54 protein-coding genes, 4 tRNA genes and 1 pseudogene (2 of these 59 cut by a window edge) are annotated in these 56,758 nt (G+C 62.6%); 21 read left to right on the forward strand and 38 right to left on the reverse strand.

Annotated features, from left to right (window positions below):
• Positions 1-667, reverse strand: partial view of a LysR family transcriptional regulator gene (locus tag L0U80_RS10625; RefSeq protein WP_233863961.1) — the 5' portion only. The gene continues 242 nt to the left of window position 1, outside the view; the window shows 667 of its 909 coding nt (coding positions 1-667); the start codon lies at positions 665-667; the stop codon falls past the left edge of the window.
• Positions 668-782: 115 nt separating this feature from the next.
• Between L0U80_RS10625 and L0U80_RS10630 the strand changes: the two genes are divergently transcribed.
• The 3 genes from L0U80_RS10630 to L0U80_RS10640 all read left to right on the forward strand — a co-directional run bounded on the left by L0U80_RS10630 (position 783) and on the right by L0U80_RS10640 (position 3,417).
• Complete coding sequence (locus L0U80_RS10630; protein WP_233863963.1) at positions 783-1,910, forward strand: aldo/keto reductase; 1,128 nt, start codon at positions 783-785, stop codon at positions 1,908-1,910.
• Positions 1,911-2,441: 531 nt separating this feature from the next.
• A complete protein-coding gene (locus L0U80_RS10635; RefSeq protein ID WP_233863964.1) occupies positions 2,442-2,591 on the forward strand; it encodes a hypothetical protein in 150 nt (49 codons plus the stop codon).
• Positions 2,592-2,826: 235 nt separating this feature from the next.
• Positions 2,827-3,417 carry a chorismate mutase gene (locus L0U80_RS10640; RefSeq protein WP_233863965.1) on the forward strand — a complete coding sequence of 197 codons (591 nt, stop codon included), beginning with the start codon at positions 2,827-2,829 and terminating at the stop codon, positions 3,415-3,417.
• 67 nt (positions 3,418-3,484) lie between these two features.
• Here L0U80_RS10640 and L0U80_RS10645 read toward each other — a convergent pair whose 3' ends face one another.
• A complete protein-coding gene (locus L0U80_RS10645; protein ID WP_233863968.1) occupies positions 3,485-4,615 on the reverse strand; it encodes an exonuclease domain-containing protein in 1,131 nt (376 codons plus the stop codon).
• 252 nt (positions 4,616-4,867) lie between these two features.
• The gene (locus L0U80_RS10650) at positions 4,868-5,071 is read right to left on the reverse strand and encodes a cold-shock protein (protein ID WP_233863970.1); all 204 of its coding nucleotides are present in this window, start codon (positions 5,069-5,071) and stop codon (positions 4,868-4,870) included.
• A 407-nt stretch (positions 5,072-5,478) separates the two neighbouring features.
• On the opposite strand from L0U80_RS10650, the gene L0U80_RS10655 reads away from it, so the two are divergent.
• Positions 5,479-5,685: a hypothetical protein gene (locus L0U80_RS10655; protein ID WP_233866005.1), complete on the forward strand. Its 207-nt coding sequence runs from the start codon at positions 5,479-5,481 to the stop codon at positions 5,683-5,685.
• A gap of 563 nt (positions 5,686-6,248) precedes the next feature.
• Positions 6,249-7,427 carry a porin gene (locus L0U80_RS10660; protein ID WP_233863972.1) on the forward strand — a complete coding sequence of 393 codons (1,179 nt, stop codon included), beginning with the start codon at positions 6,249-6,251 and terminating at the stop codon, positions 7,425-7,427.
• 96 nt (positions 7,428-7,523) lie between these two features.
• Here the strand turns inward: L0U80_RS10660 and greB are convergent, their stop codons facing one another.
• Entirely contained in the window at positions 7,524-8,087 is a 564-nt protein-coding gene (gene greB / locus L0U80_RS10665; protein WP_233863974.1) for a transcription elongation factor GreB, read from the reverse strand.
• A 130-nt stretch (positions 8,088-8,217) separates the two neighbouring features.
• Between greB and L0U80_RS10670 the strand changes: the two genes are divergently transcribed.
• A tRNA-Arg gene (locus L0U80_RS10670) sits at positions 8,218-8,294 on the forward strand.
• Between the two features lie 79 nt (positions 8,295-8,373).
• Positions 8,374-8,450, forward strand: a tRNA-Arg gene (locus L0U80_RS10675).
• 127 nt (positions 8,451-8,577) lie between these two features.
• On the opposite strand, the gene L0U80_RS10680 is transcribed toward L0U80_RS10675, so the two are convergent.
• From L0U80_RS10680 to L0U80_RS10700, 5 genes are all read right to left on the reverse strand, one after another.
• Positions 8,578-9,066, reverse strand: a complete 489-nt coding sequence (locus L0U80_RS10680) for a phage protein NinX family protein (RefSeq protein WP_233863975.1) — start codon at positions 9,064-9,066, stop codon at positions 8,578-8,580.
• A gap of 136 nt (positions 9,067-9,202) precedes the next feature.
• Positions 9,203-11,581 carry a RelA/SpoT family protein gene (locus L0U80_RS10685; protein WP_233863976.1) on the reverse strand — a complete coding sequence of 793 codons (2,379 nt, stop codon included), beginning with the start codon at positions 11,579-11,581 and terminating at the stop codon, positions 9,203-9,205.
• A gap of 87 nt (positions 11,582-11,668) precedes the next feature.
• A complete protein-coding gene (gene rpoZ / locus L0U80_RS10690) occupies positions 11,669-11,872 on the reverse strand; it encodes a DNA-directed RNA polymerase subunit omega (RefSeq protein ID WP_027817423.1) in 204 nt (67 codons plus the stop codon).
• 40 nt (positions 11,873-11,912) lie between these two features.
• Positions 11,913-12,611, reverse strand: coding sequence for a guanylate kinase (gene gmk, locus L0U80_RS10695; protein ID WP_233863977.1), 699 nt, complete (start codon positions 12,609-12,611; stop codon positions 11,913-11,915).
• A gap of 14 nt (positions 12,612-12,625) precedes the next feature.
• A complete protein-coding gene (locus tag L0U80_RS10700) occupies positions 12,626-13,561 on the reverse strand; it encodes a YicC/YloC family endoribonuclease (protein WP_233863978.1) in 936 nt (311 codons plus the stop codon).
• A gap of 282 nt (positions 13,562-13,843) precedes the next feature.
• Between L0U80_RS10700 and rph the strand changes: the two genes are divergently transcribed.
• The 4 genes from rph (at position 13,844) to L0U80_RS10720 (ending at position 16,567) form a co-directional block, all read left to right on the forward strand.
• Positions 13,844-14,584 (forward strand): ribonuclease PH, encoded by a 741-nt coding sequence (gene rph / locus L0U80_RS10705; RefSeq protein WP_233863979.1) that lies wholly within the window; start codon positions 13,844-13,846, stop codon positions 14,582-14,584.
• On the forward strand, positions 14,577-15,209 hold the full coding sequence (gene rdgB, locus L0U80_RS10710) for an RdgB/HAM1 family non-canonical purine NTP pyrophosphatase (protein WP_233863980.1): 633 nt from the start codon (positions 14,577-14,579) through the stop codon (positions 15,207-15,209). The genes rph and rdgB overlap by 8 nt, the downstream gene beginning before the upstream one ends.
• Positions 15,206-16,423, forward strand: a complete 1,218-nt coding sequence (gene hemW / locus L0U80_RS10715; RefSeq protein ID WP_233863981.1) for a radical SAM family heme chaperone HemW — start codon at positions 15,206-15,208, stop codon at positions 16,421-16,423. Before rdgB ends, hemW begins: the two co-directional genes overlap by 4 nt.
• A gap of 54 nt (positions 16,424-16,477) precedes the next feature.
• Positions 16,478-16,567, forward strand: a tRNA-Ser gene (locus tag L0U80_RS10720).
• Positions 16,568-17,157: 590 nt separating this feature from the next.
• Here the strand turns inward: L0U80_RS10720 and L0U80_RS10725 are convergent.
• Entirely contained in the window at positions 17,158-17,562 is a 405-nt protein-coding gene (locus L0U80_RS10725) for a hypothetical protein (RefSeq protein WP_233863982.1), read from the reverse strand.
• Positions 17,559-17,954, reverse strand: a complete 396-nt coding sequence (locus L0U80_RS10730) for a hypothetical protein (RefSeq protein WP_233863983.1) — start codon at positions 17,952-17,954, stop codon at positions 17,559-17,561. Before L0U80_RS10730 ends, L0U80_RS10725 begins: the two co-directional genes overlap by 4 nt.
• Before the next feature lie 944 nt (positions 17,955-18,898).
• On the opposite strand from L0U80_RS10730, the gene L0U80_RS10735 reads away from it, so the two are divergent.
• The 5 genes from L0U80_RS10735 to L0U80_RS10755 all read left to right on the forward strand — a co-directional run bounded on the left by L0U80_RS10735 (position 18,899) and on the right by L0U80_RS10755 (position 22,941).
• On the forward strand, positions 18,899-19,846 hold the full coding sequence (locus L0U80_RS10735) for a DnaJ C-terminal domain-containing protein (protein WP_233863984.1): 948 nt from the start codon (positions 18,899-18,901) through the stop codon (positions 19,844-19,846).
• Positions 19,847-20,026: 180 nt separating this feature from the next.
• The gene (locus tag L0U80_RS10740; RefSeq protein WP_233863985.1) at positions 20,027-20,242 is read left to right on the forward strand and encodes a hypothetical protein; all 216 of its coding nucleotides are present in this window, start codon (positions 20,027-20,029) and stop codon (positions 20,240-20,242) included.
• Positions 20,243-20,367: 125 nt separating this feature from the next.
• On the forward strand, positions 20,368-20,880 hold the full coding sequence (locus tag L0U80_RS10745; protein WP_233863986.1) for a TonB family protein: 513 nt from the start codon (positions 20,368-20,370) through the stop codon (positions 20,878-20,880).
• A 388-nt stretch (positions 20,881-21,268) separates the two neighbouring features.
• On the forward strand, positions 21,269-22,585 hold the full coding sequence (locus L0U80_RS10750; RefSeq protein WP_233863987.1) for an MFS transporter: 1,317 nt from the start codon (positions 21,269-21,271) through the stop codon (positions 22,583-22,585).
• Between the two features lie 176 nt (positions 22,586-22,761).
• Positions 22,762-22,941, forward strand: a complete 180-nt coding sequence (locus tag L0U80_RS10755; RefSeq protein ID WP_233865862.1) for a hypothetical protein — start codon at positions 22,762-22,764, stop codon at positions 22,939-22,941.
• Positions 22,942-22,993: 52 nt separating this feature from the next.
• Here L0U80_RS10755 and L0U80_RS31495 read toward each other — a convergent pair whose 3' ends face one another.
• Together L0U80_RS31495 and waaC are read right to left on the reverse strand one after the other, a co-directional pair.
• Positions 22,994-23,119 carry a hypothetical protein gene (locus L0U80_RS31495; RefSeq protein WP_267954833.1) on the reverse strand — a complete coding sequence of 42 codons (126 nt, stop codon included), beginning with the start codon at positions 23,117-23,119 and terminating at the stop codon, positions 22,994-22,996.
• Positions 23,120-23,423: 304 nt separating this feature from the next.
• Entirely contained in the window at positions 23,424-24,428 is a 1,005-nt protein-coding gene (gene waaC / locus L0U80_RS10760) for a lipopolysaccharide heptosyltransferase I (RefSeq protein ID WP_233863988.1), read from the reverse strand.
• 205 nt (positions 24,429-24,633) lie between these two features.
• On the opposite strand from waaC, the gene L0U80_RS10765 reads away from it, so the two are divergent.
• Positions 24,634-26,052 (forward strand): chloride channel protein, encoded by a 1,419-nt coding sequence (locus L0U80_RS10765; RefSeq protein WP_233863989.1) that lies wholly within the window; start codon positions 24,634-24,636, stop codon positions 26,050-26,052.
• Here the strand turns inward: L0U80_RS10765 and L0U80_RS10770 are convergent.
• The 6 genes from L0U80_RS10770 to map all read right to left on the reverse strand — a co-directional run bounded on the left by L0U80_RS10770 (position 25,956) and on the right by map (position 30,361).
• A complete protein-coding gene (locus L0U80_RS10770; protein ID WP_233863990.1) occupies positions 25,956-26,336 on the reverse strand; it encodes a hypothetical protein in 381 nt (126 codons plus the stop codon). The two genes, L0U80_RS10765 and L0U80_RS10770, sit on opposite strands and share 97 nt — an antisense overlap.
• A 304-nt stretch (positions 26,337-26,640) precedes the next feature.
• Positions 26,641-26,895 carry a cell division topological specificity factor MinE gene (minE, locus tag L0U80_RS10775; RefSeq protein WP_233863991.1) on the reverse strand — a complete coding sequence of 85 codons (255 nt, stop codon included), beginning with the start codon at positions 26,893-26,895 and terminating at the stop codon, positions 26,641-26,643.
• Between the two features lie 14 nt (positions 26,896-26,909).
• Positions 26,910-27,725, reverse strand: a complete 816-nt coding sequence (minD, locus tag L0U80_RS10780; RefSeq protein WP_233863992.1) for a septum site-determining protein MinD — start codon at positions 27,723-27,725, stop codon at positions 26,910-26,912.
• A 98-nt stretch (positions 27,726-27,823) separates the two neighbouring features.
• Positions 27,824-28,660, reverse strand: a complete 837-nt coding sequence (gene minC, locus L0U80_RS10785) for a septum site-determining protein MinC (RefSeq protein WP_233863993.1) — start codon at positions 28,658-28,660, stop codon at positions 27,824-27,826.
• Between the two features lie 230 nt (positions 28,661-28,890).
• Positions 28,891-29,421 (reverse strand): GNAT family N-acetyltransferase, encoded by a 531-nt coding sequence (locus tag L0U80_RS10790; RefSeq protein WP_233863994.1) that lies wholly within the window; start codon positions 29,419-29,421, stop codon positions 28,891-28,893.
• A gap of 154 nt (positions 29,422-29,575) precedes the next feature.
• Positions 29,576-30,361, reverse strand: coding sequence for a type I methionyl aminopeptidase (map, locus tag L0U80_RS10795; RefSeq protein WP_233863995.1), 786 nt, complete (start codon positions 30,359-30,361; stop codon positions 29,576-29,578).
• Positions 30,362-30,561: 200 nt separating this feature from the next.
• On the opposite strand from map, the gene L0U80_RS10800 reads away from it, so the two are divergent.
• Positions 30,562-31,329, forward strand: coding sequence for a glycosyltransferase family 2 protein (locus L0U80_RS10800; protein WP_233863996.1), 768 nt, complete (start codon positions 30,562-30,564; stop codon positions 31,327-31,329).
• A 184-nt stretch (positions 31,330-31,513) separates the two neighbouring features.
• Positions 31,514-32,649, forward strand: a protein-coding gene (locus tag L0U80_RS10805) for an IS3 family transposase (RefSeq protein ID WP_373322092.1) whose coding sequence is annotated in 2 segments (ribosomal slippage) — positions 31,514-31,769 and positions 31,769-32,649 — 1,137 coding nt in all. Because the reading frame shifts where the segments join, the coding sequence is not laid out codon by codon here.
• Between the two features lie 63 nt (positions 32,650-32,712).
• Here L0U80_RS10805 and L0U80_RS10810 read toward each other — a convergent pair.
• Positions 32,713-32,943 (reverse strand): annotated as a pseudogene (locus L0U80_RS10810) (recombinase family protein); the annotation flags it as partial.
• Between the two features lie 376 nt (positions 32,944-33,319).
• Positions 33,320-33,850, reverse strand: coding sequence for a hypothetical protein (locus L0U80_RS10815; RefSeq protein ID WP_233863998.1), 531 nt, complete (start codon positions 33,848-33,850; stop codon positions 33,320-33,322).
• A 1,297-nt stretch (positions 33,851-35,147) separates the two neighbouring features.
• Here L0U80_RS10815 and L0U80_RS10820 point away from each other — a divergent pair.
• On the forward strand, positions 35,148-36,344 hold the full coding sequence (locus L0U80_RS10820; protein ID WP_233863999.1) for a tyrosine-type recombinase/integrase: 1,197 nt from the start codon (positions 35,148-35,150) through the stop codon (positions 36,342-36,344).
• Positions 36,345-36,351: 7 nt separating this feature from the next.
• Here L0U80_RS10820 and L0U80_RS10825 read toward each other — a convergent pair whose 3' ends face one another.
• The 11 genes from L0U80_RS10825 to L0U80_RS10875 all read right to left on the reverse strand — a co-directional run bounded on the left by L0U80_RS10825 (position 36,352) and on the right by L0U80_RS10875 (position 47,905).
• On the reverse strand, positions 36,352-36,993 hold the full coding sequence (locus L0U80_RS10825) for a hypothetical protein (protein WP_233864000.1): 642 nt from the start codon (positions 36,991-36,993) through the stop codon (positions 36,352-36,354).
• Positions 36,994-37,016: 23 nt separating this feature from the next.
• Positions 37,017-39,185, reverse strand: a complete 2,169-nt coding sequence (locus L0U80_RS10830) for a T6SS phospholipase effector Tle1-like catalytic domain-containing protein (RefSeq protein WP_233864001.1) — start codon at positions 39,183-39,185, stop codon at positions 37,017-37,019.
• Entirely contained in the window at positions 39,182-39,805 is a 624-nt protein-coding gene (locus tag L0U80_RS10835) for a DUF3304 domain-containing protein (protein WP_233864002.1), read from the reverse strand. The genes L0U80_RS10830 and L0U80_RS10835 overlap by 4 nt, the downstream gene beginning before the upstream one ends.
• A gap of 944 nt (positions 39,806-40,749) precedes the next feature.
• A complete protein-coding gene (locus L0U80_RS10840) occupies positions 40,750-41,430 on the reverse strand; it encodes a hypothetical protein (protein WP_373322142.1) in 681 nt (226 codons plus the stop codon).
• Position 41,431: 1 nt separating this feature from the next.
• Positions 41,432-42,046 (reverse strand): hypothetical protein, encoded by a 615-nt coding sequence (locus L0U80_RS10845; protein WP_233864003.1) that lies wholly within the window; start codon positions 42,044-42,046, stop codon positions 41,432-41,434.
• Entirely contained in the window at positions 42,043-43,704 is a 1,662-nt protein-coding gene (locus L0U80_RS10850) for a YfjI family protein (protein WP_233864004.1), read from the reverse strand. The genes L0U80_RS10845 and L0U80_RS10850 overlap by 4 nt, the downstream gene beginning before the upstream one ends.
• A complete protein-coding gene (locus L0U80_RS10855; RefSeq protein ID WP_233864005.1) occupies positions 43,701-43,991 on the reverse strand; it encodes a hypothetical protein in 291 nt (96 codons plus the stop codon). Before L0U80_RS10855 ends, L0U80_RS10850 begins: the two co-directional genes overlap by 4 nt.
• On the reverse strand, positions 43,988-44,188 hold the full coding sequence (locus L0U80_RS10860) for a helix-turn-helix transcriptional regulator (RefSeq protein WP_233864007.1): 201 nt from the start codon (positions 44,186-44,188) through the stop codon (positions 43,988-43,990). The genes L0U80_RS10855 and L0U80_RS10860 overlap by 4 nt, the downstream gene beginning before the upstream one ends.
• 713 nt (positions 44,189-44,901) lie before the next feature.
• Positions 44,902-44,991: transfer RNA gene (locus tag L0U80_RS10865), tRNA-Ser, on the reverse strand.
• 169 nt (positions 44,992-45,160) lie between these two features.
• The gene (serS, locus tag L0U80_RS10870; protein WP_233864008.1) at positions 45,161-46,453 is read right to left on the reverse strand and encodes a serine--tRNA ligase; all 1,293 of its coding nucleotides are present in this window, start codon (positions 46,451-46,453) and stop codon (positions 45,161-45,163) included.
• A gap of 111 nt (positions 46,454-46,564) precedes the next feature.
• Positions 46,565-47,905 carry a replication-associated recombination protein A gene (locus tag L0U80_RS10875; RefSeq protein ID WP_233864010.1) on the reverse strand — a complete coding sequence of 447 codons (1,341 nt, stop codon included), beginning with the start codon at positions 47,903-47,905 and terminating at the stop codon, positions 46,565-46,567.
• Positions 47,906-48,307: 402 nt separating this feature from the next.
• On the opposite strand from L0U80_RS10875, the gene cytX reads away from it, so the two are divergent.
• The gene (cytX, locus tag L0U80_RS10880; protein WP_233864012.1) at positions 48,308-49,624 is read left to right on the forward strand and encodes a putative hydroxymethylpyrimidine transporter CytX; all 1,317 of its coding nucleotides are present in this window, start codon (positions 48,308-48,310) and stop codon (positions 49,622-49,624) included.
• Positions 49,625-49,778: 154 nt separating this feature from the next.
• Here the strand turns inward: cytX and bioB are convergent, their stop codons facing one another.
• The 6 genes from bioB to L0U80_RS10910 all read right to left on the reverse strand — a co-directional run.
• Positions 49,779-50,819 carry a biotin synthase BioB gene (gene bioB / locus L0U80_RS10885; protein ID WP_233864014.1) on the reverse strand — a complete coding sequence of 347 codons (1,041 nt, stop codon included), beginning with the start codon at positions 50,817-50,819 and terminating at the stop codon, positions 49,779-49,781.
• 28 nt (positions 50,820-50,847) lie between these two features.
• On the reverse strand, positions 50,848-51,582 hold the full coding sequence (gene bioD / locus L0U80_RS10890; protein ID WP_233864016.1) for a dethiobiotin synthase: 735 nt from the start codon (positions 51,580-51,582) through the stop codon (positions 50,848-50,850).
• Positions 51,579-52,775 (reverse strand): 8-amino-7-oxononanoate synthase, encoded by a 1,197-nt coding sequence (bioF, locus tag L0U80_RS10895; protein WP_233864017.1) that lies wholly within the window; start codon positions 52,773-52,775, stop codon positions 51,579-51,581. Before bioF ends, bioD begins: the two co-directional genes overlap by 4 nt.
• The gene (gene bioA / locus L0U80_RS10900; protein WP_233864018.1) at positions 52,775-54,130 is read right to left on the reverse strand and encodes an adenosylmethionine--8-amino-7-oxononanoate transaminase; all 1,356 of its coding nucleotides are present in this window, start codon (positions 54,128-54,130) and stop codon (positions 52,775-52,777) included. The genes bioF and bioA overlap by 1 nt, the downstream gene beginning before the upstream one ends.
• A 381-nt stretch (positions 54,131-54,511) precedes the next feature.
• Complete coding sequence (locus tag L0U80_RS10905; RefSeq protein WP_233864019.1) at positions 54,512-55,900, reverse strand: dienelactone hydrolase family protein; 1,389 nt, start codon at positions 55,898-55,900, stop codon at positions 54,512-54,514.
• Between the two features lie 557 nt (positions 55,901-56,457).
• Positions 56,458-56,758 carry the 3' portion of a YchJ family protein gene (locus tag L0U80_RS10910; RefSeq protein WP_233864020.1) on the reverse strand. The gene runs 152 nt beyond the window's last position, so only the last 301 of its 453 coding nucleotides appear in the window; the start codon falls outside the window, past its right edge; its stop codon occupies positions 56,458-56,460.

Raw genomic sequence — 56,758 nt, forward strand, 5'->3', positions numbered from 1 at the left:
CTTGTGTGATGACGTCGAACACACGTCGCGGCTCTTCGGGCCGCGCAAACTCCCACCGATACACCCCACCCGTCGCAAACCGGTAATGCAGGCAGTCATGCGCGCCGAGTTCGTCGGGCGTCGCAGGCGGTGGACGGCGCATGAAGTAGTCCGGCGAGCCGACGACTGCGATCCGTATCGGACCACCCAGCGCGACCGCGACCATCCCGGGCGCAAGACTTTCGCCGAGCCGGATGCCCGCATCGAAGCCTTCACCCACGAGGTCAGCGAAGCCATCGTCGAGCGCGAGCTCCAGCCGGATCTGCGGATACCGCTGCATAAACTCGCTGAGGTGCGGTATCACCAGCAACTCGCTCGCGATTCGCGAAAGGTTGATGCGCAAGGTACCCGCCGGGCGGCCGCGCGCTTCATCTAGCGCCTCGAAGGCGGCGTCGATTTCAGCAAGTGCCGGCTGCACGCGAGCAAGGAACTGCGCACCGGCTTCGGTCAGCGCGACGCGGCGCGTCGTCCGATTGAAGAGACGCACACCCAGTTGCGCCTCGAGCGCACGCACATTCTGCGAAAGCGCCGACGTCGACATGCCCATCGCCTGCGCGGCGCGCGTAAAGCTGCCGAGCCGCGCGACGGCAGCGACAGCCGACAACGCAGGCAGGTGCGACGCATCCATGGCCCCTCCATTGTGAAGCGTCGCTTCACAGTCCTTTCAGGTGAAGCCGATTTTTTCACAAAAAGAATGGGCGCACGATAGGGCCATCGCTGACCCACCACCCGAGGAGACAGCCATGACGCTCGACCACTACACCCTGCTCGGCCGTTCCGGCCTGCGCGTGAGCCCGATAGCGCTCGGCACGATGACATTCGGCACCGAATGGGGCTGGGGCGTTGACGAAGCCACCGCCCGGCAGCTTTTCGATCTCTACGTCGACGCAGGCGGCAACTTCATCGACACGGCCGATCTCTACACGGAAGGCACGAGCGAGCGATGGATCGGCCGCTTCACGGCGGCGCGCGGACTGCGCGAGCGGCTAGTGATTGCGACGAAGTACTCATACAACGCGCAGCCGGGCAACCCCAACGCTGGCGGCAACCACCGCAAGAACCTGCTGCGCTCGCTCGAAGGCTCGCTCAAGCGGCTCGGCACCGACTACATCGACCTCTATTACCTGCACACCTGGGACCGCATGACGCCCGCCGACGAAGTGATGCGCGCAATGGACGACGCGGTGCGTGCGGGCAAGATCCGCTACGTCGGGCTCTCCGACGTACCCGCGTGGTACGCGGGCCGAGCGCAGACGCTCGCTGACTGGCGCGGCTTCGAACCGGTCGCGGCAATGCAGGTGGAGTATTCGATGATCGAACGCAACGCGGAACACGAGTTCACCGACCTCGCGACGAACCTCGGGATGGGGCTCGTGCCGTGGAGCCCGCTCGGAATGGGCGTGTTGTCGGGAAAGTACCGTCCATCACAGGGCGCTCAACGTCCAACCGACGTCACGGGCAGCGGCCGCCTGCAGACCATCGGCGCCAAGCCGCCACCCGGATTCGACAAGCTTTCGGCGCGCAACTTCGCGATCGTCGCGGAACTGGAGGCCGTCGCGAACATCGCGAACCGGCCGATGGCCCAAGTGGCACTGAACTGGCTTTATCAGAAACGGGGCGTCGCGAGCATCATCGTCGGCGCGACGAAGGTCTCTCAACTCGCGGAGTCGCTTCAAGCCCTGGATTTCGTTCTGGCGTCCGAACTTGTCGCCCGGCTGGACGCGGCCTCTGAGCCATCCCATCCGTTCCCGTACTACATGTTCGCGGACGGTCATCAAGCGCGCATCCACGGGCAGGTCAACGTGGCCGCGCAACCGCCAAACTATAGTCGCTCGCAACGCGTGCCTGCGCCGCAACCGACGTCGACGTAAGCGGCAAGGAGTGCAACAGCGCGAGCCAGTAAATCAATGGCGGCGGCGTTATCCGCAATACCTGGCACCCTCATTTATGTGAGTAGCACGATAAATCGAATAGCCTGACTTTCTCGCGGTTAAATAAATTAAATGATCGAACTGCCCCGACGTCCCGGCGAGATTTAAAGAAGAATTAACAGTTTCAGCGTCAACCTCAACCGATAATTATCCGTTGAGTTAGCACGGCGGAATGAACGGGGCAATGCGAAGCGCGTAGCGGCGCGCTCACGCGAAGAAGTGGCAACCCGTCACTTGTGACAGCCAGCGCACGGATGTTAGCGTAATGGGCTCCGGCGCGGGGTCTGGAAAGATCCAGCGCGCATGCGTGGGAATGGGAGGGAACCGCTCGATTATATTCCCCGTCGATTAATACGATATGACGTTGTGCGGTTAAAGCAACACGCGCGCCGGAAAAGCACTGTTTCCGTGATCGGCACTAGCGCAGCTGAAGGGCCGAGTCGGATAATCGACTCATATAGGAGAAAGATCATGGACGCCAAAGCGCCAAGCATTCCGACCCCGGACCAGGTATTCAGTCCGGATCCGGAACCAGTGGCCGTCGAGTTTCTCGGCGATGAATTGCCCGCACACGTGCGGGCGTTTCTTGACGAGCAACGCAAGGCCCACGAACAGAAATAACGGGGAACGCGCACACGCGGGGAAGCGGCGAGACGACTGGATCGCCTATCAAGTGTGCGCCTGACTTCATACGCTGCATCAGGTAGCGACATTTCTTTGTGCGCGTTCGCGCACGCCATCGTCGTGTTGCCGTTGTGACTCGCCGCGCTGATCCGTTATTCGATTTGCCGCATTGGCAGCGATTCCGGCTATTCTTCGCTCTTTGCATTCCGGGCCTGCCGCCTTTCCTCCTGACATGAAAGCCTTCGTTCGCGTGAGCGCATGCTGCGCCGCCGCATTGCTGTTCGCCCTGCCCGCCGCCCCTGTTCGCGCAGATGGCGACGACACTGCGCTGACCAGCCTCATTGCGCTCGTCGCGCAGCGCCTTTCGCTCGCCGAGCCGGTCGCACTCTGGAAGTGGGCAAATCACAAACCGATCACCGATGAGCCTCGCGAAGCGGCACTGCTCGACGATGTGCAGAAGCGCGCATCCGCAGCAGGTATCGACCCCGCATTCGCGCGCGCGTTTTTCCGCGATCAGATCGACGCAAGCACGCAGGTGCAGAAAGCCTTGTTCGAAACGTGGCGGGAGTCACAGCCCCCCGCAGGTCCGGCGCCCGATCTGGCTACCGTGACGCGGCCGCAACTCGACCGCCTCACGGGGCAACTGGTCAGCGCGCTCGCTCGCGTTGAGCCGCTGCGCGCGTCCGCCGACTGCCCCGTGCGCGTGGCTCGATCGATTGCAACCTGGAAGCAGTTGACTCGCTATGACGCCGTGAGCGCCGATGCGATGACTCGCGCGCTCGGACATGTCTGTGAAGCGGGCGGCGTGGGCGGAACGGCTTAAGCGTCAGACGCTGGGCTCGCTTGCGCTCATCGCGAAACGCTCAGGCAACGTTCGCAATTCCAGTCGCTCAGAACTCGTTCAGCGTTTGCACGCGCAAACCGCGTTCGAGATGGCTCTGCAGGATGCGCCACGTCGAAAGTTCGAATGGAGGCTCACTTGCCGCTTGCGCGAGCGTCGTCGCCTCGGCAAGACTTGCCGCCGCGCCGAGGTAGCACCAACGGTCGAGCAGATGCAAGACGCTGGGGCCGCCCGACACCTCGCACTCTTCGACCAGCACGACGCCCTCGAACGGCCAGGGCGCCGATTGTGGATCGTGCTTCGTCACGCGCGGCACGCGGTTGAATGCGGGCCGTAGCGTGGCAATCCATTGCGCTTCGACGAGCAGCGCGCCGAATTCACCGCCCGTCGCGCGCCACTCCACTCGCCGGATCTGCTGGGCCATACGCTGCTCGCGCGACGAGCGTCGCTCGCCGGATAGATGCGCACGAACTCGCTGACGCACCCGTACGCTGCGCCCTACATAGAGCGGCACACCGTTTTCACCGTAAAAAGCGTAGACGCCGTGGCCAGCCGGCGCCGTGTCGATCAGGTCGTCGGTAATATCGCCGGCCAGGCGATGGCGACGCGTCAGTCGGTCGATCTGTGCTTCGAGGGCCTCTTGCGGCACGAGAGTTGGCAGTTGCTGCCAGAATTGCCAGATCAGATCAGCATCCGCGAGCGCCCGGTGGCGATCCGATGGCACAAGCGCGTGTCGCTCGACGAGCGCATCGAGACCATGACGCTTCTCGGCCGGAAAGAGCGCCCGCGACAAACGCACCGTGCACAGCACATCGGGGTTGAACGAGAAGCCTGCACGCTCGAATTCCGCACGCAAGAAACCACGATCGAATGCAGCATTGTGGGCGACGAACAACTTGCCCTCCAGCCGCTTGAATAGCGCGGGAGCGATCTCATCGAACGTTGGGGCACCCTGCACCATCTGATTGGTGATGCCGGTGAGCTGCTGAATAAAGGGCGGAATGGCCTGCAGCGGATCGACCAGCGTGCTCCACCGGGTAACCTGCCCCGCCACCACCTCGACAACGCCCACTTCGGTAATCCGGTGTTCGCCCACCGAACCGCCTGTCGTTTCCAGGTCTACAAAAACAACGGGGATATCGACCGGCAACGTGCCGGGACTCAGATGACTGTCGGACATGGTGAAGCGGCAAGCCTGAATTGAGAGGAAACAGGCGAAGTATGCCCTGTTCGCGCGCGGATTGCCTGGGTAGCCCGCGCGGCGATCATTTTCTTTCTATTACGACCCCGTGATTTAGTATCCGGTTATTTCCCGATTGCGAAAACATAAATTGCAGGGCCGATTATTCATTCTGGATTTGGTACATCGAAAAACAAAAAGCCCTGGCATAACCAGGGCTCTCGTCGCATAGCAACTGCGGGGCGCAACCACTTACAGCGGCTGAATGTTCGCAGCCTGCTTGCCCTTCGGCCCAACCTTGACATCGAACGACACGCGCTGGTTCTCCTTGAGCGACTTGAAGCCGTCTGAGCGGATTTCAGAAAAGTGCGCGAACAGATCGTCGCCGCCGGCGTCAGATGTGATAAAGCCAAAGCCCTTCGCATCGTTGAACCATTTGACAATACCGGTTTCCATGTTTCAGTTTTCCTCGAAATTTTGTTGACGCGGGCATGAGCCCTTACGCCGAAAGCCAACCGATACCCACTTCTTCGCAATCTCGGCATAGCAGTTCGATATTGCGCACAGCGGGAAAATCAGCTTTGCCGTTATAAATGGAACGCCAATCGCCAGTCAAGCGAATTTTTTATAACAGCTTTCCCACACTCACGATAAACGAGCGCACATCAAATTAATGAAAAAATGCGTCGTTGAGGAATGAGCCTGTACTGCGTCATTTTTACCCGCTCTCTCGTCTAATAATTTAAAGCGGCAAAAATTCCCGAGATGTAACAATTAGTGTCAAACGTAAGTGTTTTTCCCGGTTGTTAAAGTAAAACATTCAATCCAGGATTAATAAAGTTTGCGCGCATCAGGAGGTCACCATGCTGACGAGTCTGCGACGCTGGTTGAAGTGGCTTGTGCAAATGGACGACGTCACGTCCCAGGCACCTGGCGAATTCGACGCCTACGGTTCATGGCACGGCGATCACTGGCACAACCTGCTGTGTTCCCCTATGGACGCTCGACACTACGTAATGGAAGACTGGAGCCTGCAGCCCGAGCCGCCGCACGCCACGCAAGCCAGATAAATATCTGGCGAATCGCCGACAAGCTGCGGCGACAGGCAAAGGAAAAGAAAGCGGCGGGCAAAAAAAAGCGCAGCTTGCGGCCGCGCTAACAAAGGTTTGGAGATCTTTTTCGTCAACGAAAAAGGCTGCTTCGAAAAGCAGTGATCAGAGTATAGCTGCGTCAGGCATGTTGAATTAACCATACGAAAGGCAATCATCTGTTACCTGAGGCGCAATAATCGAGTCAGAACCGATTTACCTTGCTCGATTCGCGTTCATTTGGTGTAGCGATTGCACAACGTCATTCGGTTGACACCCTCTTCCCGCCCCCCGTTAATATCGCCCAAAGCCTTTACCAGTAAGGCTTAACACGATCCGAAATACAATTTCAGATGCCGCAATACTTTATTGCGCCAATTGGAACGCCTCCTTTCCAAGGGCCATCTCTACACTCTGCCTGTCTGGAAACCGACTTCGTCCGAATAATCCGTACCACGCGATTTCGCCTCTCGCTGCCTTTCGCGTGAGCGGTTTCCACAAGCCTGGGTTTTACAGAACCCATACTGTTCTCGGAGTTTACAAAGATGAAAAAGACTCTCTTGGTCGCTGCCCTGTCGGGCGTTTTTGCAACGGCCGCGCACGCCCAAAGCAGCGTTACGCTGTATGGCCTGATCGACGCAGGTATCACGTACACGAACAACCAGGGTGGCCACAGCGCATGGCAAATGCGCAGCGGCGTGGTCAACGGCAGCCGTTGGGGTCTGCGCGGCGCTGAAGATCTCGGCGGCGGTCTGAAGGCAATCTTCACGTTGGAAAACGGCTTCAACGTCGCTAACGGCACGCTCGGCCAGTCGAGCCGCATGTTCGGCCGTCAAGCTTTTGTGGGCCTCGCGAGCGACCAGTACGGCGCCGTGACCCTCGGCCGTCAGTACGACAGCGTCGTCGACTACCTGGCACCGCTCTCGAACACCGGCACGCAATACGGCGGCACGATCGCTGCACACCCGTTCGATAACGACAACCTGAACAACTCGGTCCGCTTCAACAACGCGGTCAAGTATTCGAGCGTCGACTACGCGGGCTTCAAGTTCGGCGCGATGTACGCGTTCTCGAACAGCACGGAGTTTGCAAACAACCGTGCATATAGCTTCGGCGCATCGTATAACTACGGTCCCCTGAAGTTCGCAGCCGGTTACCTGCAGCTGAACAACGACACGGGCGCCGCCTTCCAGGGCGCCTCGGCATCGAACCCCGGTACGCAAACGGGCGAATACACCTTCAATGCAGGCCGTCAGCGCACGTTCGGCGGCGGCGTGAACTACACGTTCGGCCCGGCAACCGCTGGCCTCGTGTACACGCAGACCAACCTGAGCGGCACGAACGGTGGCAACATCTCGGCTGCCCAATCGGGCGTCACGGGTGGTGTCGGCTTCGGCGCAAACAGCGCACGCTTCCAGAACATCGAAGGCAACATCCGTTACGCTCTGACCCCGGCCCTGAGCCTGGCTGGCGCGTACACGTACACCCGCGCAAACCTCGGCAGCGGCGTGAACCCGAACTTCAACTCGGTTTCGCTGCAGTCGGACTACCTGCTCTCGAAGCGCACCGACGTCTACCTGCAAGGCAACTGGCAGCACGTGTCGTCGAACACGAACGCGGCCGGCCAAAGCATCGGACCAATCCTGAACGGTCTGGGTTCGGGCAATGCTTCGAAGACGCAAGACCAGGTCGCTGTGACGGTCGGTATGCGTCACCGCTTCTAAGAAGCACCCTGCTGGCAGTATCGCAGCTGAAAAAGGCGCCGCTTGCGGCGCCTTTTTTTATTTCAGCGGGGGAAATTCTGGCTCGCCGATAGCAGCTCAACCGCCGGGCGCGGGATAGTGCACGTCGAGCACATCAATGGGTGCCGGACCCACAGGCGTATGCAGCGTCACCTGATCCCCGACTTTCGCCTTGAGCAGCGCCCGCGCAATGGGCGAGATCCAGCTCACGTGTCCGTGATCGAGATCGACCTCGTCGATTCCAACGATCGTCACCGTATGCGACTCGCCATCCTCGGTGCCATATTCAACAGTCGCACCGAAAAACACCTGATCGGTGTGTTCCTGACGGCTGCTGTCCACCACCTCGGCCAGATCAAGCCGCCTCGTCAGAAAGCGGATACGCCGGTCGATCTCCCGCAGGCGCCGCTTGCCGTAGATGTAATCGCCATTCTCGGAGCGGTCGCCGTTCGACGCGGCCCACGACACGAGTTTGACCACCTCCGGGCGATCATCGTCGATCAGATGCAGCAATTCGCTGCGCATGCGGTGGTAACCCGCAGGCGTGATGTAATTCTTTGCGCCCGGCGGAATCTCGGGCAGACCGCCTTCGAGATCGTCATCGTCGTCGCCGGTCGATTCTTTAACAAATGCCTTGTTCATGATGGATCACTGCGATGCGTACAACATGTGCTCAGGTTACATAGTCAGGTTACACGAACCGGACAGCAAGACAAATCGCGATAGAAGCCTTTCCTTTTCTTGAAGCTCTGCTATAATCTTTTTTCTGCGTGCGGCTGTAGCTCAGTTGGATAGAGTACTTGGCTACGAACCAAGGGGTCGTGGGTTCGAATCCTGCCAGCCGCGCCACTTATTCCGAGGGCCTTCCTCACATCAAACGATGGAAGGTCCTTTTGTTTTACTGCATTCGGTAGTACCGTTTTAGCGTGCGGCTGTAGCTCAGTTGGATAGAGTACTTGGCTACGAACCAAGGGGTCGTGGGTTCGAATCCTGCCAGCCGCGCCACCTCTCGAAGGGCCTTCCTGATGATTCAGGAAGGCCCTTTGTCTTTTTGTGGTCCGCTTGCAATCCGTTTGTGGCCGATTCGAGCCCCTTCTGCGTCCCGATCGCCGCACGGCGTCTCGCCGGCCATCTAGCGCGGCGCCGTCCCGATATCGCCGATCTGCGCATCCGGGTGCGGCAGGTCCTCCACGTCGCCGACAGCGCTCGGCTCCCCCACCCGCTCCGCGTGTGGGCCGTTCAGCGCCTGCGGCTGTCGCAGCATCTCAGTCACCGTATCGCCGAAGCAGTTCGTCACGAACGCGCGCAGCAGCGCGATGCGCACCGTGTCGCCGTGTGCCTGTACCGATTGATGGCTGCCCTGAAACTCGGCGACGCAGAACGCTGCCTCCCCGTCGTGGCGCTCGCGCAACTCGAAACGCTGCGCCCGGTCGAGCACGACGCCGGCAGCCACCCACGATGTCGATGGCGTGAAGCGACCGTCCCACGGCCGCCCGTGGTCGTTGCCGCGCACCGCGACCTTCGTGCCGCTATCGGTGAAATAGATCTCGCGGACAAAATCATGGAGGCTACGCGCGACCCAATAATCGAGCGTGATGCCGGTCAGATCCGCTACGTTCATCGCAACTCCCTCGCTTTGAATCGGGAATCGAACGGCTGGCGGCGAGTCCACTGGAGCGGCGGCCCGGTGGTGAGCGGCTGAGGCTCAAAGGCCGCAACACGTCCGCCCCCTGCCTCGACAGACTGCGTGGGCGCGTTTAGTAGTCGGCGCGCTCGCGTTCGATCCGCATGCCGCCGTCATGACGATGATGCCCTTCGTCACTCGAACGTTCACGGGCAATGCGCATCACGTCCGGATTCGTGCGCACACGCCTCATCACGTTCGCGAGGTGCACGCGGTCGCTCACCTGGATCACGAAGCGCAAGCAGTTCGATTCCTGCGCCAGGTCGTCGTCCATGGCGATGTGCACGATGTTGGCATCCGCGGAGGTGATATCGGCTGCCACGCGGGCGAACACGCCCTTCGTGTTCTTCACGAGCACCTTCACCGCGACGTCGAAGAGCCGCCCGGGTTGCGGCGCCCAGGCCACATCGATCCAGCGACCCGGATCGCGGCGGTGAATGCGTTGTGCAACGCGGCAGTCGGTCGTATGGATCGCCATACCGAGCCCGATGCCGATGTAACCCATGATGCTGTCACCCGGAATCGGCCGGCAGCACGCCGACAACTGCACCGACATGCCCTCGGTACCCGTGATGACGACGGGCGGCGCGTGCGGCGCGTTCGGGTCGCGCGACGCATGGTGATGCTCGTCGTCGTCGGCATCCTGGCCGCTGATCAGCACCTCGATGCGCTTGGCCATGACCGCCGCAACGCGCCGGCCGAGGCCGATATCCGCGAAGATTTCCTGACGGTTCTTGTTGCCGGTCCACTGGACGAGCTTGTCCCACACCTCCGGCGTGACTTCCGAAAGCTGGTAGCCGTAGCTCTTGAGCGCCTGATCGACGAGCCGCTCGCCGAGCTGCACCGACTCCGTGAGACGCATCGTCTTGAGGTAGTGACGGATTGCCGAGCGCGCCTTGCCGGTGCGCACGAAGCCGAGCCACGCCGGATTCGGCTTCGAATACGGCGCCGTAATCACCTCGACGATGTCGCCGCTCTTCAGCTCGGTGCGCAGCGGCAGCAGTTCGTTGTTGATCTTCACGGCGACGCACTGGTTGCCGAGATCGCTGTGGATCGAATACGCGAAGTCGAGCGCCGTGGCGCCGCGCGGCAGCGCCATGATCTTCGACTTCGGCGTGAACACGTAGACCGCATCCGGGAACAGGTCGATCTTGACGTGTTCGAGGAATTCGCTTGAATCGCCCGCTTCGCTCTGGATGTCGAGCAGCGACTTGAGCCACTGGTGCGCGCGCTTCTGGACATCGTTCAGATCGGCGCCGCCATTCTTGTACAGCCAGTGCGCGGCCACGCCCGCTTCGGCGATCTCATGCATCTTGCGCGTGCGCACCTGGAACTCGATCGGCGCGCCGAACGGGCCAACCAGCGTGGTATGCAGGGACTGGTAGCCGTTCACCTTCGGAATGGCGATATAGTCCTTGAACTTGCCCGGCACCGGTTTGTAGAGCGCGTGTAGCGCACCGATGCAGGTGTAGCACTCAAGCGCCGACTCGACCACGACGCGAAAACCATAGACGTCGAGCACCTGCGAAAACGACAACTGCTTGTCGCGCATCTTCTTGTAGATGCTGAAGATGGTCTTCTCGCGCCCGGTGACTTCGGCGTTGATCTTCGCTTCGGCGATGGCGCGCTGCACCGCTTCCAGGATCTTCCCGACCACCTCGCGGCGATTGCCGCGCGCTGCCTTCACCGCTTTCTCAAGCGTGGCGTAGCGGTTCGGATTGAAGTTCGCGAAGCTCAGGTCCTGCAGCTCGCGATAGGTATTGTTCAGGCCGAGCCGGTGCGCGATCGGCGCATAGATATCGAGCGTTTCGCGCGCGACGCGGCGGCGCTTCTCCGGCGGCACCGCGCCGAGTGTGCGCATGTTGTGCAGCCGGTCCGCGAGCTTCACGAGGATGACGCGCACGTCGCGCGCCATTGCGAGCAGCATCTTGCGGAAGTTCTCCGCCTGCGCCTCTTCGCGGTTGCGGAACTCCATCTTGTCGAGTTTCGACAACCCGTCGACCAGTTCTGCGACCTTCGCACCGTAGCGCTCGGCGATCTCGGCCTTGGTCACGCCCTGGTCCTCGATCACGTCGTGCAGCAGCGCGGCCATGATCGACTGGGCGTCGAGTTTCCAGCCGGCGCAGATTTCCGCGACGGCGACAGGATGGGTAATGTAGGGTTCGCCGCTCTGACGATACTGCCCGAGGTGGGCCTCATCGCTGAAGTGGAACGCGGACTTGACCTCCTTGATCTCCTCGGGTGTGAGGTAACCGGAGAGTGCCGCGGTCAGATTGGCGATGGAGACAACCCCGTGCTTACGGGGCTGCTCTGGCGTCGCGGTCGGTCCGAACAGATGGCGAAACGACTGTTCGAGAACCGCGTCGATGTAATTGCGCGCAGCGCCTGCATTCCCACCCGCAGTCTCGGCTTCCTGGTCCACTTCCGTGGCCGGCGAGGGCGTGGTGCTCATGTTCCCCTCCGTATCAGGTTGGCGTTGACGTTAGAGCGGCTGCGCGCGGTACTACTTAGTCTGACCAGGAATGCGGTCGAGGTGCCGTTAAACGGGCACCTTTTTCAGCATTTCCAGGCCGACCTGGCCAGACGCGATCTCGCGCAGCGCGACAACGGTCGGCTTGTCGCGGCTCTCGATCTTCGGCGTGTGACCTTGTGCGAGCTGGCGCGCGCGATACGTCGCGGCGAGCGCCAGTTCGAAGCGGTTCGGAATCTGTTTCAAACAGTCTTCGACGGTGATGCGGGCCATGTCGGTTTCCTTCTCTTTCTCAGCAGATTCTCATTCTACCTTATGTGCCCGATGACCCGGGCTGAGGGTGGTGTATGCCGAGCTCCACGAAGAGCTCAGTATGACGCGCGTATTGCGACGCGAAACGCAGACGAGTAGCTGTCACTACGTTGCGCAATTCCTGTAGCGCCGTGTCGAAGTTTTCGTTGATCACGACGTACTCCGCATCGCTCGCATGCGCCATCTCGCTACCGGCTGCAAGAAGCCGCCGCGTGATGACGTTCGGTTCATCTTCGCCGCGCTTTCTCAGGCGATCGGCGAGCGCATCGAGCGACGGCGGCAGGATGAAAATCTCCACCGCATTGTGGAAGCGCTGCTTCACCTGCTGCGCGCCCTGCCAGTCGATTTCGAGCAGCACGTCATGGCCGATTTTCATCTGATCTTCGATCCACACACGCGACGTCGCGTAGTAGTTGCCGTGCACTTCGGCGCTTTCGAGGAACTCGCCTTCGGCGTGACGCTTGAGGAAGTCGTCGACGCTCGTGAAGTGATAGTGCTCACCGTCGCGCTCCTTCGAGCGCGGCGCGCGCGTCGTGTACGAAATCGACAGGCGGATCGCGCTGTCCGCGGCAAGCAGCGCGTTCACGAGCGTCGACTTGCCTGCGCCCGACGGGGCCACCACCATGAAGAGGTTGCCCGGATAGACGCCCGCGTACGGATTGCGCGGTTTCGCTTCGCCGGGATGTCCGGTTGCGGTCATGTTCATTCCTTCCTTCACTCGAGATTCTGGACTTGCTCGCGCATCTGTTCGATGAGGAGCTTGAGCGTCATCGACGCATCGGCGAGTTCCTTAGCCGCCGCCTTCGAGCCGAGCGTGTTCGCCTCGCGGTTGAGCTCCTGCATCATGAAGTCGAGCCGTTTGCCGACCCTGCCGCCCTTCTCGATCACGTGACGCGTTTCGTTCAGATGCGCCGTGAGACGCGAAAGTTCTTCGGCGATGTCGATGCGGATGCCGTACATCGTCACTTCCTGGCGGATGCGCTCGTTGATTTCCTCGCGCGAGACGCCACCGATCGTGGGACTGCCGTTCGCTTCAGGCGCGACGATGCCGAGCGCCTCCTGCAGACGTTCGACGATCTTCTGCTGATGCTTCACGATCAGCTCGGGCACGAGCGGCGTGATCTTCGCGACGATCGCTTCCATTTCGGCCACGTTCGCGAGCAGCATGCCTGCCAGTTGCGCGCCTTCGCGCGCGCGTACGTCGATGAGATCGGCAATGGCCTGCTTGCCGCAACCGAGCACCGCGTCGCGCAACACTTCGGGCGCGATTTCGCTTTCAGCCAGCACACCAGGCCAGCGCAGGATCTCGCCCGTACGCAGATGGCCCGATTGCGGGAATGCTTCGAGCACTGCGCGTTCGAGCGTGGCGAGTTGATCGAGCACATCGCGGTTCAGTGCACCCGCATTCGCGCCCTGCTCGCTGCGCTGCACGTTGATGCGAATGTCGACCTTGCCGCGTGAGAGCTTCGTCATCAGCATCTCGCGCAACGTGGGCTCGCAGACGCGCACGTCTTCGGGCATGCGGAAATTCAGATCGAGAAACCGCGAATTGACGGTACGCAATTCGACGGACACGCTCACACCGCCCGTGCCTGATGCCGCTACAAGCTCGCGCGTGGCGCTTGCGTAGCCAGTCATGCTGTAAATCATGGTTCGTCTCGCGATAAGGCCGTGGCTTCGCGCGGAGAAGTGCGCGGAACACGGCGGAAGGATCGAGGCGCCCGGCGTATAAGAGATGACGCGGGGCGGAGAGATCACATTATCCCATTTTTGGGGGCGCAGACGCCCCGGACACCGCCTCGGTGCCGCCCTCTTTTCCTTTCTTGCGCGGCTGCCCGCGCCGTCGCGCATGCGCCGCCCCACGCACACCTCGCTGCAGGCGGTAAAATTAGCGTTTCCCCTGCCAACCGTGCCCGCGCGCACGCCTCTACGATGACCCAAACCCTCCAGCGCCCGAGCGGCCGCCCGGCCGACCTGCTTCGCGACGTCCGCATCACCCGCCACTATACGAAGTACGCCGAAGGTTCGGTGCTCGTCGAGTTCGGCGATACGAAGGTGCTGTGCACCGCGAGCGTCTCCGAAAGCGTGCCGCCGTTCCTGCGCGACAAGGGCCAGGGCTGGCTCACGGCCGAGTACGGCATGTTGCCGCGCGCGACGCACACGCGCAGCGACCGCGAAGCCGCGCGTGGCAAGCAGACCGGGCGCACCCAGGAAATCCAGCGCCTGATCGGCCGCGCACTGCGCGCAGTGTTCGACCTCGAAACGCTCGGCGCGCGCACGATCAACATCGACTGCGACGTCATCCAGGCCGACGGCGGCACGCGCACCGCCAGCATCACGGGCGCGTTCGTTGCGGCGCACGACGCGGTGTCGAAACTGCTCGCGATGGGCCGCATCGAGCGCTCGCCGATCACTGACTACGTCGCGGCGATCTCCGTCGGCGTGTACGAAGGCGTGCCCGTGCTCGATCTCGACTACGCCGAAGACTCGCAGTGCGACACCGACATGAACGTCGTGATGACGGGCTCGGGCGGCATGGTCGAAGTCCAGGGCACCGCGGAAGGCACGCCGTTCTCGCGCGCCGAAATGGACGCGCTGCTCGACCTCGCGCAGAGCGGCATTCGCTCGCTCGTCGAAAAGCAGAAGGCTGCGCTGGAGATCACGCATGTCTGACACCGGCGACATGGCTCGCGACGCGCTCGCGCGCGTCGTGCTCGCTTCGAACAATGCGGGCAAGCTGCGCGAGTTCGCGGCGCTGTTCGCAACGGCCGGCATTGAACTCCTGCCGCAGGGCCAGTTCAACGTGCCCGAGGCGGACGAGCCGCATCCGACCTTCGTCGAAAACGCGCTCGCGAAGGCGCGCCATGCGTCGAAGCTGACCGGCCTGCCGGCGCTCGCCGACGACTCCGGCCTGTGCGTGCGTGCGCTGCGCGGCGCGCCGGGCGTCTATTCGGCGCGCTACGCGCAGCTTGCGGGCGGCGAAAAGAGCGACGCGGCGAACAACGCGCGGCTCGTCGAGATGCTTAAAGAACATACGGACCGCCGCGCGTACTACTACTGCGTCCTCGCGCTCGTGCGTCACCCCGACGATCCCGAGCCGCTTATCGCCGAGGGACGCTGGCGCGGCGTCGTGCTCGACGCGCCACGCGGCGCGAACGGTTTCGGCTATGACCCCTACTTCTACCTTCCGGACCTGAAGGCGAGCGCCGCCGAACTCGATCCGGCCGTGAAGAACGCATCGAGCCATCGCGCGATCGCGCTTGCGCACCTGCTCGCGCGGCTCAAGGAGGACGCGTGAGCAACGCGCATCAAACCGGCAATCGTGTGATCCAGGCGTTCTCGATGCCCGGCGGCATCCGCCTGACCTCGCTGCCGCCGCTCGCCCTCTACGTGCATTTCCCGTGGTGCGTGCGCAAGTGCCCGTACTGCGACTTCAACTCGCATGAGTGGAAAGGCGAGCGCTTTCCCGAAGACGATTACCTCGATGCACTGCGTGCCGACCTCGAGCAGGCGCTGCCGCTCGTCTGGGGCCGCCAGGTGCATACGGTGTTCATCGGTGGAGGGACGCCGAGCCTGCTGTCCGCGGCCGGACTCGACCGGCTGCTCTCGGACGTGCGTGCACTGCTGCCGCTCGACGCCGACGCCGAAATCACGCTCGAGGCAAACCCAGGCACATTCGAAGCAGCGAAGTTCGCGCAGTTTCGCGCGAGCGGCGTGAACCGGCTGTCGGTGGGCATCCAGAGCTTCAACGAGGGACACCTCAAGGCGCTCGGACGGATTCACGATGCGGCGCAAGCGCGCGACGCCGTCGAAGTGGCGGCGATGCACTTCGACAACTTCAATCTCGACCTCATGTTCGCGCTGCCGCAGCAGACGCTCGCGGAATGCCGCGCCGACATCGAGACCGCGTTGTCGTTCGCGCCACCGCATCTGTCGCTCTATCACTTGACGCTCGAGCCGAACACGCTGTTTGCGAAGTTTCCGCCACCGCTGCCCGACGACGACCAGTCCGCCGACATGCAGGACTGGATCCACGCGCGCACGGCCGAAGCGGGTTATCAGCACTACGAGGTGTCCGCCTACGCCAAGCCGGGCCGGCAGAGCCGCCACAACCTCAACTACTGGCGTTTTGGCGACTACCTCGGCATTGGCGCGGGCGCCCACACGAAGCTGTCGTTCCCGAACCGCATCGTGCGCCAGGCGCGCTACAAGCATCCTGCGACGTTCATCGAACAGGCGCGCGCGGGCTCGCCGGTGCAGGAAGAGCGCGAGGTCGGTCCGCGAGATCTGCCGTTCGAGTTCATGCTGAACACGCTGCGGCTCGTCGAAGGTTTTCCGGTGCATAGCTTCATCGAACGCACGGGGATGTCCATGACTTCGATAGAACCTGCGCTTCAGGAGGCCGAGCGACGCGGGCTTATCACGCGCGACTTCGAGAACATCGCGCCGACCGAACTCGGCCAGCGCTTCTTGAACGATCTGCAGGGGCTGTTTCTCAAAGACGCGGAGTGAGTCGGCAGGCGTAGTGCCGACGATTGGCCCTTTTGGGTTACAATGCGCCGCTCCGGAGGTGTGGCAGAGTGGTTGAATGCACCGGTCTTGAAAACCGGCGAAGGGGTAACCCTTCCGTGAGTTCGAATCTCACCGCCTCCGCCAGAAAAGACCGATAGAACCCCGCAAGCTCAATGGCTTGCGGGGTTTTTGTTTTTTCCGGCCCATTATGATTAGCCCATCATCGAGCGAATAGTCGATACCGCCCGAGGCCGTTGCTATTATCAAGAATCCGTTTATGTTGGCCGCGCAAGGCGAGGGTCACCACTGGACAGACAGAAACCACTTTCGCGTACACCTACTGCCGCGGCGAGGGTCGCCAAGTTCTTTGCATATCGCGAAGCCTTGACGAAGCTGACAGAGGCGACAGACGAAACCGCGGCAAGGCTGAAGGCTGACGGCTTCCACATGAGGAACGTGGTATTCGTGTCTGGTAGCGAGCTTTCGCTTCCCGGTTACGAGGATGAGGGAAGTTTGCCGGGGCATTAGAGGCGGCCCTAGTCGCCGAGGCGTGCCCCGCACCTGGTGACGACTCCAGGTCGGAATTCAGGATGCGGGGCTCTGCACGCTGGAGACTGCTTCCTCGATGTCCGACGCTAGGGCGGCTATGGCGTGTCGGTGAACGGGGCTGCCTTTGAGCGAAAAGAGGAAGCTCGCCAGATTCGCCCCTTGCGATTGACGGCTCCATTTGCGCATTAGCGTCGCCGCACAAGCCAAATGCCAGAGAGCCCCGTAACTGCTATCGCCACGAAACCCGGCGCTGCGTGAAACATTGACATCGATAGGTCTATGCCCTGAGTCGAGAACATATCAACCATCGTCGGCGAAAGCAGGATCGATACCCAAGTGAGCACCGTGAATACAGCAATTGCAGTCACCGTGATCAATACAATGCCCACGCTTCGGGCTCGAGGACGAAACGTACCGGCAAACGCACCCACGACAAGCAGTACGGCTGAAAACACGAACGCCGCGCAGCTCACTGCGTACAACGCTGCCGGATGGCCGACATCAATGAAAGCCGCCATCTGCGCAACGGTCAGGCATAAGCCCGCAAGCACGAACAGCATGATCGCGACTACGTTGCGTACCGTGCTCATATACTCGGCCCGTGAAAATAGTCAGTCGCGGGCCGACGATACAGCAGGTAGGCGATCAACGCGGCAAGCAGGATGCCAGGCACAATCATGGCGTACATCCCCGGCTTCGAGATAATCAGCGACAGGATGAGTCCGAGCACTAAAATCACCACATAGGCGGTGCGTGCCCACGCGCGCCGCTTGAGGATCGCAATTCCCAGCACGAAGTAAATGGCGTTGGTAACGATCCCGATAGCGATTGTCGCCCGCGCAGGTAACCGGGTGATGCCGCTGGATAGAAGATCCATGGATGCTGAATTGTTTAGCGTGTGCAACGCGTTGAGCACTGACAGCAGACTCATGACGATAGACAACCACGCGAAGATGGTCAGTGAAATTGGTCTTTTATTCATTTGGGGATATCCAGGTAGGCAAGATATTGTGAAACGTCTCTAACGGGCGTTTCAGACGGATTTCAGCGAGAGGCGAGGAACCACCATGGCGAGCCATCCTGCCAACGATGTCGAGCAAGATTGGTGGCACGCCGCATAGCCTCATCTTCATCCGCATTTCCGATCATGCCTGACCTGGCGGGCAACCCGTCCTGAAAATCTTGGGATCAGAAGCAGATCTTTCTCGACAGTATTGCTGTACGAAGTGAAGAAATCGAGTGATCTATCGGTAAATTTTAATTACTCAGGATATCAAACCAATTATCTGATTTTAACCTCCTCTATTTTTGCATCGACGACGCTTGTCCGACCGGTGACTTCTGATTCATTTCACAAGCACTCGTTTGCCAATCCAGCGCCACCGAACAGAAACGAAACCGCGATAACCACGACAGCCTTCTGCACACGCCGCCTGATATCAAACCAACAAAATCCCAAACAAAAAAATGTATATGACCCGGCTTATCGTCACTATCGGCATATCGCGCGCAGACTTTAGGGGTTGTGCAGCCTTATTCGGACGATGTTGACTTCATCGACCCGGCGGCGGTCTGAATGCATCCATTGCGGTTAGCGCGAACACGCCGCCAAACCGCTATCGGCACGGAATTCGTTGCCAGATCAAACAGATGTTGCAACGCCAAAACCACACGAGTTGTTGCGAAACCAAAAGCAATACGCATGCTTCCCGGCAGTTAATTCGGGAAATTGATGTGCCAGAACAAGGCTTTTCCGTCGAAGGGAATGGGCAGGCAAATGCCATACTGCGTATCGTGAGAAAATCGCGGCGCTTCGAAGTCGGCCTCGACATCACGCGGAATACCGCAACCTCAACATCACGCAGACAAGGCCGGAACGCGGGAAGCGCCACTGTCCGACCCGAAAGATAAAAACCAGGAAACCGCTTGAGCTTCGACGAATACTACAGGCGACTGAAACTGCCGTGCACTGCAACATCGGCGGAGGTCAAACGCGCGTACCGGCGACTGAGAGCGAAGTACCACCCCGATCGCAACAAGGGGCGCGAAGCGGCAGTCGAGCCGGTATTCAAGCTCATTCAGGAAGCGTTCGAGATTCTCACCGGCAAGCGCGACGCCTCATCGGCAACCCCGACGCCCGAACCGAACGGGCATCGCAGCGAATCTCCCTCCCCGCGCGAAACTCGCAGGTCGCCACCGATGCGTGGCTCGAACTGTCTGGTCGAACTCTTCGTGCCGCTCGAAGTCGCCATCGACGGTGGCGGCGTCGAAGCGAGCTACCCGGTGAAGGGACCGTGTCATCCATGCGAGAGAGAGAAAGGTGGCTTGCAGTGCGCCCGATGTCTCGGCACGGGCATCAGAACCTGGCGCAAGTCTGAAATCGTACCGATTCCGCGGGGCGCGTGGGACGGCCAGCGTCTTGTGGTCGAAGGCGGCGGTCACCCCGGGGTAAATGGCGGCCCATCGGGCGACGCGATTTTCTCGGTCGCCATTGTCTGCGGCTCGGGCTTCAGTCGAAGCGGACTCGATCTCACCTGCGAGATCGAGGTCGACTTCGTGACTGCCACGCTTGGTGGCAGCGTCGAAGTGAAAATCCTGGGACGCATGCAGGAACTAACGATCCCGCCGAACGCGCACTCGGGCACCGCAATCCGTTTGCCCGGGCTTGGGCTTGCGGACCGTCACGGCTCGCGCGGCGACCTTACGCTGCAACTGGTGCTCACGATACCGGCAGCCGCCGCGCATCTGACCGACACCGAGCGGCAACGACTGCGCGAGATGTTCGCAGATGCACAGCGTCGAGCGATGGAGGCCACGCCTGCGCACCTGCAAGACAATTTCCGGCCACAGACCTTTCGCGTCGGCCGGCAATGACCGGGTGAACGCCGGGCAGGCACCCGGCAGCCGGCGTCATACCCACGCATGCGCTAACGATGAGCCAGTCAGGAGCGCAAACGCAACAATCCGGGCAAGACGGCTAGTCGCCAAGCTCAGAGAGTAGGTACAAACCCTGATATTGCGATAGAATCTCCCCCGTTCAGGGGAATCGTCACCATGCCGCACCGCTACCAACTTCTTGAAAAATTTGCGTTTTCGCTCGTAGTTCTGTCTGCCGTCATGTGTAGCAGCTACATCGCCTGGGAAAGCTCGCCCGATCTTCGCCTGGATGTTCAGCAAGGCAAGGAACTGGTCCTGAAGAGCGGCGAGTTCACGTACGACGCCTGCGCAACCAACTCGGGCGATTCCTGCTCGCAATTCGCGCTCGAGTAAGCCTGCCGGTTTCCTCGCGTGTTCCGCGCCGCCGGTTTGTCGCCCGGCGCAGGGGCACTGCGGATTGCATCCCGCAGCGTATCGACTAAGCTCGAATCTGGACTCGCCTCCGAGCTTGCTCGACGATGATCCGTAGCATCCGTCCGCCCCGCGGCCCCGCCGCATTGTGCGCCCTCGCACTGCGGCGCGTCGGGCCCGTTTTGCTCCTGCTAATCGCAAACGCCTGCACGATCACGCCGCCGCCTCGTCCGGTTGCCACTGTTCCCCCCGCAGCCATCAACAGCTATACGCTCGACCAGTATCGCGAAGCGGTCGCTCGGCGCATCCTCGAACGCAATCCGTCCTATGTCCTGCACGGCACGCCGCAGCCAATGCTGCGCTCGCTCGTGGTCGTGTCGTTTGTAGTCGACCGCGACGGTCAGATCGTGAAATCGTCCGTCTATCGCTCCAACGGCGACAACGATTCCGAAGCCACCGCGCTCTCAACACTGCGCCGCGCAGCGCCGCTGCCTGCGCCGCCCGCGCGGCTCGTCGATGGGCGCGGACAGCTTGAACTGTTCGAGGACTGGCTCTTCAACGACGACGGCAAATTCCAGTTGCGCACGCTAGCATCGCCACAGGCCCAGAATTACGACTGAGCCACGGCTGACGCACCGGACAATCCGTATCACCCCGCCCGTGCGACGCCTTGCTGCATTCGCAGCACGGTCGTTATAATTTTTTGATATCCCCTGGCCGGCCCCGCCCGGCTTCGTTCGTCGACGCGCGCCACCCGCCTCGCCTCGACGGACATCGGCTGCACATGCGCCCACCCTGGCGCCGGTGCGCCGTTCTGATCGCGAGCGCATAACCCGGCTCGCGCGCTGCATGCTGACGAATCGTTGCAGATCACCGATAACGATCGGCCAATGACCGGCAACGTGCGCCGGGACGTCCCGTCCCAGGCTGCCGGCCTGATGCCACTTAGAAAGAACCGTACGCCGCCCCATGGCGACGTCGCGCGTCACAACGACTGGAGACCCTACGATGTCCACCTCACCGATTTCGCCCGTGCGCGCCGACCAATCGGACGCATCGCGACAGCAAAGTACCTCGCGAGTGATCTTCGCGAGCTTTATCGGCACGGCGATCGAGTTCTATGACTTTTATGTGTACGCAACGGCCGCCGCACTCGTGATCGGGCCGGTGTTTTTCCCGCGCGGTTCGGCGACCGCGCAGGCGCTGGCAGCGTTCGTCACATTCGGCATCGCATTCATTGCGCGGCCGATCGGCTCGTTCGTGTTTGGCCATTTCGGCGACCGCATTGGCCGCAAGTCGACGCTCGTCGCCTCGCTGCTCGTCATGGGCCTCTCCACGACGTTGATCGGCTTCGTGCCCGGCTACGACGCGATCGGCAGCGTTGCACCTGTCCTGCTGTGCATTTTGCGTTTCGGACAAGGCATCGGTCTCGGCGGCGAATGGGGCGGCGCAGCACTGCTCGCCACCGAATACGCGCCGCAAGGCAAGCGCGGCTGGTTCGGCATGTTCCCGCAACTTGGGCCATCGGTGGGTTTTCTCGCCTCGAACGGGCTCTTCTTCGGACTTGCCTCGACGCTCTCGGATCAGCAATTCCGCGACTGGGGCTGGCGCGTTCCGTTCATCGTCTCGGCGGTGCTGGTCGCGATCGGCCTCTATGTGCGTCTGAAGATCGCCGAAACCCCGGCGTTCAAGGCCGCGGTCGAACGCGAAGAACGCGTGCGCGTCCCGGTCGCCACGCTGCTCTCGCAGCACTGGTGGCCGACGCTGCAAGGCGCACTGGCGATGGTCGTCTGCTACACGCTCTTCTACAACGCGACGGTGTTCTCGCTCTCGCACGGCGTAACGGCGCTGCACATCCCGCGTCCGAGCTTCCTCGGCATGCTCTGCATCGCGGTCGTGTTCATGGGCCTCGCGACGCCGCTTTCCGCGTGGGCGAGCGACCGCTTCGGCCGCAAGCCGGTGCTGATCGTCGGCTGTATCGCTGCGATCCTCTCGGGCTTCACGATGGAACCGCTGCTCGGTAGCGGCTCACTGCCGCTCGTGCTGCTGTTCCTCGTGATCCAGCTGTTCCTGATGGGCGCCACGTTCGCGCCGATGGGAGCGCTGTTGCCGGAACTCTTCCCGACCAGTGTTCGCTACACCGGCGCGGGCGTCGCGTATAACCTGGGCGGCATTCTCGGCGCTTCGGTGGCGCCGTATATTGCCCAGGTGCTCGCCGCGCGCGGCGGGCTCTCGTGGGTTGGCGCTTACGTTTCCATTGCGGCCGCCGTGAGCCTGTTCGGCGTCCTGACCATGCGCGAAACGCGTCACCGCTCGCTGATGTAATACAAAACGCCCTCATAAGCGCAAAAAAGCGGAGCCCGTCTGACGGGCTCCGCTTTTTTTTGTCTGCGCTTTTTTGTCCGTTTTGACCTTGCCCAGTGCGTGGCTATACTCGGAACAACAGGTCAGTCATTCCAGCTAGCCAACCCTGCTCTACCCGCTCCTGGGAGCCGATGATGATGAACATTCATCTGAGCAACGCAGACATTGTCCTGATGATGGCGCTCGCCTTGGGCATTTCGCTCGTGCTGGCTTTCCGGTTGCGCACCACGAGCTGGCGCGCCGTGATAGTCGAGGCGATTGCGGCGAATGCCGCGGCAATCGCCGCCGTCGTCGCGATAGAAATGCTGCTCGCCTGAGCGGCATCCCCATCGCAGCGTTCACACCGCATTCTCCCTCCCGAACCGCCGATCAATAGTAGCCACGATCGTGATGGTAGCCGCCACCGTAGTAGCCTCCCGGCGGCAATACAATGCACCCGCTCAGCGACGCCGCGAGCAATGCACCTGCAATGAGGGTAAGCGTCAGTCGTTTCACTTCATTCTCCCGTCGAGTCAATGTCTGTAGTCCGGCCGTTTAGTGAGTGGCCTTTGGACGGTTTCGATTGGACACGACAGTGCGCTCGCCAGGCGTTGCAATTTGTAAGCGGCCGTGTGGAACCTGTTACAGCCGAAGCGGCGCGGCCCGCTGCGGTGCCCCGCGCGGAAGATTCGCCAATTCGCGGCGACACTTTTAACAAATCGGTAAACGGAAATTTGCGCGCGAGGCGGCACGGCGAGACGTGCCGCTGCACAGCGTGGCCTCGTGCACTTGCCCGAGGCCACGTCAGACCAAGAGGCGCTCAGGCAGCCGAGGCAACCGAGCCGTCGGCTGAAGCGTTGCTACGCGGCGGGTAGACTGAATCGACCGCGTCGATCGCGACCTTCACGGGCGGCACGTGATTACCATCGCCGATGGAAACCGAACGCCCCGGCGCACGCACGCCGAGATGTTCCGCCGGCGTCGCGACGAAGATCATGACGGTCGGCTTGAGCAGCGCATGGGCGAGGTGGACGAAGCCGGTATCGGTGCCGACGACGAGCGCCACGTCCTCGATGCGCTGCGCCACCTGCTTGACGGAAAGGCGCGGCAGAACGATAGCGCCAGGCACGAGGTCGGCGATCTCGAGCGCCGTTGCGCGCTCGACGTCCGAGCCCCACGGCAGTTCGATGCGCAAGCCGCGCGCTTGCAGTTCGCGGCACACCTCACCCCAGTGCGCAACCGGCCACTTCTTCTCTTCCTTCGACGTCGCGTGGAAGATCATCGCGGTGGGGCTGTCGGGTGCGGGCAGCGCGTCGCCGTCACGCGGAATACGCATGTTGAAGTCGGGCGGCGTATCGACGGTGTAGCCGAGCGCCTCCCCCGCGCTGATACGCATGCCGAGCCACGCATCGCACTTCGGGCGCGGCCCGAAGCGGCCGTTGTAGGCGAAGGCCGCGCCGCGCTCGCCAAGGTCCTGCGCGAGATAGCCATAGCACCGCTTCGAACGCGCGAGCCACGCGATGATGGCGCTTTTGTAGACACCGTGAATATCGATGATAGCGTCGTAGCGCTCGGCGCGCAGTTCGCCGATCGAGGCTGCAATCGCCTTCAGATCGTTCCAGCTGCGCGACTTCTTGAAGCGACGCAGCGGCGCGAACAGCACGCGGTCGACACCCGCGTTCCAGCGCACGATATCGGCAAACGCCTCGTCCGACGCCCAGTCGACTTTCACGCCCGGAAAAGCGCGCTGAATGTCGGCTACTACGGGCAACGCCTCCACGATGTCGCCGAGCGAGGTCACCTTGATAATCAGAATTCGTTTCATTGTCCTGCCGGCCGGGTATCCATGCTTTGTCCGAGATTCTATCGGAATCGCCGTCGCTCAAGGACGTCAATCCGATGCGCCGGCGCCGCCGATTCGTTCCCTGATTTACCGCCGATGCAGCCGCGCTCGTGGAATGCGTGCCCTCCACGAAACGCCAAAAGGCCACCCACCGATATAATTTTGCGTCCGTTCCCCGAAAAAACTCATGCTCCCGGTTAGCCCAAACCTCTCCTCGACTGTCGCACGACGCGCACAACGCCTGTGGCGGCAGTACGGAATCCTGTGGCTCGGCGCCATCGCCGTGGGTCTCGTAGCGGTGTTTTACGCACGGCTGATCGACTGGGGTTACGACGCGTTTCTACACGCGCGACAAGAGCACGTATGGCTGCCGCTCATCGTGACGCCAGCCGTCGCGGCCGTTTCGGTCTGGCTCACGCGCACGTTCTTTCGCGGCGCCGAAGGCAGCGGCATTCCGCAGGTCATCGCCACATTGCACGCAAAGCCGGGCGAATCAGGCGCGAGGCTCCTCACGCTGCGCATTCTCGCGGGCAAAATCGCGGTGTCGTTTCTCGCCATACTCGGTGGCTTCACGATCGGTCGCGAAGGCCCGACCGTGCAGGTTGGCGCGGCGCTCATGTTCAACATGCGCCGGTTTTATCCGCGCACGAACATCCACATCGAGCGCAAGCTCATACTCGCCGGCGCGGCCGCGGGATTGTCCGCTGCGTTTAACACACCGCTTGCCGGCATCGTCTTCGCCATCGAGGAACTCACGCGCAGCTTCGAGGAACGGGCGAGCGGCGTCGTCATCACGACGATCATCATCGCCGGTGTGATCGCGCTCGGGCTCAATGGCAACTACACGTATTTCGGCACGATCCAGGTCGGCACGCATTTTCCCGATCTGCTTGCCGTAGCCGTGGTGCTCACCGCCGTCGTGACCGGCATTGCGGGCGGTGTATTCAGTTGGCTGCTGCTCAACACCGCGCGCTGGATTCCGGGGCCGTTGCGCGAGCTACACGGCAAACGGCCGATCGTATTCGCGGCGCTCTGCGGACTCGCCATCGCCGTAATCGGCCTTGTCTCGGGCGGCACGACGTTCGGCAGCGGCTACACGGAAGCGCGCAGGCTGCTCGACGGACACGAGCAGCTTTCGATGGCGTATCCGTTCCTGAAAATGGCGTCGATGGTGGGCTCGTATCTGCCCGGGATTCCGGGCGGCATTTTCGCGCCGTCGCTGTCGATCGGCGCGGGCTTCGGCAACCTGCTGCACATGGTGTTCGGCAACCTGCAGTTGCAGATGCTCATCGCACTCGCGATGGTCGGCTACCTCGCGGCGGTCACGCAGTCGCCGATCACGTCGTTCGTGATCGTGACGGAGATGACCAACGGCCACGCCCTCGTGATCGCGCTCATGGCGACCGCGCTGATCGCGAGCCGCATATCGCGCATCTTCGTGCCACCGCTCTACGAAGCACTCTCACAGCGCTACAGGGCCCAGCCGCAGTCTGCATCCGGAACGCAGTCTCAGGCCGTGCGGGCGAACGCCGTGCCCGACATGCCGGAGCCGCTCAGGCACAACGAGCCCGAAAGCGCGCAGGCGAACGAAGCGCCCAAAGACTGACGTTTTCCCGAAACCTGCTGGCCATCCGGCCGATACCAACTGGAGCCCTGCACGGTCCCTGGGCCATAGACCGAGCGACGAACTTCGATTCCGCGCTGCCAGCGGCCCATGATCCACACATACTGGCCGTGGGCCAGCTTCCAGTAGCCTCTGGCCGGGATATAGCCGATGAATCGCGCCAGCCTGACATGCGGCGCGACCGATTTGGCTTCAACGTGGTCAGCAGAGACCGGTGAACCGGTTGCGCGAGTGCTGACGGGAACGAACGCAGTGGTGATGAGCATCGGCTTCACTCCGTTGTTGGTATTGACTTCACGTTACGTTTTCCACGCTGGATGGGGTGCTACCCAATCATCGCGCAAACGTAGGGCGCACCATGGCAAGCGGCAAAGTGAAATCCGATGCAACACCGGGGGCGTGCAAAGACGAACCAGCTCAAAAGAGCCTGGAGCAAGGGGAATGAAGCGGGGATAAAGCAGGAATTGCGGCGCGTGCGCAAAGACCACGCACGCACACGGAAACAGACACGACAGCGCAGCCGCGGCAAACCGCAGTGGTAAACAGCCGCGGCCGCGCGCGGCTACACCATCAGGCTTGCGGAATCTCGATCTTGACCTCGAGCACTTCGAGGTCGTCCTGACGTTCGAGACTGACGCGGATATCCTCGTCGGAGATCTTGACGTACTTCGAGATCACCGCGACCAGTTCACGTTGCAGCGCCGGCAGATAATCGGCCGGCGGATGACCGCCTGCCCGCTCGTGAGCAATGATGAGCTGCAGGCGTTCCTTCGCTACTGAGGCGGATCTTTTCTTCTCGCCGAGAAAAAACGTAAGAAACGACATGGGTTGCGCCTCCGTTACTTGGTGCCGAAGAGGCGCTGAAAGAGGCCCGGCTTCTGGTAGTCAGTGAATCGAAGCGACTTGTCTTCGCCGAGAAAGCGCGAGACCACGTCTTTATACGACTCGGCGACATCGGTGCCGTCGAGGTGCACGGCCGGCAAGCCCTGGTTCGACGCGTGCAGCACGGCTTCCGATTCCGGAATCACGCCGATCAGCTCGATACGCAGAATCTCCTGGATATCGGAGAGCGAGAGCATCTCGCCCTCGCTCACGCGCTTCGGGTTGTAACGCGTGATGAGCAGGTGCTCCTTGATGGGATCCTTGCCCTCAATCGCGCGCTTCGTCTTCGACGAAAGCATGCCGAGAATGCGGTCCGAGTCGCGTACCGACGAGACTTCCGGGTTCGTCACGACGAGCGCTTCGTCGGCGAAATGCATCGCGAGCAGTGCGCCCGACTCGATGCCCGCCGGCGAATCGCAAATGATGTATTCGAAGTCCATCGAAACGAGATCGTCGATGACCTTTTCGACACCTTCCTTCGTGAGCGCGTCTTTGTCGCGCGTCTGCGAGGCCGGCAGGATGAAGAGGTTCTCGCACTTCTTGTCCTTGATGAGCGCCTGGTTCAGGTTCGCTTCACCCTGGATCACATTGATGAGGTCGTACACGACGCGGCGCTCGCAACCCATGATGAGGTCGAGATTGCGCAGGCCCACGTCGAAGTCGATGACAGCGGTCTTGTGCCCGCGCAACGCGAGGCCCGATGCGAAACTCGCGCTCGTGGTCGTCTTGCCCACGCCACCCTTGCCCGAAGTCACCACAATGATTTTTGCCATTCCCTTACCTTGCGTTCGTCAGAATCTTCAGTTTGGTTCCATCGCGTGCCGCCCTGGCGCTTCTCGCTACTGCGCGTTGCTCGAAGCCGGGCGGCGCGTCAGGTGAGCCTCAACGGTTCGATCAACAGCTTTTCGTCATCCAGGCGGATCTGCACCGGCTTGCCGGCCACGTCCGCGGTCAATGGGACTTCAGTGGTCCGGTAAATGCCCGCGATCGAAATCAGTTCCGCCTCGAGACATGTGCAGAAAATGCGCGCGTCGTGATTGCCGTGCACGCCTGCGAGCGCACGGCCGCGCAGCGGCGCGTAGATGTGAATGTTGCCCTCGGCGATCACTTCGGCACCGTTCGAGACGAGGCCCAGCACGACCAGGTCGCCCTTCGCATAGATGCGCTGACCCGAGCGCAGCGGACGATCGATCACGAGCGCCGGCTCCGGGCGCGTACCGGGCGCCGCAGTGTCGGACGCCGCGAGTGCGGCATCGGTATCGGATTCGCTTTGGGTGGAAAAGAGTTCGGGCTGCGTGAGCGCAACGGGCGTGCCCTGTGCGTCGGGCGCGGCGGGAACCGGCTCGGCATCGGGTGCTTCCTCCGCTGCGGACTTCGCGCTCGCGGTGCGGCGGTCACGTGCTTCGAGGATCGGCAGCCCCGCTTCTGCGGCCCAGCTGTGCTGCGCGGGCAGTGCGACGACGCCGACCGGACGCATGCTCACGCTTTCGAGCAGGCGCGCGATCTCGCCAATAGCAGCCTGCTCGCCGTCGCCCAGTCTGCGCACGTCGATGGCGACGGTATCGTTCGCAAAAAATTCGGGCGTGGCCTCGAAGCGCCGAGTAAGCTCGGCGCGCATGGCATCTAGCTCCGTAGTCTTGACCACGAACAGAAGCGTATCGACGGAACCGCTCTTCAGTTCAAAATATGGCGATTTCTTGGGCGACATGGCGTTCGACGAAAAATTTTGCGTATTTTACAGGCGTCGACGCGCGCGGCCATTATTTTTAGCGGCTAACTCACGCGATGACAAAGCGAACACGCTACACGGCGCGCCAGACGGACATGGGAAACCCGTGAATTGCGGGTGATCAGATCGAATGGGGAACGATGGACTGTCGCCGCGCAGCGCATCGAGACGCCGCGCGCGGGAGATGTGACGTCAAGGTGTCAGCGCGATCACGCGCTGCGCACGTTGCTCGCGACGTCGCGCACGAGCAGCGTTTCCCACTGTTCGGGCGAATGTTTGCTGGGGACGTGCTCGCCGGTCGCGGCGAAGCCGAGGCGCTCGTAGAAGCGCATGGCCGTGGTGTTGTTGTCGGGGATCCACGCGAAGATCTGCATGGCGCCCTCGGAGACTAGCCAGTCGATCGCAGCATTCAGGAGCAGTTCACCGCCGCGCAGATGCCGCACCGCCGGCGCAACCCACAGCGCCGAAACGAACGCACGGTTCGACGGCTCGGCCTCGAAGCTCGCGCCGATGAGCCCGGCGGGATGCCCCTCGGTGTACAGGATGAACGAGGCACAGGTGTGCGAGTCCGCGTGCCGGGCTGCCGCTGCATCGAAAAAGGCCGCGTCGGCCCGAAGGGTGTCTTCGAGCGTGGTATCACCGAACGCGTAAGGCGCATCGCGCAACGACGCAGTTCGTAGCTCCTGGAGCACGGAACCCTGATCGGCAACGGTACGGCGAACGGTCAGTGACGGACTCATGCAGTCGTAAACCCCTATAAAGCAGTAACGCGTAGCTTTAACCGAACGCGCGCGCGAGTCAAATGCTTATTTCATAAAAATGACGGATCGTCGCGCCGGCGCTTCACACCAGCCCCAACGAGCACGCGGCACTTTACAGCCGGTCACGGAGCAGTCATGGCGATTCGTAATCACCCGTGCCGTCCGGCCAGGGCGTAAGCAGTTCGTAGCCGTCGTCGGTGACGGCGACCATGTGCTCCCACTGCGCCGACAACGAGCGGTCCTTCGTCACCACCGTCCATCCGTCGCGCAGCACGGTGGTACCGGCACGACCCGCGTTTACCATCGGCTCGATCGTGAAGACCATGCCAGGCTTCAGGCGCAGGCCTTGCCCCGGCTGGCCGTAGTGCAGCACCTGCGGCTCCTCGTGATAGACCTTGCCGATGCCGTGGCCGCAGTACTCGCGCACGATCGAAAAGCCGTCAGCCTGCGCTCGCCGCTGGATCGCATGCCCGATGTCGCCGAGCGTCGCGCCAGGTTTCACCTGGCGGATGCCGGCAAGCATCGCCTCGTAGGTAGTGTCGATGAGCTGGCGGCCAACCGTGCTCGGCGTGCCGACCGTGTACATGCGGCTCGTGTCCCCGAAGTAGCCATCCTTGATGACCGCGACGTCGATGTTGATGATGTCGCCGTCCTTGAGGATCTCGTTGCGGCTCGGGATGCCGTGGCACACCACCTGGTTGACCGAGGCGCAGATCGTCTTCGGAAAACCCAGATAGCCCACGTTCGCGGGCACGGCCTTGAGCGTGCCGACGATGAAATCGTGGCAGATCGCGTCGAGTTCATCGGTGGAGACGCCAGCCTTGACGTGTTCCCCGATCATGGCGAGCACGTCGGCGGCGAGGCGACCGGCAATGCGCAGACGTTCGATGTCGGCAGCGGACTTGTAGGTAATAGCCATCTGTGGACCGAAACACGTGCGAGGGCACCAATGGTGCCCAACGCAAAAATTCAAAGGAGTGATTGTACCGGGCAGAGCGCCGCGCGCCGACCCAGATTCACTATCACAGGCGTCGCGCTTTCAGAAGCGTCTTATTGTCGGTCATCGAGGCCCAGCGCAGCATTCAGAATTATCTTACAACGCCGACGGAACACCGAACCATGTCACTCCGCACCCAGCCGAACATCCTGATCGCGCTGCCGACCTACAACCACGCCGTCCACATCGATTTCGCGCTCGCGCTGGCTCGGACCCTCCGCGCACTGAACGATGCCGGTGTGCGTTACGAGACTATCCATGCGGCCTCGTCGCACATCATCCGGGCCCGCAATTTCTTCGCGAATTATTTTCTGAGCCATGACGAGTTCACGCATCTGCTGTTCCTCGATACGGACATGGATTTCTCGCGCGAGGCGCCGCTACGCCTGATTGCGGGCGACAAGCCGGTGGCCGGCGTGGCGTATCCGCATCGCCAGTTCGATCATGGTCGCGTGATCACACAGGCCGACGTGGGGCTCTCGCTGCGAGACTGGCTGGAAAAAAACGTCGATTACACAGCGGCACTGCAGACGAACGAGGCCGGCGACGGCTTCGTGAAGGACGGCTGGGCGGAAGTCCGCCACGTAGGCACGGGCCTCCTCCTGATCCGCCGCGACGCGTTCGAAGCCGTGGTTCCGCTCACGCAGCTCTACCGTGCGCCGTCGCAGTACGCATCGCTGCTAACGGACGGGCGTTTCTACGGATTCTTCGATACCGTCGCCGACGAAGGCGTCTATCTTTCCGAAGACCTGTCGTTCTGCCAGCGCGTGCGCGCAGCCGGCCTGCCGGTCTGGGCGCTGATCGACGAGACGGTCGTGCATCACGGGTCGTCGGCGATTTCGGGGCAATACCTGCGTGCACTGCAAATGCGCGGGCATGTTGGTGGATAGTGCAAGCAAAGTGAGAAGCGCAGGGTGAGCACAAGAACAATGCACGTGGACGCCCATCGTCCCAAGCTTGTCGACGGTCCCCAGCACGTCCGTCGTGAGAGGTGGCCGCGCAAATTCGGACAGTCGGATAAGTGGTTTGGCCGGGGCCTGAGCCAGCGATAATGCTGGCAAAGGAACCGAGGAAATGACGAAGAGAACCCGACGGACGCACTCAGCGGCGTTCAAAGCGAAAGTGGCACTGGCAGCGGTCAAAGGTGAGCGCACGCTGGCCGAACTGGCACAGCAGTTTGATGTACATCCGAACCAGATCACGGAATGGAAGCGGCAGTTGCAGGAGCGTGCGGCAGACGTGTTTGGTGCGACAGGTGCACCGTCGAGCGATCCGCCGGTGGACGTGAAAACGCTGCACGCGAAGATCGGGCAGTTGACGCTGGAGAACGATTTTTTGTCAGGAGCGCTCGGCAAAGCCGGACTGCTGAGCGCAAAGCGATGATTGACTGTACGCATGCGCTGCCGGTTTCGCGACAGACGCGACTGGTTGGCATCGCGAGATCGAGCGCATATTACCGGGCGCAGCCGGTCAGCGAGGTCGATCAGTTGCTGATGCGGCGAATCGACGAACTGCACATGGAGTTCCCATTTGCAGGGGCGCGGATGCTGGCGCGCCTGTTGCGCCGGGAAGGCCATGAGGTGGGTCGCCGTCGCGTACGCACGCTGATGAAGCGCATGGGCGTCGAGGCGCTGTACTGCAAGCCGAACACGAGCCGCCGCAACGCGCAGCACAAGATCTGGCCGTACCTGCTGCGCGGCATGAAGATCGAGCGTGCCAATCAGGTGTTCGCCCTCGACACGACGTACATTCCGATGGCGCGCGGCTTCGTGTACCTGACGGCAGTGGTGGACTGGGCGAGCCGCAAGATTCTCGCGTACCGGGTCGCCATCACGCTGGAAGCCACGCACGCCGTCGAGGCGCTGGAAGAGGCGTTCGCCCGCTACGGACTGCCCGACATCGTGAACACCGATCAGGGTAGCCAGTTCACGGCGGGCGCGTTCACCGAGGCGGTGCTGAGCCGGGGCGTGCGGCTGTCGATGGACGGCAAAGGGGCCTGGCGCGACAACGTGTTCGTCGAACGGGTGTGGCGCAGCATCAAGTACGAAGAGGTCTACCTGAAAGCGTACGAGTCGGTCAGCCATGCCCGGCGCTCCATCGGCGAATACGTCGAGCTGTACAACCGGAAACGGCCCCATTCGAGCCTGGCGGATCAGACCCCGGATGAGGCATACTTCGCGACGCTGCCTGCGATCAAATCGGCAGCATGATTGCCTCGGACGTTCCACTTAAAAATCTCAGATGACTGTCCGAACGAGTGAGGCCACCTCTGTGTTCCGGCCCAGCCGGTCCAGCGTGGTCACGATGAGCTTATCCCCTCGTCCAGCCGGTCCAGTAGTTTGGCGATGCCGGGCCGCTCCGCAGCCGGAACGCTGCCCGAGGTGATTTCCTCAACGGTATGGCGCGGCAGGACCGAAAACCTGGCCGCGCGGCCTTCCCAGCACTTGATTTTCTGTCGTCTGCTCCGCCGTGAAGACGCGGGCGTACAGGAATATGCGAGACATTGGCAACCGCGGTAAGTAATGGTGGCAGCCAAGATGCCAGGTAATCAACGGGTTTACAAGGATTTTCTTACCGGCTCAAACCCGGTCTGGGGAGCGGTAACCAGCCGGACGATATTTTTCCAGCACCCCCGGGGCTGCCGCCCAAGGGGCTTTCTGGAAATAGCAGCCGAACACAAGACGTGGCTGCGTAAGCACGATAGTGGGACTTGACTACCCCGAAGGCACTTGATTGGGCCAACTGGACCGCATTCGATCGTCACAGGACGAGCGCTGATCGCCTCGAAGCAGCCCTAGAAAGGCCGCTCCGGGACTAGCTTGGCAAACTCTGTTCCTATTTCGCCCTTGCGCATCGAGCGAAGAGGACAAAGTTGTCCTTTTACTTCGGCTTGTTCGACGTGCTGCTCTGTTGCGGCTGTGGCGTCGGCTGCGCAGGTGTACTGGGATTCACCGGCTGCATCTTCCCACCAGTAACGCCCCTTTCGACTCGCTGCATCTTCGTTCCGATTGCGCCATCCTGAGCGTACGCCCAATTACCGCTCTTATCGCTTTTGTTCACCATGTTTGCCCCGCTTAAGTTGATCGACACAAATAGAATTGTTAGCGACAAACCGATTGCGAACGCGGTCGCGTATAGCCAGCCGTTGAGATGCTTGGCAATTATCTCGACTATAGCGATCTCGTCATAGGCTGCCTCCTCGCGTTTCTCGTAATAGCGGTACGCGCGGTCAAGTTGCAGTTCAAGTACCCATTGGCTGACAACGTATGAAAGCACGACCAGCACCATTGCCGCAGTGAACGCAACCCACGATCCGTATAGCGCCCATGGCAGCCTTGCTTCACGAATCGGGATGAAGTCTTTGAGAAACCCCAACGATAGTGCCAAGCCCGCACCAGAATACGTCAGCACGGATTTATCTAGATTCTCCGCGTTCGAAATGTGTCGCTTCGAAAGATCATCCCGCGTCCGCTCGTGGATACGCGTCCGCTCCTTCGCATCCTTTTCTGCCGATGACTCGCGAACTGTGCCGCGTACCCGTCGCGTCGCCAAGTTGCGGGCCTACTTCTTGTCGCCGCCGGACTGACCACCACCCCCGTTACCCCCGCCCTTCGGGACCGGCTGCATGCGCTGCCCAATCACTCCAGCATTTACCTCTCGATTCGGCGCGACGATACGCGGCCCAATATTGGGCCGCACGACGCCGCGCGACAGGGGAACAGTGAACGACGGCTTCTTGGTAACCATGGCGATCGCACAGAATTGAATATATGGAGGGAGAGAATACTCCCTCCCCCTTGGGCCTGGACCCGCTTACGTCTTACTTATGACTACCGTGAGGTGTTTTGCTGCGGGGAACCCAAGTGCTGCCGGGTTGACTCGTGGGTGGGAAGGAACGATTTTCCGGAACGGTGGCGAAGTTATCTTTCAGTCCACCACGCGGACCACGCTCTTGATAGATACCGCCCTGATTGCCCGAGTTGCTACCCGGTTTGTTGCCATTTGCCATAAAAGCTCCGTATAGGTATGGCATTAACACGGCAAGCTGCGAAACCCTTAAAACGGTGCGCTATTGCCAAAAGCTGCTATTTGCAATATCGTCACGCGTCCTGTGTCTGCAGGGTAGCGGATGCTTGCCGAAAGGGAGTTTCCGCTTGGTGGGACTCGGTTGCCGCCGAGGCCCCACCATTCTTCTTGTTAGCACTCCCATAGGGAGAGTGCCAACCCCTGTGAGCATATACAGCATCAAACCTGGTTGCAACCCCAGATTTTGTGCCGGTGGGGCACTATGTTGGATTAGGTAGTGGAATCCTCCGACCTGCCGCCCCCTTATCATCAAGCTGAGGCCCCGCGACCGACCACCCGCTAATGCGGCACCCGCCGGGCCTGAGCCACCACCTCCTGGCATCCCAGCTCGCGCTCGGCAGACGACCCAACACCGCATCCTGAGTCTCAAAGGGTAAGCAAACGGTATTTGATAGTCGATTTGTTAGCCGAAAAACAAAAAACCCCGCAAGCCTTTGACTTTACGGGGTTTTTTGAACAATTCTGGCGGAGAGGGTGACCGCCAAAATTCAGTGCGCCCCGGTTCGAGCGAGTGCGCAGAATCCTTTTACATCAGTATCTTACCCTGTATTTTTGTGCGTTCCAGTTTATACTCGTTCGCTCCCATCCGGCGTTTCGTGATGGGCTAGACGATGGGCTGAGAATGGCACTCACAGACAAACAGGCAAAGGCACTCACGCACGGCGACAAACCGGTATTCGACGGCAAGGTAACGGGGTTGATGCTCACCCCCGGCAAGACCGGCAGCAAGTGGACGCTGCGCTTTACCAGCCCCGTCACGGGCAAGCGCCGCGACGCGGGTCTCGGGGTCTATCCTGAAGTCCCGATTGTGGACGCGCGCGAGAAGGCGCTCGCCATGCGCCGCCAGCTTGACGCGGGCAAAGACCCCATCGAAGAGCGCGACCGCGAACAGCAAGCCGCCAGCATTGCCGCCGCCGCGCTCACATTCGAGAAAGCCGCGCGCCAGCTTCATGAAGAACTGAAACCCGGCTGGAAAAACGCTAAGCACGCCGCGCAGTGGATTTCGACACTGGAGACTTACGTGTTTCCGAAGTTCGGCGGCAAGCCGCTAGACGCGATTACGCCCGCCGACTGCGCCGAAGTCCTGCGGCCTATCTGGCTGGAGAAGGCCGAAACCGCCAGCCGTACCCGCCAGCGTATGCACGCAGTGATGCAATGGGCCTGGGCGCACGGCCATATCACTGCGAACCCTGTTAGCGTCGTTGACCATCTCCTGCCGAAGCAGAACGCGAAGAAAGAACATCAACCGGCGATGCCGTGGCGCGACATTCCGGCGTTTGCGAAAGCTCAGTTTCGCGATATCGAACGGGGAGACAACACCCGCGCTGCCCTGCTGTTCCTGATTCTCACGGCTGCGCGTTCGGGAGAAGTGCGTGGCGCGACGTGGGGCGAGTTCGACCTTGACGCCGGTATCTGGACCGTTCCGGGCGAACGGATGAAAGCGAAAGAGCCGCACCGGGTCCCGCTTTCGTCGGCGGCACTCGCGCTCGTCAAGCGGCTGAAAGAACAGAGACAGCACGAAACCCTGGTGTTTCAGTCGCCGCGCGGCAAGGTGCTATCCGACATGTCGCTGACGGCGCTACTGCGCCGCGTGAAAGCCGCCAGCGATACGCCGGGGCGTGTCGCGACCGCGCACGGCTTCCGCTCCAGCTTTCGCGATTGGGCCAGCGAGAGCGGCTACGCCCGCGACCTCGCAGAGCGGGCGCTCGCCCATACCATTGCGAACGCAACGGAAAGAGCCTATCACCGGACTGATTTGCTTGAAGCGCGCCGCCCGATGATGCAATCGTGGGCGGCGTATGTTACGTCGCAATCGTAGCAATCCGCTAGTCGAGCACGCTTCGCGGGACGAAGTGCCAGCAGCAGCTTTCCGGATCGAACAGCGCCAACTGGTTCCCACGAACACCGGGTTCGCGGCATCCTGACTCCCGCAGTGTTCCGGCGATCTGGTTGCAGATACCCTCCAGCCGTGGCCGGTCCCATCGGGACACCTCCACCAGCGTTTCGCGCCATGCGAACAGTCCGGCGCGATCGTACAGACGATCCAGGGCCGCGAGCGCATCGGCGCTTACCTCGAACCCGCCCGTCTCCTGAAAAGGCTGATGCAGCAGCGTGAACTGTTCCGCTGGTGCGCCGTCGACGTGAAGCAGCACCTGTCCGTCGCGCGCCGACCACGCCACATGCAGCGATGCATGATAGTCCGCGCTGCCGCGCTCCAGAAACGCGGCTGGCGGAAGGTCCGCAGCCGCCAGCACGGCGTAGTGCTCATCGCGATGTGCAAGGCCCGCTGCGCCGATGATCGCGTCTATCGGTGAAAGGAAGCAGCGGATCGCCGAGCCGCCCGAGGCGGTCCGGTTGCTCGCGGCAATCGCCGCGCCATCGGCATCGCCCGCCATCAGCACCCAGGCAGCCGGATTCGTGAATAGCCCCGCTGCCCGACGCCCGGATGCCCGTTCAGGTTTGTTCATTGCCTGCATTCCCGGTGCTGCGGCTAGTGCGTGCCAAGGTCGGCATCGGACGCCATGCCGAAGTAGCGGACGCGCTTGTCACCGCCAGCCCAGTACACGCGCGGCCAGCCGTAACCGCCGGGCGCGTACTCGTGCCAGTAGTGCAGCCGGAACCAGCAATGACTGTCGTGGATAAAATTGTCGTACAGGCCGATCAGGGTGACATTCTGCTTCAGCCGGGCAATGGCTTCGTCCGATGTGTGCTGCTTCAGGAACGGCATCACCCCCGTCAGTGGCGCGGCCATCACGTCATCGTCCGGACTGAACTTGCTCATGATGACAGCCCATACGGTCTTGAACAGAAACCCGGCATGCGCCAGCGTCACCGCCGGAGAGTCGCTGCGCGGCTGGTCGTGCTTCACAAACAGCGTGATCTCGGGCGTGGCCGGATAGGCGTTTTTCGACGGATTGACCCTGATGTTTTGCCCAACCTTCCAGCGCTCCAGTTGATCCGGATAGAGATGGCCCAGCAGCAGGCGCATCTCTTCCGCGCCCTGGCGCAAATCCGTCTGGTCGTTGGTGCCGATATCGAAGGGCCCTTCGCCCGGTCGCGCGACCTTGGGGGGCTTCACGTCCGGATAGGCCGCGCCGCCGCATAGCGCTTCGTCGCGCTCGCGAATGGCCTTGTCCAGGGCGTCGAGTTTATCCTCGTATGCCTGCGCATCGGGCATGTCCGGCGGAAAATCATTGTTCCGTATGGCCTGCCACTTCTGCGTGTCCACCTGGTTGCGTTGCGCGCTCAGCGCGTTGTACTCCGGGTCGTTTTCCTTCGCCGCATCATAGTCAGTCAGCACCTTGAACGGGGTGAGGGCGTCTTCGTGCGCCTGCTTGAAAAACGCCTGTTCCGTCACGTAATCGGCCGTGTTGATCTGGGCACGCATCGCACGCCAGGTCAGCATCTGCCCCATGCCGAACTTCAGCGCGTCGCCCACGTTCCTGAGCGGCTCGCCCTCCGTGGTCTTCACCCACGCATTGAACGCTTCGACCGTCGCGGGGTTCAGGGCGAAATCGTCTTCAAAGATCGACTTGTACTTTGGCCGGTCCTTGAAGTGCTTCTCCGCTGCCAGCGGAACGCCGAATCGCAACGCGGCGATATACATGTCGTGCAATGCGATCTGGCTGAGCTTGTGGCTGTCGTCGTCCGGCTTGCCCTTGCCCTGTTCGCCCGGTCCGTACCCGCCGCCCACGTCCGAGTGCACGCCTGGATAGGCGACTTCACACCGCAAACCTGGACTGTAGGTTGTCCCCTTTGCAATCGAGTCCAGCGGAAAACTCATGCGCTGCTCGTGGATCGAGAAAGCGTGATGAACGTAGCGTACCGAGTCCGGGATGTCCAGCCCGCCGCCGGAAGCGAAGTCACCGTGCCCGTCGAACATGTCAAGATCAACGGATGAACGCGCCGAATCCGGCAATCCGACCGATGCAACCGTATCGAACAGCCCCATGAAGTTGACCTGGTAGCGGATTGGACGCCCATCCGTACTGGCAAACTGGCCGCCGGGTGCCCACTTGTTGACCAGCCGGTGGACGAAGGCGCGTGCGCCTGCTGCGCCCCGCGAGAAGCCAATCACATTGATCCAGACATACGCCACCGTGCGGGGGTGCTGGCCCGCGTCGAACTTGTCCTTGTGCGCAACAGTCAGGCGGTGAACCGCCTTCTTGAGCTCGTCCGGACGATCGAGCGCGCCCTCGTTGCAGAACCTGGCAAGGTTTGATTGGGGGATCAGTTGCTTGAAGTTGCTCCGGGTAATGGCGTAGTAGATCGCATTAAGCACCTGCGCATAGCCCCAGACACACCGCTGGTTGAAACCTGCCGCAAACGCTTTACCCTTAGTCGTATAGAGCTCTTCGTCGATATCGGGAAACGGTGTGCCAACACCAGGCGCATAGAAGGCGAAAGTCCCGTTTTCCGGTTCCCAAAGTGCCATGTTGCGCAGGCGCGCAACATTGGTGTGCGCCTTGTGGAGCGAATCCTTCCAGGCATTATTGGGATCGTCGTTATTATTTGTCCCGTCGAAAAACAGCGTGATATTAAGAGTTTGCGGGCAGGACATTCTCGGATCGAGAACGAGACACAAGCCCGTTTGCTGCGCTATGTCACTCTGCGGCAGGCGACCTCCCTCGGTCATGGTTTGCGGCCATTCAAGACTCATCGGTTATTTCCTTTCAGGTAGAGTGCTTCCCACTCGGTATCGCGCACGCCTTGGGCCATGTAAGGGTCGTTATCGGGCGGACGGATGTCGGGGTTGTTCCCGCCATTGGGGTCAACGCCATCAGGCACCATGATCCGCATGCGGTGGCCCGGCAGAAAGACACCCCAGATATAGCCTGCGGTCTTGCCGTCATACTTCGGTATCCGGACGTTCTCGGCCTTGTACCAGTGCTTGACCACCTTGTTGCCTTCATCTTCGTAGGCAAGCCAGCGCACCGTTAGCCTCAGGTCAGGATGCCAGACAGCGGGCAGCGTGCCGCAGCACGACACAACGGCTCCCCCAACTCGACCACTGCGACTGAGTTCATGAACGGGGCCGCCTCCACCACTGATGCCTGAATATTTCGGACCTTCAAAGCCAAACGTGTAGATCAAGTCCGTTGAGTAATTCAACCCCGCAATATCGCCGCTTTGTAGCTTGCCGAAATTCGGTACGACAACCTGCGGCAGAGGTGGCTGCGGTGCAGCCGCACACGCCGAGAGCGCAATAGCCAATGAGACGACCACGCCCGCGAGTTGGCAGCCGCGCTGCCTTGTCCCGCCGACTTCGTTTTCTTTCACGCGAGATTCCTTTCTTCTTTTTTTGGAATAACCCATGTCGACATTAACGGAGTAAGTCGCACCAGAGAATCGGACTTATCCGGAAAATCGTTAATTCTTGTTAACCGCAACGCGTTCTACACCATTCGTTGCGGCGGCTGGCTGGCGCAATGCGAAGTGTCCGACGACATTCACCCGCTCGCGCCGTCCGTCAACCCGCGACGGGTCCTTCCTGTTGTCGATAGCGGCGCGGGTGCGAAGACGCGCGGATAGTGAGTAGCTAGGGGTCCGCAAAAGTATTCGCATTCGCATATCGATTCGGCCAGTGGCGCTTCTGGCAAGGCTTCCGGGCCGCAGAATGCGAACATGCATGCGGACAAAAATGCGAACCTTGCGGACATTCGCACGGATGTCGAGGAGCACTTCGCATGCGGCCAACACTCAGGTTGTCCCAGGACAATTTTCCAGGCTGATAGCTTGGCGAAAAACACGCGCCTTCGTGTCCGCATGGCATTACGTCACGTGGAAGTACCTTTTGCGTGGGGAGTGTCGTTTGAGCCGCGTTATGCGTGCTGGCGGGCGCACCGGGCGTCTATCCGGTCACAAAGGCGCGGGCGAATTCGCGCCTTGCGCCCCTCGCGAGCCGCCTTTTCGGACGGCTGCACGCCCCACGCACAAAGACGCGCCGCGATTGTTGCGGAAACGGAAACAGGAGATTCGCGGCCCGTTGTGATTGTGACCGGCCCGTTTTCCAGACCGGAATTTCCCCGAGCAGTGCGCGTCGCCACATTCCCCGCGCGCGACTAGTGGTCCGGGAGTACCTTTTTTATGGGCGGAAGATTCAGCGCGCAAGTCGCTTTTTGCATTCGCGCAACAGCGCACGCAGTTCGCGCAGTTGGATCCGCCAGCGCTTTCCCGCCATGCCGTGAACCGTTGCATTACTGGCCGATACGGCCTTGCCTGCCTCAGTGCGCGGTCCCGTTGACCGTTCCCACGGCTTCCAGCGCCGTATCGCCTCGGCCTGCTTCGCCCGCCGTTCCGGCGTCCATCCGTTTGCCATCGCTCGATTCCAATAGTTCGTTCGGCGTGTCACCGTTTTTCCCGCGCGCGTGAGGGGCTGGCGGCGCGTTGGCATGTTCGCCACCGGTCCCGTTGTTCACCTGTTGCGGCCCGTTCGCAATGTTCGCCTGATTCACGAACGCGAGCGGGCGCGGGTTCTTGATTTCCGCCAGCGCTTCGAGCGTCGCGCGGCACTGCGCCTGCGCCTTCAGTGCCAGCGAAAGATGCACCTGCATCTGGTTCAGGTATTCGCAGAATGCCGCCTTGCGGGCAAGCTGATTGAAGATCATGTCCAGCGTGTTCGCCTGCGTGAACAGCATGGATTCAACGCGCGACATGTCGCCCTTGCGGACCTCTTCGGATTGCTCGCGCAGCAGACTGGCGTAAGTGCTCAGGTCTAGGCTCTCGCCAAACATCGGGACGGCATACGCGCGATTCGTAATCGCGCCGCGCAAACGCACGTTGGCCGCCAGCGTCGCATCGCGTCTTACTTCATCGTCCAGCAGTTCGGCAGGAAGCTGTATCGCTCCCGGTTTGCGCTCGAATAGCGCCTTGTCGGCGGCCTTCACCTTTGCTTTCGTCGCCACGTCAGCCCCTCCGATCCTCCAGACCTTCCAGCCGCCACGAACGCGCCGCCAGCAGCGCCGCCGCCTCGGCCTCGGCGCGGCGCTCGGTCAGCTTCGCATGGAAGTGGTCGATATTCGGCAGCAAGTCCGCCAACGGCCCGTTGGCCGCGCGGTCCATCGTGTCCGCGTAGCGCGCCGGCGTCCACGCTTCAGCGCGTGCGAGCGCGTCAATCATCGCGAACAGTTCGGCGCGCAGCCGCCGCACGTTGTCCGCTTCGAGATACGGCCCCCAGGGCAGATAGGGACCGCCGTCCGGGTCAATCAGCGCCCCGGCGCAATTGTCCGGCTCGGCCTGCGGGTCGTTTGCAGCCTCGACCGCCTCAGCCACATCCGGGGATGTGTTTTTCAAAACGGGGCTACCCGGGCACCCGCCAAAACCACCCGAACCTTCGCCGCTCGCCGCTACGGCTTCGACGATGGCTGCTTCAGGCAGAGGCTCATTTTTCAAAATGCGGTCACCCGGGTACCCGCCGAAACCGCCTAAACCCTGTTCCGGGACTTTTGGCAGTTTTGGCGGGTCACCGGGTAGGCGCTTTTCTGATTTCATGGCCTTGAGCAAGTCCAGGTAGCGGCTCATTTCATCGCCTCCGGGTTGACCATGTAGCGCGGCTCGCGTGGCCGTCCGCCTTTCGCGCTGTTCTCCGCTTCCAGCACCTCGACCAGATAGCCGTGCTCGACCAGAATAACGACCGCTTCCGCCGCCTGTTCGCGGTCCGCCAGCATCGACCATTCGTTCCGGTACACCTGTTTGAGCGCGAAAGCACTCTCCGGTAACTTGCCCTCGGCCAGCTTTTTCGCAAGCGTCCGCGCCCGGTCCATCGCCGTCACGATGCCGGTACCGTAGGCGCGGCGCGCGTGCATCGCCAGGTACTCACCCCACGCCAGCGCCCGCGCCATCGCCTCGACGCCCACCGGCCCACGCCCGCCGTCCGCCAGATGCGATATCAGCGCGAGCGACGGCACCAGCTTTCGATACTTCGCGAAGTGCGATTCCAGCGCCGGATGCAGCCCGCCGCTGCGAAGCATGGCCTCCCACTGTGCGCGCCAGTCGCGGAACATCGCGAGCGCGGCCTCGTCCAGCCGAAGAAACGGCGGCATTCCGGCCTCGATCTCGCCCGCGTGGTTAAACACTGGCTCGGCGTCCCAATCGGCCAGTGGGTCAGCCGCCGCAAGCCGCTCGAATACGGCGAACGCTGCGTTCTTCTTCTCCGTATCCGGCCATGTGTCCACGTCTTTCCAGTCCGGCGACACGTCCGGCCATACCAGCAGCCCGAAGCGCTGCATCAGCCCGTCATTGGCCGCCGCGTCCTGCGTGACCTCCCGCAAGTACTCACCGATGCGCCCAGGCTGCGTGCTGCCCGCCAGCGAGAGACAGACCGCCTCCGCGCGAAGGTTGCGGCCACGCCCGATACGATCCACCGTGTACGGGTCGTTTCCGTTCCAGCCGGTCAGGTAAAAGCCGCGCGCCGATTCCTGGCCTTCGCGGTCCAGTCCGCGCAGCAGGCTCACCAGTTCGTCACGATAGACGCCCACGCCCTGCGGATTCTCGCCACAGATTTCCATCAGCGCCTCCACGGTCGCATCGTTGACCAGATAGCGGCGCTGTACGGGCGCAATCGGCTCGTCAATCTCGACGCGCGCAAGGTTCGCGTGCGGGTTCTTCTTCAGCGCCGCGCGGTCGTTCTTCTCGATGGCATCCTCACGCATGTCATAGAGGCGCTTCGCCTCGGCGTATCCCTCCATCGCGAAGTCAAAATCCTTGTCCGCTTCAGCCTGCAAGCGGTTCAGCGGGGCGAGCGCCGCGCGCATGGCGGGCGACTTCATCACGGACGGACGGCCTACCACACAGGTCCAGACGTTCGCGTACTCGGTCCAGTCGTCGCACGCCTTCGGGCGCACGCCCACGCGCCGCCCGATCACGATGCCGAGCGCGCTCATGATCGTCACGGCCACGAAGTCAGGCGGGCACTGCATACGCTCCACAATGTCCGCCGCCCACGGGCGCAGCGCTTCAGGAAGCAACACCATGTCAAACACTTGCACCGGCACAAGCTCGCATTCGGGCAGCGGCGTGACGACCGGCCAGGCTGGCGGGCCATCCGGCGCGACCTTGACCCGATTGAAGAAGGCTTCGCGCGTCGCCTGGATCGCCTCACGCTCGGCGCGCTGGCGCTTTGCGGCCTGATTGGATGCCGCGATCTCCGCGAACGTCGCCGCGCCGAAATCGTTGCTCATAGCTCGCCCCGTTCCGCGCGTTCGCGCAGCGCCATCAGCAGTGATACGCGCGCGTTTTCCTCGATCCAGGCGCGATGCTCGGCCCATTGCTCCGGCGTCATGCTTCGCTCGCAGCGCGCCAGTTCGCCCGCCAGCAGACGCGCAGCATAGGCATGGAGCGCAGCGCCTGAGCGCGCCGGTTGCTGGCGGGCCGCTTCAGCACGGGCCGCCTCCCGGACGGATTCCAAGCTCTCAGGATCGCAAGAGGACGCCGCCCGCTCCACAGCGAAGGTCACGGATGCGCTCATACGCCCTCCGCTTCGGTGCGGGTTGATTCGCGTGCCGCGAGCCATGCCTCGATATCGGCTTCACGCCAGCCGACCGAGTTTTCGCCCAGGCGAACCGGGGCCGGGAAGCGCTTTTCGCGAATCCACTTGTAGATGGTGGTTTTCTTGACGCCGACGACGGCAACCACGCCAGCAAGACGAAGGATTTTCGTGGCCATTTCTCGTATCTCGAAAAACAGCCGGTTCCGGGCGGAACATGGATATACGGACAGCCTGTACAGGCGCACAGCGCTATCGCTTGGAGCGGCCCGATGAAATTTCAGGGCTTGACAACCAAAGTGTTTACCAGCGCAGCAGGCTTAACGTACCATCAAGGCGCGGCGCTCTCGTCAAGCGTCGCAGTTCCGCAAGGAACCGGGCTACCAACCCAATCGCCGGGCGGGGCGTTTCTCAGGCATCCCGTCCGGCACCTTCCCCGTCAAAATCCACAACCTGTAGTTTCGTCCCGATTGCGGGGCGCAACGGTTTGTTGTCGTACGCCCGCGTGCGGGCAATTTTCGTGATTATGAACCGAACCGTCTGCGCAAACCACAACGAGAAGTCGGCGCGAATTGGTCAACAGCCCCCTGAGAGAATCCTTTACCAGCCAGCCGCCAGCAATCCGGCTTATTGGTTTCGCATAGTTTACGGTGTCACAGAAGAATTCACCCCAAAGTGCCGATATAAAGCAGGGTTCTTCTCCTTTAGTCATCGCCTAACTATGGATCGCTACGGATCATGGCGGATCACGAGTGTGATTTACTGTGTGGTAATTCCAGGGTAAACACCCCCGAAGCATCCTAGCCCGTGCCAAATGATGGGCTGCGTGATGGGCTGGAAAAAACAAAAGCCCCGTAAGTCCTTGAACTTATGGGGCTTTTGCTTATGTATCTGGCGGAGAGGGTGGGATTCGAACCCACGGTACGCTTAAACGTACGCCTGATTTCGAGTCAGGTACAATCGACCACTCTGCCACCTCTCCGGGGTACTGCCAGTGCGGCTGCTCCGGAAATTCCCTTCCTTTGCCACCGCATCACCAGCCTGGTCGTTGACTGGCGAAGCGAAGATTATAGAACAACCCGTCCCATTTTCCAAGCCGTCTTTCAAAAAAATTGGCTGTGTGGAAAACGGGACTGCGCACCTGATTTAAATCAGGTGCCCGCCTCGAGGCGCGCAACGCCGCCCATGTACGGACGCAGCGCATCCGGCACCGTCACCGAGCCGTCCGCTTCCTGATAGTTCTCCAGCACAGCAACGAGCGTGCGGCCGACCGCCAGCCCCGAGCCGTTTAGCGTATGCACGAGTTCAGGCTTGCCCTGCGCGTTGCGGTAGCGCGCCTGCATGCGGCGCGCCTGGAACGCTTCGGTGTTCGAGCAGCTCGAAATTTCCCGATAGGTGTTCTGCGCAGGCAGCCACACTTCGAGGTCGTAAGTCTTCGCCGCCGAGAAGCCCATATCGCCCGTGCACAGCGTGATCACGCGGTACGGCAGGCCGAGCTTCTGCAGGATCGTCTCGGCGTGACCCACCATCTGCTCAAGCGCGTCGTAAGAGGTTTCGGGCGCAACGATCTGCACCATCTCGACCTTGTCGAACTGGTGCTGGCGAATCATGCCGCGCGTGTCGCGACCATACGAGCCAGCCTCCGAGCGGAAGCACGGCGAATGCGCCGTCAGCTTGATCGGCAGCGCGCTGCCCTCGACGATGCTCTCGCGCACGGTGTTCGTCAGCGAGATCTCCGACGTCGAGATCAGGTATTGCGTGATCGTGTTCTCCCCGCCACCCTTCTCCACGCGGAACATGTCGTCGGCGAATTTGGGCAACTGGCCCGTGCCGAACAGGATTTCCGGATTGACGATGTACGGCGTGTACGCTTCCGTATAGCCGTGCTGCTGCGTGTGCGTGTCGAGCATGAACTGCGCGAGCGCCCGGTGCAGGCGCGCGATCTGGCCGCGCAGCAACGTGAAGCGCGCACCCGAGAGCTTCGCGCCCGTTTCGAAATCGAGGCCGAGCGGCGTGCCGACATCGACGTGATCCTTCACCGCGAAGTCGAACGCGCGCGGCGCGCCCCAGCGGCGCACTTCGACGTTGTCGTTTTCGTCGCGGCCGGCCGGCACGCTCTCGTGCGGCAAGTTCGGCACGCCAAGCAGCAGGTCGGACAGGCGCGTCTGGATCTCTTCGAGTTTCGCCGCCGACGCCTTCATCTCGTCGCCGATACCGCCCACTTCAGCCATCACCGCCGACGTGTCCTCGCCACGGCCTTTCATCGCGCCGATCTGCTTCGACAGGCTGTTGCGACGAGCCTGCAGTTCTTCGGTGCGGGTCTGGATGGCGCGGCGTTCCGCTTCGAGCGCGGAGAAGGCCGTGACGTCGAGGGTGTAGCCGCGGTCGGCGAGGCGCTTCGCGACGCCGTCGAGGTCTTTGCGCAGCAGCTGGATGTCGAGCATGGGAATGTGGGACGCAGTTACGCGCTGTTACGTTGTGTGAACGGAGGATTTTAACGCACCGGCGGGATGGCACCGTGGTGCGGGGCCATCACTGGCCGGTCGGCCAGGGCTTCAGTCCTTGCGCTTCTTCTCGCGCGCCTCGTTCTGTTGATCCGGGTGAGCCTCGCGCCAGTGCGCGTCGAGATCGGCGAGGCGTGCGAGCTTCTCGCCGATCTTGCCTTCGAGGCCGCGCGGCGTCGGCTGGTACCAGTGCGGCTCGCGCATGCCGTCCGGCAGATACGTCTCGCCGGCCGCGTAGGCATCGGGTTCGTCGTGGGCGTAGCGGTACTCGTGACCGTAGCCGAGTTCCTTCATCAGCTTCGTCGGCGCGTTGCGCAGATGGATCGGCACCGCGCGCGACTGGTCCTTGCCAACGAAGCGCCGCGCCTCGTTGTACGCCATGTAGCCCGCGTTCGACTTCGGCGCGACGGCCAGATAGATGACCGCCTGCGCAAGCGCCAGTTCGCCCTCGGGCGAACCGAGGCGCTCGTAGGTCTCGGCGGCGTCGAGCGTGATGCGCGCCGCGCGCGGATCGGCCAGGCCGATATCCTCCCACGCCATGCGCACGATCCGCCGCGCGAGGTATCGCGGATCGGCGCCACCGTCGAGCATGCGGCAGAACCAGTACAGCGCGCCGTCCGGGTTGCTGCCGCGCACCGACTTGTGCAGCGCGCTGATCTGGTCGTAGAACGCGTCGCCGCCCTTGTCGAAGCGGCGCAGGTTTTCGGCGAGCGCGCTGCCGAGCAGCGCCTCGTCGATTTCGGTGGTCTTCTGCTGCGCGGCCGCGCGCGCGACGATCTCGAGGTTGTTCAGCAGCTTGCGGCCGTCGCCGTCGGCGGAACCGATCAGCGCCTTCTTTGCCTCGTCGGTGAAGGTGAGGCCGCCCAGTTCCTCGCTGGCACGCGCGAGCAGTTCGCCCTGCTCGTCCTCGTCGAGGCTCTTCAGCACGTAGACCGCCGCGCGGGAGAGCAACGCGCTGTTCACCTCGAACGAGGGGTTTTCGGTCGTCGCGCCGATGAACACGAACAGCCCCGATTCGACGTGCGGCAGGAACGCGTCCTGCTGGCTCTTGTTGAATCGGTGGACTTCGTCGACGAACACCAGCGTCTGCTTGCCGCGCACGCGATGCATTTGCGCGGTCTCGACGGCCTCGCGGATGTCCTTCACGCCCGAGAGCACCGCCGAGAGCGCGATGAACTCGGCGTGGAACGCGTCGGCCATGAGGCGCGCGAGTGTCGTCTTGCCGACACCGGGCGGCCCCCAGAGGATCATCGAATGGGCTTCGCCGGATTCGAACGCGACGCGCAGCGGCTTGTTCGGACCCAGCAGGTGCTTCTGGCCGATGACTTCGTCGATGGAGCGCGGTCGCAGCCGCTCGGCGAGCGGGACGTTGGCACGGGTTTCTTCAAACATGACGTTTTCGCGATAATGTCGGCTTTCGGACACGCCGCGGACAGGGCGGCGCCGGGCGCGCCGGAGAAGCGCGCTCGTGCGCTGCTGACCGCGACGCCATGCCGGATGCAGTCGTGCATTATGACAGCGTGGGCGGCCTGGCGAGGTGCGCAGGCCGGGATGGTGTGCGCGTAGTCGGTGGCCGGACGCGCCGGGACGCTCGCGGATACGAATCGAAACACGACGCGCGCAGCCCGCGAGGCACGCCCGCGATCCGGGGGACAGATCCGGCGCCGAGCGGGCGCACTAGCGCACCCCTGCCCTCGCGCGGCACGCGCCGGAGCACCACCGTCATCGAATCCGGCCAACAGCAACACCGAACAAACCAATAACGATCGACGACACCAGAGGACAGCCAACGCAATGACCCAGGATTCGCACGCCGGCGACACCGGCTCTACTTACGCCCCGCTCATGCCCGTACCGGACGCGCGCCGCCAGTTCCGCACGGGGGACGCCTTCGCGCTTTGGTTCTCGCTCGGCATCGGGCTGCTCGTCGCGCAAGCCGGCGCGCTGCTGGTGCCCGGCCTCTCGCTGCCGGCCGCGCTAACGGCAATCGTCATCGGCAGCGTGATCGGCGTGGTGCTACTCGCGCTCGCGGGCGTGATCGGCACCGATACTGGCCTCGCTGCGATGTCGTCGCTGCGTCCGACGCTCGGCGTGCGCGGCGCGTCCGTTCCGGCCGTCATCAACATGGTGCAGCTCGTCGGCTGGGGTTCGTTCGAGATCATCGTGATGCGCGATTCCGCCGATGCGCTCGCGAAGCAGGCCTTCGGCCTCTCGGTGCCGATCGTCTGGACGCTGCTGTTCGGTCTCTTCGCGACGCTGCTCGCCGTGAGCGGCCCGCTCTCTTTCGTGCGTCGATTCCTGCGGACGTATGGCATCTGGCTCCTGCTCGCGGGCGCCGCGTGGCTCACGTGGAACCTGCTCGTGCACAAGGATCTGGACGCGCTGATTCGCCGCCCGGGCACCGGCGACATGCCGTTCGGCAGCGCAATCGATCTCGTCGTCGCGATGCCGCTCTCGTGGCTGCCGCTCATCGCCGATTACACGCGCTTCGGCCGCCGTGCCGGCGAAACGTTCCGGGGCACGCTGTTCGGCTATGGCATCGCCAACATGTGGTTCTATGCGCTCGGCGCGGTCTACGGGCTCGCGGCAGGTGGCGGCGATGCGCTGCTCACGACGGCGCTCGCGCAGGCGGGCGGCGGCTTCGCGCTGCTGCTCGTGCTGATCGACGAAATCGACAATGCCTTCGCCGATATTCACTCGGCTGCAGTCTCGACGGGCACGTTCTGGACGCGCGCAAGCGTGCCCATGCTCTCGGCGGGGTTTGGCGCGCTGTGCACGCTGATCGGCGTTGTCGTGCCGATGGCGCGTTACGAGAACTTCCTGCTCCTCATCGGCTCGGTGTTCGCGCCGCTCTTCGGCGTCGTGCTCGCCGATCACTTCATCGTGCGACGCCGCCGTATCGAAGCGCAGGCCCTCGCCGATCTGAACGGTGTCTACGGCTATCTCGGCGGCTGGCACGTGAGCGCGTTCGTCGCGTGGGCGATCGGCTTCGGCGCCTACCAGGCGCTCAACCAGTGGCTGCCGAATCTCGGCGCGACGCTGCCGTCGCTCGTGATCGGTGGCCTCTGCTATCTGTTGCTCGCAGCACGGCGTCGCGCGGCCTACGCGTAAGCGCGCGGCCTTCCGGCGCCCCGGGCACATCGGCGCGGGAGTCTCTCGCGTAAATGAAAAAAACGCCGCGCAGCGATCTAATCGCTGCGCGGCGTTTTTCTTTGTATGGACTACGAACGCGAATCAAACGCTTCGCGCCCACATCGCGTTCACCTCATTCGCAATGGCCGCAGCCGCCGCGTTTCGCCGACTCCGACTCGCTCAACTGCTGCGCCGCCTCTGCGCGAATGCCAAGCCGCGCGAGCAGCTTGCGGTCCGCCTCGGCCTGCGGATTGCTCGTCGTGAGCAAATGGTCGCCGTAAAAGATCGAGTTCGCACCGGCCATGAAGCACAGTGCCTGCAGCGCCTCGTCCATCTGCTCGCGGCCAGCCGAGAGGCGCACCATCGCGCGCGGCATCGTGATGCGCGCCACGGCGATCGTGCGCACGAACTCGAACGGATCGAGCGCTTCGGTGCCTTCGAGCGGCGTGCCGTGCACCTGCACGAGGTTGTTGATCGGCACCGATTCCGGATACGGCTCCATGTTCGCGAGCTGCGCGACGAGGCCCGCACGCTCGCGGCGCGACTCGCCCATGCCGACGATACCGCCACAGCACACGTTGATGCCCGCGTCGCGAACGTGCTCAAGCGTGTCGAGGCGATCCTGATACGTGCGCGTCGAAATGATCTGGCCGTAAAACTCCGGCGACGTGTCGAGGTTGTGGTTGTAGTAGTCGAGCCCCGCGTCGGCCAGTGCCTGCGCCTGATGCGCCTCCAGCATGCCGAGCGTCACGCAGGATTCGAGCCCCATCGCCTTCACGCCGCGGATCATCTCCTTGATCGGCTCCAGATGACGGTCCTTCGGATTGCGCCACGCTGCACCCATGCAAAAGCGCGTTGCGCCATTGTCCTTTGCAGCGCGTGCGGCCTTGAGCACCTCATCGACTTCCATCAGCTTTTCCGCGTCGAGGCCCGTGTCGTGGTGCGACGACTGCGGGCAGTACGCGCAATCTTCCTCGCATCCGCCGGTCTTGATTGACAGAAGGGTCGAGAGCTGCACGGCGTTCGCGTCGAAATGCTCGCGATGCACCTGCTGGGCGCGGAAAAGCAGATCGTTGAACGGCAGGTCGTAGAGTGCGACGACGTCGGCGACGCGCCAGCGCGCGGCCGTTTGCTGAGCCGGTTGCGCGGCGCTTGCGAGAGTGGTTTGAGTCATGATGTCGGAGGTCCTTCGTGACGATGTTTTAGCAGGACGCGTCTGCGGGCGCGGCGGCGTTCAGCCGCGCGAGCAGCGCATCAATGTCGAGATGGGAGGCAGCGGCGTCAGTGCTCGCGCCGCCCAGATGCGGCACGACGCCGATGAGCGGTGCACCGTATTGCGTCGCAAGACGCTCGCGCAGCGCGCCGATGTTTTCTTCGGGGAACGTCATGGCCGGATCGATGCGGTTCGCGACCCAGCCCGCGATGGATAGTCCGCGCGCGGCGACCGCTTCGGCGGTGAGCAGCGCATGGCTGATGCAGCCGAGTCGCATCCCTACGACGAGCACCACCGGCAAGTCGAGCGCGACGGCGAGATCGGCGGTGTCGCGCGTCGCATCGAGCGGCACGCGGAAGCCGCCCACGCCTTCCACCACGACGACGTCCGCGCGTTCGCGCGCCTGCCGATAGCACGCGACGATGTGTTCGATATCGAGGCTCACGCCTTCGAGCGCAGCGGCAATATGCGGCGCGGCAGGCTCCTTGAGCAGATAAGGCGTGCGCATGTCCGGCGGCAGCAGCACGCTCGCGGCGGCATCGAGTTGATCGGCGTCGTCGTTGTGCCAGGTGCCGTCGCGTTCGAATGCGCCCGCCGCAATCGGCTTCATGCCTGCAGCGTGCAGCCCCGCGCGTGCGAAGCCGCGCAGCAAGGCGGCGCTCACGAACGTCTTGCCGATTTCCGTATCGGTGCCGGTGACGAATAGTCCGAGCGGCGTGGTCATCGCGCGCGCTCCTGTGCCTCGCGGCTCACGCGCTGCAGCGACGTATTGAGGCGCTCGATGTCGTCTTCGGAATGCGCCGCCGAAAGCGAGATTCGCAGCCGCGAAGTGCCTTCGGGCACGGTCGGCGGACGGATCGCAGGCACCCAGATGCCGTCGCGTTCTAGCGCGGCCTGGAGTGCGAGCGTTGCGTCGTTTGCACCGATCACGAGCGGCTGCACGGCGGTTTGCGAATCGACGGGCAGCCAGCAGGTCTCCTTGAGCATCGAGCGCGTGCGGGCGATCAGCTTGCGCAGATGCGCGCGTCGCGCGTCGCCCTCCTCGTTCCCGATGATCCTCAGGCTCGCCGACACGGCATGCGCAACAGCCGGCGCCGAAGCCGTCGTGAAGATATACGGACGCGCTCGCTGCACGAGCCATTCGCACACCGTTGCGTGCGCGGCGACGAATGCGCCCGCCACGCCAGCCGCCTTGCCGAGCGTCCCGACCATCACGAGATTGGGCGAGCGCAACGCGGCCTCGGCGAGCGCGCCGCGCCCTTGCGGTCCGAGCACGCCGAAGCCGTGTGCATCGTCGACGATGAGCCACGCGTGGTGCCGCTCTGCGAGTTCGACGAGGCGCGCGAGCGGAGCGACGTCGCCGTCCATGCTGAACACGGTGTCGGTGACGATAACTTTCGCACCCGCGCCAGACGCTTCAAGCATGGCGCTCAATGCATCGGCGTCGGCGTGCGGATAGATCTGGATGTCCGCCCGCGAGAGGCGCGCCCCATCGATCAGCGACGCGTGATTCAGCGAATCGGAAAAAAGCGTCGTGCCGCGCCCCGCGAGCGCGGTCACCACCGCGAGGTTCGCCATGTAGCCGGTGCTGAAGTACAGCGCGCGAGCATCATCGACGAAACCGCCTACGAATTCCGCGAGATCGTCTTCGAGTTGCGCATGCGCGCGTGAATGCCCGCCGAGCAGATGCGACCCGCCACTGCCCGCGCCGTAGCGCTGCGCGCCCTCAGAGAGCGCGGCAACGAGTTGCGGATGCGATGCAAGCCCCAAGTAGTCGTTGCTCGCGAAGCCGATCGTGTCGCGGCCGTCGACGCGCATGTGCGCGTCGCAGGGCGTGTCGATCGTGCGGCGGCGGCGGCGCAGGCCGCGCGCATCGAGTTCGCGCAAGCCTTGTTCGAGGGTGTCGATGAGCTGCATCAGAGGTCCTCCGCGACGACGGCCTCGAACGTCTCGCGCGTGCGGTCGGCGAGCAGCGACTGCGTCGCTTCATCGAGGATGTACGGCGGCATCACATACACCGTCGTGCCGATGGGCCGCAGCAGCAACTCGCGCTTGAGCGCATGTTCGAAGAAGCGGCGCGAGAATGTGGCTGCGCGTGAGGCATCGTTGATCGCGGCGTCGAACGCAAGGATCGTGCCGCGCTGGCGCACGTTGCGCACTAGCGGATGCGATGCGAGCGCCTCGAACGCCTCACGCAACCGCGCCGACTTGCGCACGTTCACCGCCAGCACATCGCCCTGCTCGATCAGATCGAGCGTCGCGAGCGCCGCCCGGCACGCGAGCGGGTTGCCCGTGTACGAATGCGAATGGAGGAAACCGCGGGCCGTGTCGTCGTCGTAGAAGGCTTCAAAAATGGCATCGCGCGAAAGCACGATCGAAAGCGGCAGATAACCGCCGCTAATGCCCTTCGACAGCGTCAGCAGATCGGGCCAGATGCCTGCCTGCTCGCACGCGAAGAAGGTGCCCGTACGGCCGCAGCCCACGGCGATTTCGTCGGCGATCAGATGCACGCGATAGCGGTCGCACAGCGCGCGCAAGCCCTTGAGGTAAGCCGGATCGTGCATCGCCATGCCCGCCGCGCACTGCACGAGCGGCTCGACGATCAGCGCGGCGATGTGCGCGCCGCGGGCTTCGAAGAGCCGCTCGACGTCCGCCAGCGCGCGCTGCGCCACATCGGCAGCGGTTTCGCCTTCGCGCGCCTGACGCGCGTCGGGCGATGCAACCACATGCGCGCGATGGAGCAGCGGATCGTAAGCATCCCTGAAAATCTTCACATCGGTCACGCCGAGCGCGCCGATCGTCTCGCCGTGATAGCTGTTCGCAAGGCAGACGAATTCACGCTTGCCGCTCTCGCCCTGATTTCGCCATGCGTGAAAGCTCATCTTCAGCGCGATTTCCACCGCCGATGCGCCATCCGAAGCAAAGAACGCATGACCGAGCGTGTGGCCCGTGAGCGCGCTCAGTCGCTCTGCGAGTTCAACCGCGCTTTCGTGCGTGCAGCCGGCGAGCATCACGTGCTCGAGCGTGTCGAGCTGCGCCTTGAGCGCTGCGTTGATCGACTCGTTCGCGTGACCGAACAGGTTCACCCACCACGAACTGATGGCGTCGAGATAGCGCCGACCGTCGCGGTCGTAGAGCCACGGGCCGGCGCCGCGCGCGACCGCGATGAGCGGAAAACGCTCGTGGTGCTTCATCTGGGTGCACGGATGCCAGACGGCGCGCAGGCTGCGCTCGACCCAATGGTCGCTGGCAGGGTTGGAAAGCTGATTCAAAGACGACTCCCGGTACGACAGCGGGACCGAGATTAGCGCGAACGCCCGCGCAATGCACTACCCCGAAAATGGCGTCGCGATGCGTTGCGGCGCGATGTTAGGCGGTGTTCGGACCGGCAGGCAGCAGATCTTCAGCGAACGCCAGAAATGACCGTAGATAGCGACGACAAAGTGAACTGCGCTTGTGCAAAAAATCTGTCGACTGCATGCGAAAAAGTGCGACGCATGCGCAACAGCGTTATCGCGGACGCACGGATCGGTGCCCGGAACAATGCGACACCCATCACGCAACGTGATCGTCGCGTGACGCGTCAACAGGCTGAAGAAAGGAATTCGAAGGAGGAAGGAAAGGCGCCGCGCGCAGACGGCAAGACGAAACGCCTAGCGGCTCGCGAGTGCGTGGCGGACGTTGTCAGCCGTATCCACGCCATCAGGCGTCGCGCCCGCGCTGGCCTCATTCCGGGCGGTGACCGTGGCATCGTTGGACCACACCACGGTGCCGTTGACCGCGTACAGGTGGCAGGCATCGCTGCTGTGTTTCTGGCAGTTCGCGACCGCGACGGCCATCGGATTGTCGCCGCCCTCGGCCCACGACCACGCGCCCGAACCGGACACCGCGAAGGCGCGGCTCGGATACTGCTTGAGGAAGTTGCGATAACCGTCTCGGCCCGCCTGATCGAGATACGGCACGGCGCTCACCGAGTCGATGGCAGCGAAGTCCGTGCCGCGCGGCGCGGCCGGTGCCGGAACCCGGTACTCGACTGCGGTCGGCATGCCTTCGCGGGCGAGGAATGCTTCGACTGCCGGCCACCAGACCTGCACGCCGTCACGATCGCCTACGAGGCGATGGGCGTCGTTCTTGTACGAGCCGTAATCGACGAGCTTCGCGCCCGCACCGGGCTGCGACTCGCCGGCCTGTGCGGTGCGGTACGCAGCGAACATGTTCGCGACGAGACCCGGCGTCCACACGGAATCGTTGTCGCCGTAGAGCCACAGCGAGGCCACGCGTGCCTTGCCGCCATAGCCGCCGAAGGCCTGGGTCAGGTTGTCCTGCCAACCCGTGCAGGCGTCCTGACGCAGGCCGCCCGAGAAGTTGATAAGCGCGCGCACGCCGTGTGCAGCTTCGGTGCCGTAGGCGATCGTCGCGAGGCCGCCGTGCGAGGTCCCTGCCACCGCGATGTGGTCTGCGTCGACATACGGTTGCTTCGACATGTAGTCGATCGTCGCGGCGACATCGGCGGCCTGGCCGAGGCCGTTGCTCGCCACGTCGCAGCCGTCCTGCTCGTAGGAGCCGCCCGAGCCCGCAAAGCCGCGGCGGTTCGGTGCGACGACTACGTAGCCCCGGCGCACAAATTCGCGTGCGAACGACACCGGGTCGCTACGCGACTGGCTGCGCGGGTCACCGAGAATCTTGCCGTGATTGAACACCACCATCGGGAACGGGCCAGGGCCGTCCGGGCGGTAGATCGTGGTTTCGAGCGTAACGGTGCCGTCGGCATCGACGGGAATGTAGATCACCTGCTCGTTCATGTTGGGGCGTACAGCGGGCAGCCAGGCTTCGTCGAGAGCAAGACGGGCAACATTGGCGCTGCCGAGCGGGCCGGCCGGAACCGGTGCGGTGGCGTGCGCGATGGTGGCCTGCGTGGCGGCGCGAGCCGGCGTAGCCGACTGCGTGGCTACCTGATCGGATAGCGATGCTGCGTGCGCGACCGAAAGCAGACACACCGTGCCGGCCAAGGCCCATCCGGTAAGGAGCTTCCTGAACGCCATGCGCAAACCCGCCTGCGAGAAACCTGATTGACTTCGTGCTACTCCGGTCGGTCCGCTTCCGGCACAACGTAAGCCACGGGCGTGTCGCAAGACACGTGCCGGTGAAACCCACGAGGGGAAAAAACCGATCGGAACACCGCTGCGGCGGCGCGATGCAGTTGTGCAACGACGCCTCCGGGGCGCTCGGCATGCAGTGACCCACACCTGAAACGGGGGCGCTATCGAAGCAAAACCCTCGGTCGGCAAGGCCCTGCACCGGACTCGCAAGCTCTGCTTACATTCAACTTGCGCAACCGGCCGAACACCGCGATTACATCGTCGCACAACAAAAGATCGTTACGCAATTCAGGGGTAACCCGGCATAACGCATGCCAGTCCCGTGTGAGTCCCACGGGGCCTGGCTCTCAGGCAGATCGAGTCTTTTTGCCGCTATTGGGCGCGTCGTGCACGGCCCACGGCGATCGGAAAAAAATACGTGGAATTAATTACTTACGTGTGAAAACACGAAGCAGAGCATGCGCTGCGCGAGGTACTTTGCGCCCTCGCTGCGCACGGCGTCAGGCGTCCGTCACATCGCCGTCGACATAGCGCCAGCGGCCGTCCTCGTCGCGCGTAAAACGGCTCACTTCGTGGAGCCGTGAGGCGCGCCCTCCCGTCTTGTAGCGCGCGACGAACTCGACGACCGCATGAGTCGCGTCCATCTGTTCATGACGCTTCACCGCGAGGCCGAGCCAACGCGGCGCATCCGGCGCCGAGGGTTGCACGTCGAGGTCCGGCGGGCAGGTTTGCGGCGCCCAGGTCGCGCGCAGCCAGGCCGTCTCACCGAGCACGTAGGCCGTATAGCGCGAGCGCATCAGT

It is taken from the genome of Paraburkholderia adhaesiva, from assembly GCF_021390575.1.
In the GTDB taxonomy this organism is placed as follows: Bacteria; Pseudomonadota; Gammaproteobacteria; order Burkholderiales; family Burkholderiaceae; genus Paraburkholderia; species Paraburkholderia adhaesiva.

Bases quoted from the DNA above. Each gene is read 5' to 3' on its own strand.
- L0U80_RS10630 (WP_233863963.1), top strand. From the start codon at position 783: ATGACGCTCGACCACTACACCCTGCTCGGCCGTTCCGGCCTGCGCGTG.
- L0U80_RS10635 (WP_233863964.1), top strand. From the start codon at position 2,442: ATGGACGCCAAAGCGCCAAGCATTCCGACCCCGGACCAGGTATTCAGT.
- L0U80_RS10640 (WP_233863965.1), top strand. From the start codon at position 2,827: ATGAAAGCCTTCGTTCGCGTGAGCGCATGCTGCGCCGCCGCATTGCTG.
- L0U80_RS10645 (WP_233863968.1), bottom strand. From the start codon at position 4,615: ATGTCCGACAGTCATCTGAGTCCCGGCACGTTGCCGGTCGATATCCCC.
- L0U80_RS10650 (WP_233863970.1), bottom strand. From the start codon at position 5,071: ATGGAAACCGGTATTGTCAAATGGTTCAACGATGCGAAGGGCTTTGGC.
- L0U80_RS10655 (WP_233866005.1), top strand. From the start codon at position 5,479: ATGCTGACGAGTCTGCGACGCTGGTTGAAGTGGCTTGTGCAAATGGAC.
- L0U80_RS10660 (WP_233863972.1), top strand. From the start codon at position 6,249: ATGAAAAAGACTCTCTTGGTCGCTGCCCTGTCGGGCGTTTTTGCAACG.
- greB (WP_233863974.1), bottom strand. From the start codon at position 8,087: ATGAACAAGGCATTTGTTAAAGAATCGACCGGCGACGACGATGACGAT.
- L0U80_RS10680 (WP_233863975.1), bottom strand. From the start codon at position 9,066: ATGAACGTAGCGGATCTGACCGGCATCACGCTCGATTATTGGGTCGCG.
- L0U80_RS10685 (WP_233863976.1), bottom strand. From the start codon at position 11,581: ATGAGCACCACGCCCTCGCCGGCCACGGAAGTGGACCAGGAAGCCGAG.
- rpoZ (WP_027817423.1), bottom strand. From the start codon at position 11,872: ATGGCCCGCATCACCGTCGAAGACTGTTTGAAACAGATTCCGAACCGC.
- gmk (WP_233863977.1), bottom strand. From the start codon at position 12,611: ATGACCGCAACCGGACATCCCGGCGAAGCGAAACCGCGCAATCCGTAC.
- L0U80_RS10700 (WP_233863978.1), bottom strand. From the start codon at position 13,561: ATGATTTACAGCATGACTGGCTACGCAAGCGCCACGCGCGAGCTTGTA.
- rph (WP_233863979.1), top strand. From the start codon at position 13,844: ATGACCCAAACCCTCCAGCGCCCGAGCGGCCGCCCGGCCGACCTGCTT.
- rdgB (WP_233863980.1), top strand. From the start codon at position 14,577: ATGTCTGACACCGGCGACATGGCTCGCGACGCGCTCGCGCGCGTCGTG.
- L0U80_RS10725 (WP_233863982.1), bottom strand. From the start codon at position 17,562: ATGAGCACGGTACGCAACGTAGTCGCGATCATGCTGTTCGTGCTTGCG.
- L0U80_RS10730 (WP_233863983.1), bottom strand. From the start codon at position 17,954: ATGAATAAAAGACCAATTTCACTGACCATCTTCGCGTGGTTGTCTATC.
- L0U80_RS10740 (WP_233863985.1), top strand. From the start codon at position 20,027: ATGCCGCACCGCTACCAACTTCTTGAAAAATTTGCGTTTTCGCTCGTA.
- L0U80_RS10745 (WP_233863986.1), top strand. From the start codon at position 20,368: ATGATCCGTAGCATCCGTCCGCCCCGCGGCCCCGCCGCATTGTGCGCC.
- L0U80_RS10750 (WP_233863987.1), top strand. From the start codon at position 21,269: ATGTCCACCTCACCGATTTCGCCCGTGCGCGCCGACCAATCGGACGCA.
- L0U80_RS10755 (WP_233865862.1), top strand. From the start codon at position 22,762: ATGAACATTCATCTGAGCAACGCAGACATTGTCCTGATGATGGCGCTC.
- waaC (WP_233863988.1), bottom strand. From the start codon at position 24,428: ATGAAACGAATTCTGATTATCAAGGTGACCTCGCTCGGCGACATCGTG.
- L0U80_RS10765 (WP_233863989.1), top strand. From the start codon at position 24,634: ATGCTCCCGGTTAGCCCAAACCTCTCCTCGACTGTCGCACGACGCGCA.
- L0U80_RS10770 (WP_233863990.1), bottom strand. From the start codon at position 26,336: ATGCTCATCACCACTGCGTTCGTTCCCGTCAGCACTCGCGCAACCGGT.
- minE (WP_233863991.1), bottom strand. From the start codon at position 26,895: ATGTCGTTTCTTACGTTTTTTCTCGGCGAGAAGAAAAGATCCGCCTCA.
- minD (WP_233863992.1), bottom strand. From the start codon at position 27,725: ATGGCAAAAATCATTGTGGTGACTTCGGGCAAGGGTGGCGTGGGCAAG.
- minC (WP_233863993.1), bottom strand. From the start codon at position 28,660: ATGTCGCCCAAGAAATCGCCATATTTTGAACTGAAGAGCGGTTCCGTC.
- L0U80_RS10790 (WP_233863994.1), bottom strand. From the start codon at position 29,421: ATGAGTCCGTCACTGACCGTTCGCCGTACCGTTGCCGATCAGGGTTCC.
- map (WP_233863995.1), bottom strand. From the start codon at position 30,361: ATGGCTATTACCTACAAGTCCGCTGCCGACATCGAACGTCTGCGCATT.
- L0U80_RS10800 (WP_233863996.1), top strand. From the start codon at position 30,562: ATGTCACTCCGCACCCAGCCGAACATCCTGATCGCGCTGCCGACCTAC.
- L0U80_RS10820 (WP_233863999.1), top strand. From the start codon at position 35,148: ATGGCACTCACAGACAAACAGGCAAAGGCACTCACGCACGGCGACAAA.
- L0U80_RS10825 (WP_233864000.1), bottom strand. From the start codon at position 36,993: ATGAACAAACCTGAACGGGCATCCGGGCGTCGGGCAGCGGGGCTATTC.
- L0U80_RS10830 (WP_233864001.1), bottom strand. From the start codon at position 39,185: ATGAGTCTTGAATGGCCGCAAACCATGACCGAGGGAGGTCGCCTGCCG.
- L0U80_RS10845 (WP_233864003.1), bottom strand. From the start codon at position 42,046: ATGAGCCGCTACCTGGACTTGCTCAAGGCCATGAAATCAGAAAAGCGC.
- L0U80_RS10850 (WP_233864004.1), bottom strand. From the start codon at position 43,704: ATGAGCAACGATTTCGGCGCGGCGACGTTCGCGGAGATCGCGGCATCC.
- L0U80_RS10855 (WP_233864005.1), bottom strand. From the start codon at position 43,991: ATGAGCGCATCCGTGACCTTCGCTGTGGAGCGGGCGGCGTCCTCTTGC.
- L0U80_RS10860 (WP_233864007.1), bottom strand. From the start codon at position 44,188: ATGGCCACGAAAATCCTTCGTCTTGCTGGCGTGGTTGCCGTCGTCGGC.
- serS (WP_233864008.1), bottom strand. From the start codon at position 46,453: ATGCTCGACATCCAGCTGCTGCGCAAAGACCTCGACGGCGTCGCGAAG.
- L0U80_RS10875 (WP_233864010.1), bottom strand. From the start codon at position 47,905: ATGTTTGAAGAAACCCGTGCCAACGTCCCGCTCGCCGAGCGGCTGCGA.
- cytX (WP_233864012.1), top strand. From the start codon at position 48,308: ATGACCCAGGATTCGCACGCCGGCGACACCGGCTCTACTTACGCCCCG.
- bioB (WP_233864014.1), bottom strand. From the start codon at position 50,819: ATGACTCAAACCACTCTCGCAAGCGCCGCGCAACCGGCTCAGCAAACG.
- bioD (WP_233864016.1), bottom strand. From the start codon at position 51,582: ATGACCACGCCGCTCGGACTATTCGTCACCGGCACCGATACGGAAATC.
- bioF (WP_233864017.1), bottom strand. From the start codon at position 52,775: ATGCAGCTCATCGACACCCTCGAACAAGGCTTGCGCGAACTCGATGCG.
- L0U80_RS10905 (WP_233864019.1), bottom strand. From the start codon at position 55,900: ATGGCGTTCAGGAAGCTCCTTACCGGATGGGCCTTGGCCGGCACGGTG.